The sequence below is a fragment of the Streptomyces sp. IBSNAI002 genome, assembly GCF_052244475.1.
GTDB lineage: Bacteria > Actinomycetota > Actinomycetes > Streptomycetales > Streptomycetaceae > Streptomyces.
In genome coordinates this window covers 6,446,670-6,504,340 of sequence record NZ_JBQPXG010000002.1, presented here as the reverse complement: position 1 = coordinate 6,504,340, position 57,671 = coordinate 6,446,670, and the positions used below count along the sequence as shown (strand labels likewise).

The window sequence follows — 57,671 nt, the reverse complement described above, 5'->3', positions numbered from 1 at the left end:
CCGGGCCGGGTGACGGTGTCCGCACTGCTGACCGCCGAGGGCGAGAAGGGCAAGGCGCTCGAGGAAGCCGTCAGCAACCTCTCGCTCGACCCCTCGGTCTCGGCGGTCAGCTGGTCGGTGGTGCCGGATCCGGCGGCCTGAGCCGGTCCGGCCGGCCCCGCTACTTGAGGGTGGCGGAGGTCAGGCCGGCCTGGATCTGGCGTTGGAAGGAGAGGTAGACCGCCAGCATCGGGATGACGGCGATGGTGGCGCCGGCGAACAGCACCGGCAGGTCCGTCTCGTAGCCCATCTGGTACTGGAGCTGGATGAGCCCCTGCGTGAGCATGTAGCGCTCGGGCTCGCCGCTCGTCTGCGGCTGCATCAGCACGGCGGGCAGGATGTACTGGTTCCACTGCCCCAGGACATTGAATATCCCGACGCTGATCAGGCCGGGCTTGGCCATCGGCAGCATCACCTGGAAGAAGATCCGGGTGTCGGAGGCCCCGTCGATGACCGCCGCCTCGTGGATCGCCGTGGGCAGCGTCCGGAAGAAGGAGTGCATGAAGAAGACGGTGAACGGCATCGAGTAGGCGACGTACACCAGGATCAGGCCCTGGTAGGTGTTCAGCATGTCGAAGCGCTTGACCATGAAGAACAGCGGTACGAGCGCCAGGAACACCGGGAACATCGCCCCGCTGACGAAGAAGTAGTAGATGACCCGGTTGCCCTTGAAGGGGTAGCGGGCCAGTACGTACGCGGCCATCGAGCCGAACAGCATGGTCAGCGGCACCGAGAACACCAGCACGATGAGGGTGTTGGCGAAGTAGCCGCCGATGCCCTTGTCCCAGGCCCGGCCGAAGGCGTCGAAGTTCCAGTTCGAGGGCCAGGTGAGGGCCGAGCCGCCGATCTGCGCGTCGGTCTTGAAGGCGCCGAGCGCCAGCCAGACCAGCGGAAGCACGATCATTATCGCCCAGAGGACGAGGAACCCGTGCGAGAAGACGTTGAGGACCACGCCCTCGGAGCGGCGCTCGTCCCCCTCCCCCGGCCGGCCGGCCTTCCCGGGCCGCTCCGCGGCCTTCTCGCCCGGAGCCTTGATCACTGTGGTCATGATGGTCTCCCGCTCAGAACTCGATGCGCTCGCGGCGGGTGGCACGCAGCGTGATGACAGAGAGGATCATGGTCAGGACGAGCATGACCACGCCCATGGCGCAGGCGTAGCCGCTCTTGCCGAAGTACAGGAAGTTGCGCATCAGCACCGTCGCCATGACCTCGCTGTGGTGGTCGGGTCCGCCGCCGAACTGGCCCGAGGTCATGGTCGACACGAGGACGAACATGTCCATCGCGGCGATGCCCAGGTAGACCGCGGAGGTCTGCACAGAATCCCACAGGAGCGGCAGCGTGACCTTGAAGAAGGTCTGGGCGCGTCCGGCGCCGTCGAGCAGGGCGGCCTCGTAGATGTCCTTCGGGACGGACTGCATGGCCGCCGAGAACAGCACGAGGTAGAAGCCGACCCCGTGCCAGACGACCACGAAGAGCAGGCACCAGAGCACGAAGTTGGGCTCGTTGAGCCATTCGACCGGGTGCTGCGCGGAGATGAGACCGGTCTTGATGAGGAAGCCGTTGAGCAGGCCGCCCTCGTCACTGCGGTAGATCGCGCCGAAGAGGACGGCGAGGATGGCGAGCGAGAGGACCTGCGGGAAGAAGTAGACCACCTTGTAGAAGCGCGAGCCGCCGACGCCCTGCACCCCGCCCGCCCCGCTGCGCCCTCCCGCGTTCACCATGAAGGCGAAGAAGAGGGCGAGCAGGATGGTGATCACCGGGACGAACACCAGGAGCAGCAGGTTGTGCCAGAGCGCGCCGCGGAACACTTCGTCGTTCAGCAACGTCGCGTAGTTGTCCAGGCCGACGAAGTCGAACGTCGGCGACTGGCCCGTCCAGTTGGTGAACGAATAGCCGAACGTCTGCACGTACGGCCAGATGACGAAGGTCAGATACAGCGCGAGGGGAGCGAGGAGGAAGCCGGTGATGAAGCCGGCCCGCCCCTTGCTCTGGGCTACGTGGCTCATGGTGTCCGTCCCTGCGGTGTCAGCTGCGGCGGTTGTTCTTGGCGTTCGGGTCCTTGGCCGCCTTGTCTACCGCAGCCTGGGCCCGCTTGATCCACTCCTTTGGCTGGATCCGCTGCGCCATCAGCTCATTGGACGCGTTCTGGATCTCGGTGTCCATTTCGCTGTACCAGTCGGGGTAGCGGTAGCTGAAGGTGTTGGTGTCGGCGGCCTTGAGCGCGTCCACGGCCGACTGGGTGCCGGGCCGCAGCTTGACGCCGGGGTCCACGCCGTCCTTGACGACGGTGAGCGAGTTGGCCTGCTGGGCGAAGATCGTCGACCATTCGCGGGACAGCATCGAGCGGAGGAACTCCAGGCCTCCGGCCTTGTTGGCGGCCTTCTCGGGGACGATGAAGGGCTCGTCGACGCCGGCCCGGATGGCCTCGACGGGCAGCTTGCTGTCGGCGAGCAGCGGCACCGGCAGGAACTTCATGTCGAAGTCCTCCGGGGTCTGCTTCAGCTGCTCGTTCTCGAGCCAGGAGCCGGAGGGGATGAAGGCGGCCTTGTACTGGTTCCAGGCGGTCTGGGACTCCGTGTGGGTGAGGCCGTTGGTGCCGGGCATCAGCAGGCCCTTCTCCACCACCTCGTAGACCGCCTCGACCGCGGCGAGGGCGGCCGGGTTGCCCTCGAAGGCGTTCGGCTCGAGGTGGTCGATCGCCTTGATGGCGTCCAGACCGCCCTTCTTGGCGATCAGGTCCATGATGACCACGTTGATGTAGTACGGGAACTTGCCCTGGTGGGCGAGGCCGCCGATGCCCGCCTCCTTGGCCTTGGCGCAGACGGCCAGGAACTCGTCCCAGGTCTTGGGCGGGGTCCAGCCCTTCTCCTTGAAGAGCTTGCCGGAGTACCAGAGGCCGAATACGGCGTACACGTACTTCAGGGTGACGAACTTGCCGCCCAGCATGCCCTGTTCGACGGCTCCGGCGACCAGCGTGTCGCGCACCTTCTTGGTGGGGTCGTCGAGCGAGGGCGCTTCGAGCACGGCGGTGAGGTCGGCGAGCTGGTTGCCCTTGGCGAGCACGTCCAGCTTGATCTGCTGGGCGCCGGAGTCGTCGACGACGTCCGGCGGGTTGCCGCCGTTGAAGCGCGGCTGCAGCTTGGCGGTGATCTCCTGGGTGCCCAGGTGGGAGCTGGTCGTGCCCCACTTCTTGTCGAAGGCGGCCTCCCAGGCCTTGGCGTAGTCGTCGCCGAAGCCGCCCTTGAAGACCACGACGTCCAGCTTGCTGCCCTTGGCGACGCCGAAGGGGTTCTCCTTGGAGACGACACCCTTGTCCGGGCCCTTCGTGCTCTCCTCGCCGCCGGAGGCGCAGGCGGACAGGAAGCTCATCGTCGGCACCGTGATCAGTCCGAGTGCTGCGGAGCGCTTGATCAGATCGCGGCGCCCGAGGCCCTCACCAGTGGATCCCATGCTCATGTCCTCGCCTTCGTCAGAAGTGTGAAGGAGGCCGGGAATCACGGCGATTGCCGTGCATGCGGCATCACCGCAGGTCCCCGCCCATCCCCCCGGTCCGGACCGCTCGTCTCGCGGTGATCCGGACGGGCACAGGTATAGTCCACTTCCGCTCACGTGAGCAAGATCATGCACACGGATGGCGGTCAGCTTTTCCGAGTTGAGACCTGGCCGTCATCTGCGCCGGGCGCCGGACAAGCGGAAGGGCCGTACCCCCTTTTCGGGGGTACGGCCCTTCCGGAGCCGGGTCGCAGCCGGCCCGCGGGGGTGCTTAGCCGCGGATCAGGTTGCGCAGCACGTACTGCATGATGCCGCCGTTGCGGTAGTAGTCCGCCTCACCCGGCGTGTCGATGCGGACGACCGCGTCGAACTCCACGCCCGTGTCGGTGGAGACCTTGACGGTGCGCGGGGTGGTGCCGTTGTTCAGCTCCTCCACACCGGTGAAGGAGAAGGTCTCCTCGCCGGTGAGGCCCAGGGAGGCCGCCGTGGCGCCCTCGGGGAACTGCAGGGGCAGGACGCCCATGCCGATCAGGTTGGAGCGGTGGATGCGCTCGTAGGACTCGGCGATGACGGCCTTGACGCCGAGCAGCGCGGTGCCCTTGGCCGCCCAGTCGCGGGAGGAGCCGGAGCCGTACTCCTTGCCCGCCAGGATGGCCAGCGGGATGCCGGCGGCCTGGTAGTTCTGGGAGGCGTCGTAGATGAAGGAGACCGGCGCGCCCTCGACGGTGAAGTCGCGGGTGAAGCCGCCCTCGGTGCCCGGCGCGATCTGGTTGCGCAGGCGGATGTTGGCGAACGTACCGCGGATCATGACCTCGTGGTTGCCGCGGCGGGAACCGTACGAGTTGAAGTCGCGGCGCTCGACGCCGTGCTCCGTGAGGTACTTGCCGGCCGGGGTGTCGGCCTTGATCGCACCGGCCGGGGAGATGTGGTCGGTGGTGACCGAGTCGCCCAGCTTCGCCAGCACGCGGGCGCCGGTGATGTCGGAGACCGGGGTGGTCTCCATCGTCATGCCCTCGAAGTAGGGGGGCTTGCGGACGTAGGTGGACTGCGGGTCCCACTCGAAGGTGTTGCCGGTCGGGATCGACAGCGCCTGCCACTGGGCGTCGCCCGCGAAGACGTCCTGGTAGGACTTGCTGAACATGTCCTCGCCGATGGCGTTCGCCACGACGTCGTTGACCTCGGCCTCGGAGGGCCAGATGTCCTGGAGGAAGACCGGGTTGCCCTCGGTGTCGGTGCCGATGGCGTCCTTGGTGATGTCCACCTTCATGGAGCCCGCGATGGCGTACGCGACGACCAGCGGCGGGGAGGCCAGGTAGTTCATCTTGACGTCGGGGTTGATGCGGCCCTCGAAGTTGCGGTTGCCCGAGAGGACCGAGGTGACCGCGAGGTCGTGCTCGTTGATCGCCTTCGAGATCTCCTCGTCCAGCGGACCGGAGTTGCCGATGCAGGTGGTGCAGCCGTACCCGACGAGGTTGAAGCCCATCTTGTCGAGGTACGGGGTCAGGCCGGCCTTGTCGAAGTAGTCGGTGACGACCTTCGAACCGGGGGCCAGCGTGGTCTTGACCCACGGCTTGCGGGACAGGCCCTTCTCGACCGCCTTCTTGGCCACGAGCGCCGCGGCGACCATGACGTAGGGGTTCGAGGTGTTGGTGCAGGAGGTGATCGCGGCGACGGTGACGGCGCCGTGGTCGATCTCGAAGGAGGTGCCGTCGGCCAGGGTGACCCGGGTCGGGCGGCTCGGCACGCCGTTGGTGGCGGCCGGGGCGTCGGAGGCCGGGAAGGACTCCTTGCCCGCCTCGTCGTCGTCCTCGACGTAGTTGCGCACGTCCTGCGCGAACTGCTGGGAGGCGTTGGCGAGGATGATGCGGTCCTGCGGGCGCTTCGGGCCGGCGATGGAGGGGACGACCGTGGAGAGGTCGAGCTCCAGCTTCTCGGAGAAGTCCGGCTCGGCGGCCGGGTCCAGCCACAGGCCCTGCTCCTTGGCGTACGCCTCGACGAGCGCGACCTGCTGGGCGTCGCGGCCGGTCAGGCGCAGGTACTTCAGGGTCTCGTCGTCGATCGGGAAGACGGCGGCGGTGGAGCCGAACTCCGGCGACATGTTGCCGATGGTGGCGCGGTTGGCGAGGGAGGTGGCGGCGACGCCCTCACCGTAGAACTCGACGAACTTGCCGACGACGCCGTGCTTGCGGAGCATCTCGGTGATGGTCAGCACCAGGTCGGTGGCGGTGGTGCCGGTGGGCAGCTCGCCGGTCAGCTTGAAGCCCACGACGCGCGGGATCAGCATGGAGACCGGCTGGCCGAGCATCGCGGCCTCGGCCTCGATGCCGCCGACGCCCCAGCCCAGCACGCCCAGGCCGTTGACCATGGTGGTGTGCGAGTCGGTGCCGACGAGGGTGTCGGGGTACGCCTGGCCACCCCGGACCATGACGGTGCGGGCCAGGTGCTCGATGTTGACCTGGTGGACGATGCCGGTGCCCGGGGGGACGACCTTGAAGTCGTCGAAGGCGGTCTGGCCCCAGCGCAGGAACTGGTAGCGCTCCTTGTTGCGGCCGTACTCCAGCTCGACGTTCTGCGCGAAGGCGTCCTTCGTGCCGAACTTGTCGGCGATGACCGAGTGGTCGATGACCATCTCGGCGGGCGAGAGCGGGTTGATCTTCGCCGGGTCGCCGCCGAGGGCCTTCACGGCCTCACGCATGGTGGCGAGGTCCACGACACAGGGGACGCCGGTGAAGTCCTGCATGATCACGCGGGCCGGCGTGAACTGGATCTCCTGGCTGGGCTGGGCCTGGGAGTCCCAGCCGCCGAGCGCCCGGATGTGGTCGGCGGTGATGTTCGCGCCGTCCTCGGTACGGAGCAGGTTCTCCAGCAGCACCTTCAGGCTGTAGGGCAGGCGGGCCGAGCCCTCAACCTTGTCCAGCCGGAAGATCTCGTACGACTCGTCGCCCACCTGCAGCGTGCTGCGGGCGTCGAAGCTGTTCGCCGACACGACAGTCTCCTTCATGCATGAATTTCGCGCGTATGACCGCATCCTGCCGCCAAGCCCCTTGGCCAATCCGCTAAGGTAAGACTAAGTTAGGTAACCCTTACCAGCGGGGGCGGCTGCGGTACGCCTTCGGCAGATATCTCGATGTCGAGATAACTCTAGTACATGTCCGGGGGCAGGGACGAGGCACGCACCCGTAGGGATGCGGGGACGGTGTACTGCCCCGGCGATTCCGTATGCCCGGATTCGATCAGGTTGACCAGGGCGGACACCGCCGCGTCGGCAATCCGTTCGGGGTGGAGGGTGACGGTGGTCACGGGGGGCTCCGCCTCCGCGTACGCCGGATCCTCACTCGCGCAGACCAGCAGCAGGCCCCCAGGCGTACGGATCCCGTGGCGCGCGGCGGCGGCCAGCACCTGGCGGCCGCCCGGATCGTAGAGGCTGTAGACGGCGTCGGGGCGTTCGGGCGCGGCGAAGGCGGGATCGAAGGCACGGCCTTCGGCGTCCTCCGGATCAAAGGGGACCACGAGCGGAACTCGACCCCGCTCCGAGCACCAGCGCGTGTAGGCGGAGGTGACGGCGGCGGTGTAGAACTCCCGGCCGAAGGCGGAATGCAGGGCTATGCGGCGGGCCCCGGACCCGGCGAGGTGGTCGAGCACCTCGCGGGTGGTGGCCTCGTGGTCGTTGTCCACCCACACGTCCCCGGGCCGGGGCTCGGCGGGCCGCCCGTCGAAGACCACGGGCAGGCCGCGCGCCCGCAGCGCGCGGAGCACCGGATCGCCCTCCGGGCTGTCGAGCAGCAGCATCCCGTCGACCGCGAGGGTGTGCCACAACGGCTCGGCGCCGCGGGCGGCGGGCAGGGTGGTCAGGGCGTAGCCGCGGGCATGGGCGGCGGAGGTGGCGGCGGTGAGCAGCCGGGAGAAGTACGCGACGCCCGCGAAGTCCCAGGTCCAGCCGGCATGGGTGGTGACCGCGAAGCCGAGGGTGCGGGTGCGGGGGCCGCGGTGTGCGCCGTAGCCGAGGGCCGCGGCGACCTCCCGGACCCGGCGGCGGGTGCCGTCGCCGAGGCGTCCGGTGCCGTTGAGGGCGTGCGACACGGTCGCGGTGGAGACCTCCGCGGCGCGCGCGATGTCGGCGATGGTCGGTCCGGGCACGCGGGCCATCGTACGGATTCCGTCGTGCGGGGTGGGTTCCGGTTACGGGCTTAACCAAAGAGTGTCCTCGCCACACCGACGATCGGATGGGTGATGACGCGTTCTCCTTCTCCTTCTCCTTCTCCTTCTCCTTCTGCCTCTGCTTCTGGTTCTGTCTCTGCATCTGGTTCTGTCTCTGCATCTGGTTCTGGTTCTCCCCTGTCCCGGCGGGGGCTGCTCGCGGCGGCCGGGGCCGCCGGGGCGGCGGGGTTGCTCGGCCCGGCGGCCGGCAGCGCCTCGGCCTCGTCTTCGGGGCGCGGGCCGGCCGCCGCCCTGGTCATCCACAACGCGCGGGTGTTCAGCGGCGTCGACCACGGCCGTCCGGCGCAGGCGGTGGCCGTCGGCCGGGACGGCCGGATCCTGGCGACCGGACAGGACTCGGAGGTGCGCCGGTTCGTGGGCCGGGACACCGAGACCGTCGACGCCTGCGGCAACACCGTGATGAGCGGCATCCACGACGGGCACGTGCACCCGCTCGGCGCCGGGGACCGCTCGCTGCGGCCCTCGCTGGACGGGGCCGAGACCACCCAGGCCGAACTGCGCGCGATCCTCACCGGGTTCCTCGCCGACACCGGGGGCGCGGAGGCCGAACCGGACCGCTGGCTGGTGGTGGAGGACTGGAATCCGGTCGGGCTGCTGCCGACGGGGACCGTCCCGCACCACGCGATGCTGGACGCGCTGGCGACCCGGCGCCCGATCGCCCTGGTCGGCGGTGACGGGCACAACATGTGGGTCAACCGGCGGGCGCTGGACATCGCGGGCATCACGGCGACCACCCCCGACCCGGTGGGCGGCCAGGTCGTGAAGGGGCCGGACGGGCAGCCGACGGGCGTGCTCAAGGACGACGCGCAGGTCCTGGTGAAGCGGCACGTCCCCGAACCCTCCCGGGCCGAACTGCTCGCGGCCTGCTCCCGGGTGCTGGAGCTGGCGGCCGCGTCGGGGATCACGACGATGATGGACGCCCTGACCGGGCGGCACGAGCTCGAGCTCTACCGGGCCCTGGCCGGCGCCGGGAAGCTGCCGCAGCGGATCGTGCCCGCGATCCGGCTGGACGCCGAGCAGGCCAAGGACCCGGCGGGCGCGCTGGAATACGCGCGCGGACTGCGCCGCGAGTACGAGGGGACGTCCGGGCTGCGGTTCGGGATGATCAAGGTGTTCCTGGACGGGGTGATCGAGTACCCGGCACAGACGGCCGCGCTGCTGGAGCCGTACCTGGACGGGAACGGCAAGCCGACCGCGAACCGCGGCGAGCTCTACACCTCGGCGGCCGAGTACGGGCGGCTGACCGCGGCCTTCAACCGGGCCGGCTGGCAGATGCACGCGCACGGGCTGGGCGACCGGGCTGGGCGCACGGCCCTCGACGGGTACGCGTACGCCCGCCGGGCCACCGGGCAGCGCGACCCGCGCAACGCCGTCGCCCACCTCCAGATCGTGGACCCGGCCGACCTGCGACGGTTCGCGCAACTCGGGGTGGCGGCCTGCATGCAGCTCCAGTGGGCGGCGCAGGACACCTGGACGATGGAGGCCCTGCTGCCGTACATCGGGCCCGGGCGGCACCGCTGGATGTACCCCGCGCGGAGCCTGGAGCGGGCGGGCGCGCGGCTCGCCGGGGGCTCCGACTGGCCGGTGGACGCGCTCCAGGTGTGGAACCAGATGCGCACGGCGGTCGACCGGCAGGGCGCGCACGGCGAGGGCGGGCTGTACCGGGAGCTGGAGGGCCTGAGCCGTACGTCGGCCCTGCGGATGCACACCGCGGGGACGGCCTGGCAGCTGCGCCAGGAGGGGCTGACGGGCACGGTGGAGCAGGGCAAGGCCGCGGACCTGGTGGTGCTGGACCGGGACGTGACCCGCTGCCCGGTGGCCGACATCAGCGGGACGGAGGTCCGGCTGACGCTGGTCGGCGGGCGGGTGGTGCACGACGCCGAGTCGGCGACGGGCAGGGCCGCTTCGGCCCGGGCCGCGCGTGCGGTGGCGGGGCCGCGCCCCGCCACGTACGCGGCGGTGCACGGCGGCCGGCACCGCGCGTGCGGGTGCGCCGGCGGGGCCTGAGCGGAGCCCGAACGGGGCGCGGGCCGGTCACGGGCGGGCACGGGCCGGGGAGTGACACAATCGGACGAGTCGGACAGAAGATTACAAATAGCACTACTCACCCCCTGGCCCCACCATGGGACCTGACGGTCGGTAACACCCGTTCGGCCTACCCTGCGCGATCAACATCTCATATCTGAGATACGGTGCAGCCATGGCAGACGACTACCTCGTACGCATCGGCAAGCTCATCCGTGACGCCCGGCAGCACCGGGGCTGGACACAGAGTCAGCTCGCCGACGCACTCGGCACCAGCCAGAGCGCCGTGAACCGGATCGAGCGCGGCAACCAGAACATCAGCCTTGAGATGATCGCCCGTATCGGCGAGGCGCTCGACAGCGAGATCATCTCTCTCGGCTACGCCGGCCCGATGCACCTGCGCGTCGTCGGCGGCCGCCGGCTGTCCGGTGCCATCGATGTCAAGACGAGCAAGAACGCCTGTGTCGCCCTGCTGTGCGCCTCGTTGCTCAACAAGGGCCGTACGGTGCTGCGCCGCGTCGCCCGCATCGAGGAGGTCTACCGCCTCCTCGAGGTCCTCGGCTCCATCGGCGTCCGCACCCGCTGGATCAACGACGGCGTGGACCTGGAACTGATCCCGCCGGCCCGCCTCGACATGGAGTCCATGGACGCGGACGCCGCCCGCCGGACCCGCAGCATCATCATGTTCCTGGGCCCCCTGCTGCACCGGATGGACCACTTCCGCCTCCCGTACGCGGGCGGCTGCGACCTCGGCACCCGCACCATCGAGCCGCACATGATCGCCCTGCGCCGCTTCGGCCTCGACATCACCGCGACCGAGGGCATCTACCACGCGCAGGTCGCCACCGGGATCTCCCCCGACCGCCCGATCGTGCTGACCGAACGCGGGGACACGGTCACCGAGAACGCCCTGCTGGCCGCGGCCCGGCACGACGGCGTCACGGTCATCCGCAACGCCTCCTCCAACTACATGGTCCAGGACCTGTGCTTCTTCCTGGAGGCGCTGGGCGTCAAGGTCGAGGGCATCGGCACCACGACCCTGACCGTCCACGGCATCCCGAACATCGACGTGGACGTGGACTACTCGCCCTCCGAGGACCCGGTCGAGGCGATGAGCCTGCTCGCCGCCGCGGTGGTCACGGAATCGGAGCTGACCATCCGACGGGTGCCGATCGAGTTCATGGAGATCGAGCTCGCGGTCCTGGAGGAGATGGGCCTGGACCACGACCGCTCGGCGGAGTACAGCGCCGACAACGGCCGTACCCGCCTGGTCGACCTGACGGTCCGCCCCTCGAAGCTCGAAGCCCCGATCGACAAGATCCACCCGATGCCGTTCCCGGGCCTGAACATCGACAACGTCCCGTTCTTCGCGGCCATCGCCGCCGTGGCCCAGGGCCAGACCCTGATCCACGACTGGGTCTACGACAACCGCGCCATCTACCTGACCGACCTCAACCGCCTCGGCGGCCGCCTCCAACTCCTGGACCCCCACCGCGTCCTGGTCGAGGGCCCGACGCGCTGGCGGGCAGCGGAAATGATGTGCCCCCCGGCCCTGCGCCCGGCGGTGGTCGTCCTCCTCGCGATGATGGCAGCGGAGGGCACCTCGGTCCTGCGCAACGTCTACGTCATCAACCGCGGCTACGAGGAACTGGCCGAACGCCTCAACTCGGTGGGCGCCCAGATCGAGATCTTCCGGGACATCTAGCCACCCGGAGCGGATACAGAGGGTCCGTCCGCAGCTGACCGAGTGCCCCTTTCGGGGCGCGCGGAAAGCTGCGCGACGCCTCAACCCGCCCCGGCCGGCCCGGTGTCGGGTTCCACCAGCACGGCACCGGCACAGGTGAATGTCAGGGGCATCGGCGGCCACCCTGAGAAGCAGCACCGTCAGCGACTCCCTCTCGGCGCCGTGCGTACGGTTCCGGTGACAGTTCGGACAGAGTGCGATCGTGACCTCGGGGTGGTCCCGGCCACCCTGTGCATGCTCCTCCAGGTGATCGACCTCCAGCAGGGTCGCGCCCGCGGTCGTCCGGTGCGGCAGATCCGGCAGATCCGGCATATCCGGCAGATCCGGCAGATCCGGCAGATCCGGCAGATCCGGCAGATCCGGCAGATCCGGCAGATCCGGCAGATCCGGCAGCAGACACTCGGGGTTCTCGCGCCGAACGCAACTGCGCAGCAGTACGTCCTCCCGCGCGTCCCGACTCCTCACCCGGCGCCGGTTTTCTGTGGGCCGGACGGACCGATCGAGTCTCTCGCGTTACCATCGCTCCACCCGCACACAGAGCTTGGTATGGACCGGCGGAATCGGGGCTTCGGTGTGGGAACGAGGGGGAGCGGCATGGTTGTTGGGGCGGGTACGGGTACCGGTACCGGTGTGGAGGTGCCCGCCCTGGCGGGGGCTCCGCTGGTGGGGTCCTTGTTCGAGTTGAAGTCGGACTCGCTCGGCACCTATCTGCGGGCCCGGCAGGAGCACGGGGACGTGGTGCGGATCGTCGCCGGGCCGCCCGGGCTGCGGGCCGAGTTGTACTGCGTGTTCTCCGCGGAGGGGGCGCAGCAGGTGCTCGCCTCGGAGTCGGCCAACTTCCGCAAGGACAACCGCTTCTACCAGGAGATCCGGGACTCGTTCGGCAACGGGCTGCTGACCAGCCAGGACGAGGACTACCTGCGCCAGCGGCGGCTGGTCCAGCCGTTGTTCACGCGGCGGCGGGTGGACGGGTACGCGCAGGCCGTCGCCGCCGAGACCGAGGCGGTCGTGTCGGGCTGGGCGCAGGCTCCGGGTGGCGTGGTCGAGGTGTCCGGGCAGATGACGCACCTGGCGCTGCGCGCGGTCGCGCGGATCCTGTTCGGTGCCGACGTGGAGGCCACGGTCGACGTCGTGGACCGGTGTTTTCCGGTCATCACCGAGTACGTGCTGCGCCGCGGCTACTCCCCCGCCAACATCCCGCGCAGCTGGCCGACTCCGGCCAACAAGCGGGCGGCCGCGGCGATGGACGAGCTCTACGCGGTCTGCGACACGATCATCGGGGACCGGCGTACCCGCCCCGCGGAGGGGTCCGGTGAGGATCTGCTGACCCTGCTCGCCGCCGCCAAGAGCGCGGACGACGCGGAGTTCGACGCCACCGAACTGCGCGACCAGGTGCTGATCTTCCTTCTCGCCGGGCACGAGACCACCGCCACCTCGCTCGGCTTCGCCCTGCACCTGCTGGCCCGGCACCCGGAGGAGCAGGAGCGGGCCCGTGAGGAGATCGGGCGGGTGCTGGGCGACCGTACGCCCGAGGCCGCCGACCTGGACCGGCTCCCGTACCTCACCCGGGTGCTGAAGGAGACGATGCGGCTCTATCCGGCCGCCCCGGTGATCGGCCGCAACGCCGTCGCCGCCACCGAGGTCGGCGGGCACGCCATCCCCGCGGGCGCGAACGTGATCCTTGCGCCGTGGGTGACGCACCGCGATCCGCTCCACTGGCCGGACCCGGACCGCTTCGACCCGGAGCGCTTCACCCCGGAGGCGGAGGCCGGCCGGCCGCGTTACGCCTGGTTCCCCTTCGGCGGCGGGCCGCGCGCGTGCATCGGGCAGCACTTCTCGATGCTGGAGTCGGTGATCGCACTGGCGGTGATCCTGCGGGCGTACGAGTTGGAGGCGGTGGACACCGAGGTCCCCGTCGGCGCCGGCATCACCCTGCGGGCGGAGGGCCCGGTTCGGTGCCGGGTGCGTCGCCCGGAACGTTAGCCGCCGGACCCTTGGCGCCGGGGCCGTTGGCGGCCGGACCGGTGCCTAGCGATACGACTCGAGGGTGCCGCGGCGTCGGACGTCGAGCGTCGCGCAGTGGAAGGAGCCGGCGAACGGCGCGTAGTGCAGCAGGTCGCAGGGGATCGGTTCGAAGCCCCAGCCTTCGAGTGCGCGCAGCATGCCGGTGTGGTGCCGTTCCGCGATCACCCGGTGTCCGTCGATCACCAGCACGTTCATGCTGAGCCACTTGCCGCACATCGAGGTGAGCCTGAGCAGGCGCGCGTCGATGCGGTCGGGCTCGGGGGCGATCAGGATGTCCCACGAGCCCAGGGCCTCGGGCAGGCGGTCGACGTCGACGTACTCGGGGTTGACCAGCACCTTGCCCGGGGCGAGCGGGACGAGGGTCGTGTCGATGTGCATCGGCGTACGGCAGCGGCTCTCGATCTCGTGGATGCGGTAGCCGGGTCCGAGATGGCGGCGCAGCCAGTCGATGCCCATGCGATTGGTGACGTTGCTCCGCGTCACGAACAGGTCGCGTCCCGCGCGCACGAAGTCCGCCGCGTCGAAGACCGGCTCGAACTCGGTGAGGACGTAGCGCATGGGCTCGCCGGGCCGGGGGATGCGGAAGTCCTCGTCGAACAGTGCGTCGGTGAGCTGCGGCCGGGGTGCGGCCGTCCAGCGCGCGCCGCGCCGGAAGTAGTCCTTGAGGATCGTGCGGTAGGCGTGGGTCTCGAAGTACCGGCACGGCCACGCCATCGGGGTTTCGATGATCTCGTCGCCGATCACGAGCATGCTGTCCCGCGGGCAGGAGTTGGTGAAACCGCGGGAGGACCAGTCGGGCGTGCCGAAGCGGTGTCCGTGGTCGAGCACGTCCGGGCGCCTGACCGTGATGCCGAGGCTCTGGAGGAGGGCGACGAACCGGTCGAGTTCGTACTGCGCCGGCCCGGTCAGCGCGCGCGGATACCTGCGGCCGGCGGCCAGGCCCTGCAACCTGGCTCCCCACGGCGGGATGTTGCAGGCCACGACCGGGTGTCTGGAGGGGATGGTCGCGCCGTCGAGCCGCCCTACGATGACCTCCTCCAGGGGATCCCACTCGTTGTGGGAGCCGACCGGCGACACGAGCGGTTCCGGCAGGGATTCCGTGAGCGGCTCCGCCAGGGGCTTCGCGCCCGGCTCCGCGAGGGGCTCCGTGGCCACGGCTAGGCCTTGGCCGCGGTGTGGTTGCCCTGCAGACGCTCGAGGTCGGAGGGCCGGACCTGGATGGCGAACAGGGCGATCGCCGCGCCGACGAGGGTGAACAGGGCGGCCACGATGAACGCCGCGCTGATGCCCGAGGTCAGCACCTGGTCGCTCCACGGTTTCGGGAACTGCCCGGTGCGCTCGAAGGCGGCCAGCTGTTCGGGGCTCGCCGTGCGCAGGAAGCCCGGCACCTGGTCCCTGGCCTCGTTGCGGCTCGCCGTGCCGAAGACGGTGACCAGGATCGACAGGCCGAGCGAACCGCCGACCTGCTGCGTCGCGTTGAGCAGCCCGGACGCCGCGCCGGACTCCCGGTCGCTGACGCCGGACAGGGCCATCAGCGTCAGCGAGACGAACTGGAGGCCCATGCCGAGGCTGAAGAGGAGCATCGGGCCCAGGATGCTGCCCAGGTAGGTCGAGTGGACGTCGGTCTGCGTCAGCCAGCCGAGTCCGGCCGCGGAGCACAGCGCGCCTCCGACCATGAACGGTTTGGGGCCGTACTTCGGCAGCAGCTGCGAGGTGATCGCGGCGCCCACCGCGATCACCGCGCTCACCGGCAGGAAGGCGAGGCCCGCCCGCAGCGGGCTGAAGCCGAGCACGATCTGCACGAAGAGCGTCAGGAAGAAGAACATGCCGAAGATCGCGCAGGCGAGGAAGAGCATGATCCCGTACGTCCCGGCCCGGTTGCGGTCGGCGAACATGTGCAGCGGGGTGATCGGCTGGGGCGACTGCCGCTCGTTGAGGACGAACAGGGTCAGCAGGACCACGGCGGCGCCGAAGGAGCCCAGCGTCCAGGGGTCGCGCCAGCCGTCCTGGGCCGCGCGGATGAACCCGTACACCAGCGAGACCATGCCCAGCGTGGACAGCAGCGCGCCCGCGAGGTCGAAGTGTCCCGGGCGGCGTTCGGACTCGCGGATGACCTTCGCGGCCAGCAGGGCGATGAGCACGGCGATGGGGACGTTGACGAAGAGCACCCAGCGCCAGTCGAGCCAGGTGACGAGCATGCCGCCCGCGAGGAGCCCGATCGCGCCGCCGCCGGCCGACACCCCGGCGAAGACCCCGAACGCCCTGTTGCGGGCGGGGCCTTCGGGGAAGGTGGTGGTGATCAGCGCCAGGGCGGTCGGGGAGGCGATGGCGCCGCCGACGCCCTGGAGGGCCCGGGCGCCCATCAGCTGGCCGGCGTTCTGGGCGAATCCGCCGAGGAGGGAGGCCAGGCCGAAGAGCAGGACGCCGAAGATGAAGACCCGTTTGCGGCCGAGGATGTCGCCGGCGCGGCCGCCGAGCAGCAGCAGTCCGCCGAACGTGAGCGTGTACGCGTTCACCACCCAGGAGAGGCTCTCGGTCGAGAAGTCGAGGGCGGTCTGGATGTGCGGCAGCGCGATGTTCACGATGGTGATGTCGAGGACCACCATGAGCTGGCAGGAGGCGATGACGAACAGGGCGAGTCCGTTCCCGCTTCCTCGGACCTTGCCGTCGGTCCCGGTGCTGGTCGGCGATGCGTTCGGGTCCACCCTGTCGACGCTAAGCCCGGATACAGGGGGTCACCACTCGAACAGCCTAGTCTATGTGATATTTCACATGTCACACTACGATCATGGATGACTTCCTCAGGCTCTCCGCGAGCACCGCCCGGTACACGTACGGCGCCCCGCGCGCCTTCGCCTTCGGGGACGACGGGCGGCTGCTCTGGTTCCTCCGGTCCGCCGGCCCCACCGACCCCGTCGACGCCCTCTGGGTCCTCGACACGGCCACCGGCACCGAGTCCTGCCTTGCCGACCCCCGCGACCTGTGCTCCGGGCCCGGCGAGCTCCCCGCCGCCGAGCGCCGGCTGCGCGAGCGGATCCGCCTCGTCGCCGCCGGGATCGGCTCGTACGCCCTCTCCGGCGACGGCCGCAGCGCCGTCTTCGCGCTCTACGGAAGGCTGTACGAGGTCACCGCCGACGGCGCCGGCCGTCCCGCGGCGCCCGTCCCAGTCCCCGCCGCCGGCCCCGCGCTCGACCCCCGCCCCAACGCCGACGGCTCGCGCACCGCATACGTCAGCGCCGACGCCCTGTACGTCACCCCGGGCGGCCGGGTCAGCCCCGACGACGGGGCCCGCTGGGGCGTCGCCGAGTTCGCGGCCGCCGAGGAACTGGACCGCTCCCGCGGCCACTGGTGGTCCCCGGACGGGGTCACCCTGCTGGCGGCCCGCGTCGCCGAAACCGCCCTCCAGCGCCGGTACTTCACCGATCCCGCGCATCCGGAGCGCCCGGCCGAGGACTTCGCGTACCCGGAGGCGGGCGGGCCCAACGCCGACGTCCAGCTGTGGGTGCTGGGCCCCAACGGGGAGCGGATACGGCTCGACTGGGACGCCGATGCCCACCCGTACGTGTCCGACGCGGGCTGGGAGTCGCCCGGGGAGATCCTGCTGACCGTCCGGGACCGGCTCCAGCGCAACGTCCTGCTGCTCTCCGCCGACCCCGCCACCGGCCGCACCCGGGAACTGTCGCGCACCACGCACCCGCAGTGGGTCGACCCGCTCCCCGGCACCCCCGCCCGGCTCCCCGACGGACGGATGCTGACCTCCGCCGACACCGCGGCGGGCGCCGCCCGCGCCCTCGCGGTCGACGGCGCGCCGCTCACCGGCGACGGGATCCAGGTCCGCCGCGTGGCCGGCGTCCACGAGGGCCGGCTGCTGGTCGAGGCCGGCTTGCGCGACCCCTCCGAGCAGCAGGTGCTGCTGCTCGACCCGGCGACGGGCGAGGCGGTCCCGCTCGCCGACGGGCCCGGTGTGCACGGCGTGCAGGCCGGCGCCGGGACCCTGCTGCTGACCTCCGCCGACGCCGACGGGGTACGGCGCCTCGTACGGACCGCCGACGGGCGGGAGTTCGTCCCCGCGGACCTGTCCCAGCCCCTGCCGTACCGGGTGGTGCCGCTCCTGGAGCGGGTCACCGAGCACGCCGTCCCGACCTCCCTGGTCCTGCCCCGCGGCCACGTCGCCGGGCGCCGGCTGCCCGTCCTGATGGACAGCTACGGCGGCCCCGGCTTCCAGGACGTGTCCGCCGAACCGCGCCGCTGGCAGGCCCGGCAGTGGTGGGCCGACCAGGGCTTCGCGGTGGTGACGGTCGACAACCGCGGGACCCCGTACGTCTCCCCCGCCTTCACGCACGCCGTGTACCGCGGGTTCTCCGAGGTCACCCTGGAGGACCAGGTCGCGGCGCTCCAGGCCCTCGGCGCCCGCCACCACGACCTCGACCTCGGCCGGGTCGGCATCCGCGGCTGGTCGTACGGCGGCTACCTGTCGGCCATGGCGGTGCTGCGCCGCCCGGACGTCTTCCACGCGGCGGCCGCCGGCGCGGCGCCGACCGACTTCCGGCACTACGACACGGCCTACACCGAGCGCTACCTGGGCCTCCCGCAGGACAACCCGGAGGTCTACGACCGGGACTCGCTCCTCCCCGACGCCCCGAAGCTGACCCGCCCCCTCCTCCTGGTCACCGGCCTGGCCGACGACAACGTCCACCCCTCCCACACCCTGCGCCTGTCGCAGTCCCTCACGGACGCGGGCCGCCCCCACCGGCTCCTGGCCCTGCCGGGCGTCACCCACATGACCCCGGGCGGCACCCGCGAGAAGGTCATGGCCCTGGAACTGGACTTCTTCCGCCGCGAACTGTCCTGACCCGGCGCGCACAAGGGCCCCGGAGACGTCGTTGTCTCCGGGGCCCCTTCTTCCCGTGATCCCCGTCAGTCACCCGGGAAGTGGCAGGCCACCTCTCTGCCCTCGGTGGGCCGGAGGAGGGGACGGTCGGTTCGGCAGATCGGCTGGGCCTTCGGGCATCGGGGGTGGAAGGTGCAGCCCGGGGGTGGGGCGGCCGGGCTCGGGGGGTCGCCGAGCAGGACGATGCGCTCGCGGCGGCGTTCCGCGGCCGGGTCGGGGAGGGGGACGGCCGACAGCAGGGCGCGGGTGTAGGGGTGCTGGGGGTTCTCGTAGAGGGAGCGCTTGTCGCCGATCTCGACGATCCTGCCGAGGTACATCACGGCGACCCGGTCGCTGACCCGTTTGACGACGGACAGGTCGTGCGCGATGAACACGTAGGCCAGGCCCAGTTCGGTGCGCAGCCGTTCCAGCAGGTTGACGATCTGGGCCTGTACGGAGACGTCCAGGGCGGAGACCGGTTCGTCCGCGATGACGAGGCGGGGACTGGTGGCCAGGGAGCGGGCGATGCCGATGCGCTGGGCCTGGCCGCCGGAGAATTCGTGCGGGTAGCGGTCGATGTGTTCGGGGATCAGGCCGACCAGTTCCATCAGCTCGGCCGCGCGGCGGCGGGCGTCCGCCGCGCTCCAGCCCTGGACCAGGAGCGGATCGGAGATGACGCGGGCGACGGTCTGGCGGGGGTTGAGGGAGGAGTGCGGGTCCTGGAAGACCATCTGGATGTTCTTGCGCAGGGGGCGCAGGGCTCCCTGAGACAGGCGGCTGATGTCCTTGCCTTCGAAGGTGACGCTGCCGGAGGTGGGTTGCAGGAGACGCACCAGCATCCGGCCCGTGGTGGATTTTCCGCAGCCCGACTCCCCCACCAGGCCGAGGGTCTGACCGGCCGCCAGGTCGAAGGTGACCCCGTCCACGGCGCGCACGGGCGCCCCCCGGCGCCCGGTCGCCGACCGCTTCCCGGGGAAGGTCATGGTGAGGTCCCGTACGGACAGGAGCGGTCCGGTCTCGGTCGTGGTGGCGGTGGTGGCGGTGGTGGCGGTGGTCATCGGGCCGCCTCCTGGACGGTACGGGCGCCGGCGAAGTGGCAGGCCACCGTCCGCCCCGGCGCGTCTCCGTACGGCTCCGGTTCCGGGCGTACGGCGGTGCAGCGGTCGGCGGCGCGCGGGCAGCGCGGGGCGTAGGCGCAGCCCGGGGCCGGGGTGAGGAGGGACGGCGGGGAGCCGGGGATGGACGGGAGCGGTTCGTCGTCGGGGGTGTCGAGGCGGGGCAGCGAGTCCAGCAGGCCGCGGGTGTAGGGGTGGGCGGGGTCGGCGAACAGGTCGTCGACCGGGGCCTGTTCGGCGGCCCGGCCGCCGTACATGACCAGCACCTCATGGGCGACGCGGGCGACCACGCCCAGGTCGTGGGTGATCATCACGACGCCGAGGCCGCGCTCCTGCTGGAGTCTGGCGATCAGCTCCAGGATCTGGGCCTGCACGGTGACATCCAGGGCGGTGGTCGGCTCGTCGGCGATCAGCAGGTCGGGTTCGCACGCCAGGGCCATGGCGATCATCGCGCGCTGGCGCATGCCGCCGGAGAACTGGTGCGGGTACTCCCCCGCACGGCGGGCCGGCTCCGGGATGCCGACCTCGCCGAGCATGTCGACGGCCCGCTTGCGGGCGGCGGCCCGCCCGGCCTTGAAGTGCACCCGGAAGTGCTCGGCGACCTGCTCGCCGACCGTGTAGTAGGGGTGGAGGCTGGAGAGCGGGTCCTGGAAGATCATCGCCATCCTGCGGCCGCGGATCCCGGCCAGCTCGCGTTCGGACAGGCCGGTCAGCTCGCGGCCGGCCAGCGCGACGGAGCCCGTGACCCCGGCCGCGCCCCGGTGCAGGCCCATGACGGCCAGCGAGGTGACGGACTTGCCGGAACCCGACTCGCCGACGATGCCGAGCGTGCGGCCCGCCTCGACGGTGAAGCCGAGCGAGTCGACGGCCCGTACGGTGCCGCGCGGGGTGGTGAAGGTGACGCCCAGATCGCGTACGCGAAGGAGCGGGGCGGTGGTTGCGGCGGCCATCAGTACCTCACCCTCGGGTCGACGACGGCGTACAGGAGGTCGACGACGAGATTGGCGACGACGATGAAGAAGGCGGCGAGCAGGGTGACCCCGAGGACCACGGGCTGGTCCGAGCTGACCAGTGCCCCGTAGAACAGCCGCCCGATGCCGGGGAGTCCGAAGATGGACTCGGTGATCACGGCTCCGGCGAGCAGGCCGCCGAGGTCGATGCCGAAGATGGTGAGGATGGGGGTCATCCCGGAGCGCAGGCCGTGCTTGAGGACGACGGTGCGCTCCGGCATGCCCTTGGCGCGGGCGGTGCGGATGTACGGCTCGGCCATGGCCTCGATCATCGAACCCCGGCTCTGGCGCGCGTACATGGCGGCGTAGAGCAGCGCGAGCGCGGTCCAGGGCAGCAGGAGGTTGGCGGCCCAGCCGGCCGGATCGTCGGTGAGGGCCCGGTAGGTGGGGTAGGGCAGCAGGCCGGCGATGCGGATGACCCCGTAGATCAGCATCACGGAGGTGAAGTAGACGGGCAGGGAAGCGGCTGCGACCGCACCGACCATCAGGGCCTTGTCGGCGGCGGTGTCCTTGCGCAGGGCGGCGGTGACCCCGGCGCCCAGGCCGAGGACGAGCCAGAGCGCGGCGGCGCCGACGGCGAGGGAGGCGGAGACCGGGAGCCGGTCCATGAGCAGGTCCCAGACGGGCAGGGAGTTCTCGTACGAGTAGCCCAGGCACGGGAAGCCGCACTCGACGGCGTACTGGCCGCTGCCGAGGGTGCGGCCGGTGAAGATGCCGGTCAGGAAGTCGGCGAACTGCTTCCACAGGGGCTGGTCGAGGCCCAGGTAGGCCCGTACGTCGGCGAGACGTTCGGCGCTGCAGGTCTTGCCGCAGGCGGCCGCGGCCGGATCGGAGGGCAGGACGTGGAAGATGAGGAAGGTGACGGCGGCGATGGCGAGGAGCACACCGGCCAGGGCGAGGAGCCGGCGGGCGAGGTAGAGGATCAACTGCGGCCGCCCCTCGGGTCGAGGATGTCGCGCAGGGCGTCGCCGAGCAGGGTGAAGGCGAGCACGGCGAGGAAGAGGAAGACGCTCGGGATGACGAAGTACATGGGGTCGGTCTCGTAGAAGGCGACGGACTCGGCGATCATCTGGCCCCAGGAGGGGGTGGGCGGGCGGACGCCCACGCCGAGGTAGCTGAGCGCGGCCTCGGTGCTGATCATGCCCGGGATGAGCAGCGTGGTGTAGGCGATGACGGGGCCCGAGACGCCGGGCAGGATGTCGCGGGTCAGGATCCGCCAGGAGCTCGAGCCGCCGACGCGGGCGGCGTCCACGTACTCGCGGTGTTTGAGGGAGAGGGTCTGGCCGCGGACGACGCGGGCGACGCCGGGCCAGCCGAAGACCCCGATGACGGCGGTCATGAGGACGATGCGGTTGACGTCCTTGGCCACGGACAGCAGCGCGATCATGAAGATGAGGGACGGGAAGGACATGGTCAGGTCCATCAGCCGGGACAGCACCGTGTCGGTCCGGCCGCCGAAGTAGCCGGCGGCGATTCCGGCGGCGGTGCCCGCGAGCACCACGATGGCGGTGGCGGCGAAGGCGATGAGCAGGGAGACCTGGGCGCCGTGGACCACGCGGGCGAACAGGTCGCGGCCGGTGACGGGTTCGACGCCGAGCCAGTGCTCGGGGCTGATCCCGCCGAAGGAGCCGAGCGGCAGGCCGCCGAGGTACGGGTCGACGGCGCTCTTGTCGAACTCCTCCGGGGACCAGCCGCCGAGCGCGCCCAGCCAGGGGGCGGTGACGGCCATGAGGACGAAGAGCACGACGAGGCCGAGGCTGACGCGGACGGCGGGGCGCCGGCCCAGCTCCCGCCGGGCGAGCCGCCAGGGGCTGCTGCCGGGGGCCACCGCGGGCCGGTCCCCGGCTGCGCGGCGGGCCGACGGGGTGCGGGGGGCGGGGACGGGGGCGGGCGTCGGTGTGGCGCCAGGGCCGGGGGCGGGCGCGGCGGCCGGGGCCGGGGTGGCGGCCGGGGCCGGGCGGTCGCCGGGGCCGGGAGCGGACCGGCCTTCGGGGGCCGGGGTGGTGGCGGTCATGGGCGGGGGCTCCGTCTTCCTCAGCCCTGGCTCTTCGAGGGGTCCTTGAGGCCGACCGTCGCGTAGTCGATGGTGCCGGTCCACACCGGGTGGCCGTAGGCGCCCGCGATGTTGGGGCCGACGAGCAGCGGCTTGCGCTCCAGCAGGATCGGGACCGAGGGGGACTTCTTCATGAGCTCGGCGTCGAGGTCGATCCAGGCCTGGTTGGCCTGCTTGGCGTCGGCCATGGCGTTGATCTCGTCGATCCGCTTCATGGTCGCGTCGTCGCGGAACTGGCTGTAATTGCCCTGGTTGCCCTTGTCCTTGATGGTGCGGCCGTCGAAGACGAAGGGGATCCAGGTGGAGCCGGAGGGGTAGTCGGGGCACCAGCCGGTGAGCGTCATGTCGGGGGTGGTGGCGAGGTCGCCGATGACGTCGTAGTACGCGCCGGGGTCGACGGTGTCGACGACGACCTCGATGCCGGCCCGGGACAGGCCCTGCTGGATGGCCTCCGCCTTGCCCTTGTCCCCGGTGGAGACGGCAAGGGAGACCTTCAGGGACTCCTTCCCCGCGGCCTTGAGCAGTTCCTTGGCCTTGGCCGGGTCGCCCGCCGGGGCGATCCGCAGGGTGTCGGCCTGCTTGCCGCCGGAGAGCGCCGGGGGCAGGTAGGCGGTGGCGACCTCGTTGAGGGCCGGGCCGCCGCCCGCGGTGATCACGGCTTCCTTGTCGACGGCGTACTGCATGGCCTCGCGGACCTTGGGGTCGTCGAAGGGCGCCCGGGAGTTGTTCAGGTAGAGCATCTCGGTGCAGCCCTGGGACTCGGCGAGCAGCCGCGCCTTGACCTCCGGCTTGGGGAGCACCTTCGGCGCGCTCTCGGGCCGCATGTCGGCGTACTGGACGGCGGAGGCGTCCGCGCCCTCGCCGGCGATGATCCGGTCGTCGATCTGGCCGCCCTTGAGGCCCATGACGACCACGAACCGGTCCGGGTAGGCCTTGCGGACCGGGTCGGTCTTGGCGTCCCAGTGCTCGTTGCGGACCAGGACCAGCTTCTTGTCGCGGTCGTACGACTCGATCTTGTACGGGCCGGAGGAGAACGGGCGGGCGTCGTACTGGGTGCCCTTCTCCTGGGACTGGGGCACGGGCGCGAAGGTGGGCAGGGTGGCGGTGGCGGAGAACTCGGCGACGGGCCGCTTGAGTTCGAAGACGATGGTCCGGTCGTCGGGGGTCTTGACCGAGTCGAGGTGCTGCCCCTGGAGGGGGCCCTTGTAGCCCTCGGTGCCGGCCAGGTACTGGGCGGCGTAGTCGGGGCCGCCGGTGAGGTCGGGGGCGAAGGAGCGCTCGACGTTGTACTTGATGTCCTGGGCCTTGACCGGCGAGCCGTCCTCGTACTTGACGCCTTCCTTGAGGGTGAAGGTCCAGGTGCGGCCGCCGTTGGAGGGGGTGCCCAGGTCGGTGGCGAGGTCGGGGACGAGCTCGCTGCCGGCCTTGCCCGGCTCGGCCTTGAAGGTCACGAGGGTGCGGTAGAGCAGCCGGGTGCCGAAGTCCATGGTCGGCATGACCCAGTTGCGGGCGGGGTCGAGGTGGGCGAAGTCCTGGTTGGACAGGACGGTGAGGGTGCCTCCCTTGACCGGGGTGCCGCCGAGGATCTTGCCGTCGTTGGCGGCCGCGGGGTTCTCGGCGGAGGCGCCGCCCTTGCCCTTCTTCCCGGTGTCGGAGCAGCCCGAGGCCCCGAGTGCGAGAGCGGCCACCAGGGCGGTGGCGAGGGCGAGTTGGGTGCGCTTGGTCATGGGTCACTCCAGTGAAGGGCCGCGCTCTACGATGTGACCGGTAACATAGTAATGTGAAATTGCACTGACAAGGGGTTGGCGCCGCCGTTATCCAGCCGTGTCCAAATCGACTCCCCGCCCCATGAGTTGGGGCGGGGCACGCCCCCGCCACCGCCCCTTCCGCGGCGCCCGCCGGGCTCGACGCCGGCTAGACCGTCACCCCATCGGTGCCGTGAGGGCTCGCCGCGCCATGAGCGGCGAGCCTCACCCTTCGCCGGCCGGGGTCCGGCGGCCGGACGTCAGAGGCCGGAGCCGAGGCCGCCCGGGACCCGGCCCACCGGCTCGTCGCGGCCCTGGGCCCACAGGGAGCGGACGTGGCCGAGGTGGCGGACCATGCAGGCCTCGGCCGCCGCGGCGTCGCCGGAGAGCATCAGGTCGAGCAGTTCGAGGTGCTCCTCGGCCGAGGACACCAGCTTGCCGGCCTCGTCCAGGCCGGTCAGCCCGTACAGCCGGGAGCGCTTGCGCAGGTCGCCGACCGTCTCGACGAGGCGGTCGTTGCCCGCGAGGCCGAGCAGCGTGAGGTGGAAGCGGCGGTCCGCCTCCAGGTAGCCGATCAGGTTGTGCTCGCGGGCGCTGGTGACGATCTCCTCGGCGATCGGGCGCAGCGCCTCCAGCTGCTCGGCGGTGGCGATCTTCGTGATCCGGCCGATGGTCGGCACCTCGATCATCGTGCGCAGCTCGGTGTACTGGTCGAGGTCGCGTTCGCTGACCTCGGTGATCCGGAAGCCCTTGTTGCGGACCGGCTCGACCAGGCCTTCGCGGGCGAGGTCGAGCATGGCCTCGCGCACCGGTGTGGCCGACACGCCGAGTTCGGCCGCGAGGCCGGGCGCCGAGTAGACGCTTCCGGGGCGCAGCTCACCCGCTATCAGGGCCGCTCGGAGGGCGTGGCCGACCTGGTCGCGGAGCCGTTCCTGAGCCTTGATGAGACTGTGCTGCTTCAGGTCACCCATTGCTTTTCCTCCGAGACGCCCGACACCCGACGAGCAGAGGAACAGCGTACAATGTCACGTTTCTCTACTGGCCCCAGCGGCCTCGAACAGAGCGACCGCCACGGCAAGATCTTCCCAGGCCATCCCCACACTCTTGAAGAGCTGTGGACAACCCGGCGCCCCGCCCACCGGCATCCGGCCCGTGACCAGGTCGGCGAGGGTGCCCGTGATGTGGCCGGGCCCGATCGCCCCCTCGGCCTCCGGGACCAGCAGGTCCCCCGCCTCGCGCAGGGCCGCCGCCCGCGACTCCACGTACACCGCCGCGCATCGCACGAGGGCGGTGTCCGTCTCCCGGGCCGCCGGCTCGTGCGATCCGACGGCGACGACCGTGGCCCCGGGGTCCACCAGCCGCCCGTCGAAGAGGGGTTCGCGGGCGGTGGTGCAGCAGATGACCAGATCGGCGCCGGCCACGTCCTGCGCGGTGCCGGTACGGGCCGCAGGGCCCAGGGTGCGGGCGTACGCGGCGAGCTCCCGCGCACGCTCCGGCCGCCGGGCGACGACCACGACCTCCGCCAGCTCCCGCACCGCGAGGGTCGCCCGCAGGTGCCCGTACGCCTGCGGCCCCGAGCCGAAGAGCACCAGCCGCAGCGGCCGCCCGGCCGGTGCCAGGTGGCGCAGCGCGAGGGCGGAGACCGCCGGTGTGCGCAGGGTGGTGAGCGCCGCGCCGTCGAGCAGGGCGAGCGGGCGCAGGGTGGGCCCGTCCAGCAGCAGGTAGGACCCGGTGATCCGGGGCAGCCCGCGCACCGGGTTGCCCGGTGCGACCCCGGCGATCTTCACCCCGGCGTACGAGGCGGAAGCGGCGGGCATCAGCAGCAGTTCGCCGCCGCCCGGTACGGAGAGCGCCGTGCGCTGCGGGCAGCCCTCCGGGTCGAGGCCGCCGCGCAGGGCGCCGGCCAGGGCGTCGGCGGCGGCCGCCGGAGTCAGCAGCCCCGCCATGTCTGCGGCGCCGAACTGCGGGAGCCCGGCGAGCCCGACGCCGGCCGGCGCGTCCGCGGCCCCCCGGGGCAGCGGACGGCTCCCCGCTCCGGGCCCGCTCACAGCGCGAACCCCGTCCCGAGGGGGTCGTACGGGTCCACCGTGAACGTGTGCTCGCCCGTGCGGTAGGCGGTGCCGGTGACCTCGGTGACTCCGCCGGCGAGCATCCGCCCCGTGAACACCGTGCCCGTCACCGACTCGTGCAGCAGGTCCTCGCCGGGGCCGAGCCGCCCGTCCTCCGCGAGCAGCGCGAGCCGCGTCGAGGTGCCGGAGCCGCAGGGCGAGCGGTCGATCTGCCCGTCGGCGAAGACGGTGACGTTGCGCTGGTGCGGCCCGAAGGGGGTGCCGGGGAGCTCCTCGTGGAGGATCACCCCGTAGACCCCGGACAGCAGCGGGCCGCCGGGGTGCCAGGTGGCGGGGTGGGTGGCCAGCGCGGTCCGGATCTCCTGTCCGGCCCGCACCAGGCCGGGCAGCGCGGCCCGGGAGACGTCGAGGCCGAGGTCGCGGGCGGCGACCGAGGCGTAACAGGCCCCGGCGTGGGCGATGTCCACCTCCGCCATCCCGAGGGTGGTCGCCACCGGCACCTTGCGCGCGCCCACCCGGGCCGGGACGTTGCGGAAGGTGACGCCGGTGGTGCGGCCCCCGTCACGGTGCACGGTGGCGGTCACCCGCCCGGACGGTACGTCGATGCGCACGTGCGCGTCCCCGTCGTCCGGGGCCACGACCCGGCCGGTCTCCACGGCCCACACGCCGAGGGCCATCGTGCCGTGGCCGCAGGCGGTGGAGAAGCCGTCCTTGTGCCAGAACAGCACCCCGAAGTGGGCCCCGTCGTCATCGGGCGGGACGACGAACCCCCCGTACATCCCGGCATGCCCGCGCGGCTCCTGCACGAGCATCCGCCGCACGTCGTCCAGCGCGCCCCTGCGCGGCGCGGTCCCGGAGCCACCCGGGCCGATGGCGGTGGCGCAGCGCTCGGCGACCGTGTCCCCGGGGACGGGCGGGATCTCCGCGGTGGCGGCGTCGACGATCCGGAAGGGTTCGCCGGCGGTGTGGTAGTCCGTGGTGCGGACGGTGATCACAGGAGGAAGCCTCCGGGGAAGGGGTCGGCCGGGTCGAGGAAGTACTGGGCGGTGCCCGTGATCCACGCCCGGCCGGTGACGGTGGGGACCACGGCGGGGTGGCCGCCGACGGTGGTCTCGGCGACCAGCCGGCCGGTGAACTCGCTGCCGATGAAGGACTCGTTGACGAAGTCCGTACCGAGCTCCAGGAGGCCTCGGGCGTGCAGCTGGGCCATGCGCGCGCTGGTGCCCGTGCCGCACGGCGAGCGGTCGAACCAGCCGGGGTGAATGGCCATGGCGTGGCGGGAGCGGCGGGCGTCGGAGCCGGGGGCGGCGAGGTAGACGTGTTTGACCCCGGCGATGGCGGGGTCCTCGGGGTGGACGGGCCGGTGCTCGGACGCGTTGACCGCGTCCATAACCGCGAGTCCGGCCGCGATCAGGTCGTCCTTGTGGGCGCGGTCGAAGGGCAGGCCGAGGTCGTCGAGTTCGACGAACGCGTAGAAGTTGCCGCCGTAGGCGAGGTCGTAGGTGACCGTGCCGAAGCCGGGGACCTCGGCCTTCAGGTCGAGGCCGACGCAGAAGGACGGGACGTTGGTGAGGGTCACTGCGGTGGCCGCGCCGTCCTCGACCCGGACGTCGACGCTGACCAGTCCGGCCGGGGTGTCGAGCCGGACCGTGGTGACCGGCTCGACGACGGGCACCAGGCCGGTCTCTACCAGGACGGTGGCGACCCCGATGGTGCCGTGCCCGCACATGGGCAGCAGGCCCGACACCTCGATGTAGAGCACGCCGAAGTCGGCGTCGGGCCGGGTGGGGGGCTGGAGGATGGCTCCGCTCATCGCGGCGTGGCCGCGCGGCTCGTACATGAGCAGGGTCCGTACGTGGTCCATGTGCTCGATGAAGTGGAGCCGCTTCTGCGCCATGGTGGCGCCGGGGACCACCCCGATGCCGCCGGTGATGACGCGGGTCGGCATGCCCTCGGTGTGCGAGTCCACCGCGTGGTAGACGTGTCGCGTGCGCATGGGGTCTCCCCGATCTGTTAGTTGAGGCCCTCGGCCAGGGCCTTCTCGGTGGCGGCGCGGACGGCGGCCTCGGTGTCGCCGGTGAGCGGGAAGCGCGGCGGGCGGGTGGCTCCGCCGGGGCGGCCCGCCAGGTCCATGGAGAGCTTGATGGCCTGCACGAACTCGGTCTTGGAGTCCCAGCGCAGCAGCGAGTGCAGGGACTTGTAGAGCGGGAGCGCGGTGTCGAGGTCACCGGCGACGGCGGCGCGGTAGAGGGTGGCGCAGGACTGCGGGAGGGCGTTGGGGTAGCCGGCGATCCAGCCGACGGCGCCGGCGAGGGCGAGTTCGAGGAGGACGTCGTCGGCGCCGATCAGCAGGTCGAGGCCGGGGGCGAGTTCGGCGATCTCGTAGGCGCGGCGCACGTCCCCGCTGAACTCCTTGACGGCGACGACGGACCCGTCGGCGTGCAGGCGGGCCAGCAGGGCGGGGACCAGGTCCACCTTGGTGTCGTACGGGTTGTTGTAGGCGACGACGGGCAGCCCGGCGCGGGCGACCTCGGCGTAGTGGGCGCGTACGGTCTCCTCGTCGGCCCGGAAGGCGTTGGGCGGCAGCAGGAGCACGGAGCCGGCCCCGGCCTCCGCGGCCTGCTCGGCCCAGCGGCGGGACTCGGCGCTGCCGTAGGCGGCGACGCCGGGCATGACGCGGGCGCCGTCGCCCGCGGCCTCGACGGCGGTGCGGACGACACGGGCCCGCTCCTCGTCGGTGAGGGTCTGGTACTCGCCGAGGGAGCCGTTGGGGACCACGCCGTCGCAGCCGTTGGCGATCAGCCAGGCGACGTGTTCGGCGTAGGCGTCGTAGTCGACGCTCAGGTCCTCGCGCAGCGGGAGCGCGGTGGCGACCATGATTCCGTGCCAGGGGCGGGTGCGGGTGTCCGGGCCGGAGGTCGTGCGGGGCGCGGGGGTGGGCGCGTCGGTCATGAAGTGACTCCCTAGTGTGGTGTGTGACATTTTACTAGCGGGTGTGAGTCGGCCACAAGGGCCGGGGCGGTCCGATCAGCGTGCGTCCGGGGGAAGTTCGGCGAGCAGGCGCAGCGGGACCGGGCAGGACAGCGGCCGCCGGTCGGGGGCCGGGGCCTCACCGGCGAGGGCGGCCACGGCCGGACCGCACATCCGGCCCTGGCACCAGCCCATGCCCGCGCGGGTGAGGAGCTTGACCGTACGGGCGTCCCGCGCGCCGAGTTCACCGGCGGCCTCGCGGATCCGGCCGGCCGGCACCTCCTCGCAGCGGCAGACGACGGCGTCGTCCCGGAGCCAGTCCGTCCAGCCGGGGCCCGGGCGGTGGGCGGCGGCCATCGCGTCGGCGAAGGCGCGCAGCCGGGCGCGGGTGCGGGCGAGCCGGGCGGCTCGGGGGGGTCGGGGGGCTCGGGAGGTGGGCGCGCGGGTTGCCGCCGGGTTGCGGCGGCTCAGGGCGGCCGCGATGGAATGGGCGGCCAGTTCGCCCTCCACCAGGGCCAGTTGGGCCCCGCCGATGCCGCCGGTCTCACCGGCCGACCAGATGCCGGGGACGGAGGTCCGCTGTTCGGCGTCCAGCTCCAGGGCGACCGTGCCGTCGGGGCCGCGGCGGGTGGCGCAGCCGAGGCCGGTGGCGAGTTCCAGCTGGGGCACCAGGCCGTGGCCCACGGCGAGGGCGTCGCACGGGATCCGGCGGGCGGTGCCGGGCAGCGGGCGCCAGTCGCGGTCGAGGCGGGCGACGGTGACGGCCTCGACGCGGTCGGTGCCGTGGGCCTCGGTGACGGCGTGCCGGGTGAGCAGGCGGACGTGGTGCCCGGCCAGGGCCGCGCCGTGGACCGCGGCCTCGGCGAGCTTGCCGGGGTTGCGCAGCAGGGTCGGGGTCCGGGCGGCGTACGCGGTGTACGCGCCGGCCTCGACGACCGCCGGGACGGTGGCTCCGGCGGCGGCGAGCGACCCGGCCACGGCGAGCAGCAGCGGGCCGCTCCCGGCCACCACCACGCGCCGGCCGGGCAGGACCAGCCCGGCCTTGAGCATGGCCTGGGCCCCGCCGGCCCCGACGACCCCGGGCAGGGTCCAGCCGGGGAAGGGCAGTTGGCGCTCGTACGCACCGGTGGCGAGGAGCACGGCCCCGGCGTGGACGGTGACGGCGCGGTCGGCGGCGGCGCGGTCGGCGGCGGCGCGGTCGGCGGCGGCGCGGTCGGCTCCGCCGATGGCGTGCAGGGTCCAGGGGGTCTGCCCGCCGGGGACCACCGTCCACACGTGGTGGAGCGGGAGGTACGTGATCCGGCCGGCCGACTCGAGGGCGCGCAGGGCGGCTTCGCGGGTGGCGAACTCGGGCCAGGCGTGGTGCAGGGCCTCGGGCCGGGCGGCTCCGAGGCCGGGTGCCGGGTGCCGGTAGAACTGCCCGCCGGGCCGCTCCCCCGTGTCGAGCACGACGACCCGCAGCCCGAGCCCGGCGGCGGTGACGGCCGCGGCCAGGCCGGCGGGGCCGGCGCCGACGATGGCGAGGTCTGCGGGGGCGGGGCCGGTGCGCTCGGGATCGGCGCGGTCAGATGGCGAGGTCGGCATGGCCGGTCCCTTCCTGGGTGGTGACGGTGTCGCCCTCGCGGGCGGGGACCAGGCAGGCGCGTTGGTTCGGGCGGCCGTTGACCGTGACGAGGCAGTCGTAGCAGCTGCCGATCCCGCAGAACGCTCCGCGGGGGGCGCCGCCGTCGCGGGTGGTGCGCCAGGCGAGGATGCCGGCGGACCACAGCACGGCGGCGATGGACTGGCCCGCCTGCGCGGGGAGGTCACGGCCGTCGAAGCCGATGGAGTAGGTGGCCGAAGGGGTGCCGCCGACCAGTGAGCGGGGGGTGCGTCGCATCGGATCCTCGTCTGGGTGGGTGGGGCGGTGTCCCTGGTCGGGGCTTCGGGGGGCGGGGGCGGGGTGGGGTGGGGGGTCGTCCGGGACTCATGATTTGTGGCGCCTTGTGCGGGGCTGCGGTCGCGGCGCCTGACGTCGCGCCAACACATCACGTGTTACGTCCCGGACGACACCCCACCCCGCCCCCGCCCCGGTCGACTCCACCCGGGGTGGCGTCTGGGGGCGGTCATGGGAAGCGGGCTGGGGCGTACGGGGTGAGGGGGAGGGCGGGGGTGGTGCCCGTCAGGGTTGCGGTGATGAGGAGGGCCGTCGCCGGGGCCAGGCCGATGCCCGCGCCCTCGTGGCCGCAGGCGTGCAGCAGGCCCGGCCGCCGCGGGTCCGGTCCGATCGCCGGGAGGTGGTCCGGCAGGTAGGGGCGGAAGCCGTGGTAGGTGCGCAGGACCCGTACGTCCGCCAGGACGGGGAAGAGCGCCGCCGCCTGGAGGGCCAGCCGCCGCAGGGCCTCGGTGGACAGGCCGCGGTCGAAGCCGACGCGTTCGCGGGTGGCCCCGATCAGGACCGGGCCCGCCGGGGTGCCCTCGACCACGGCCGAGGACTGCAGGGCCGCGGAGCCGCTCGCGACGTCCGCGATGTAGTCCGCGGCGTAGACCTTGTGCCGCACCACCCTCGGCAGCGGCTCGGTCACCAGGACGAAGCCGCGCCGCGGCAGGACGGGCAGGTGCACGCCCGCGAGTTCCGCGACGGCTCCGGCCCAGGTGCCCGCCGCGTTCACCACGGCGGGGGCCAGGAGTTCGCGGCGCGCGGTGCGGACCCCGCGGACCGTGTCCCCGGAGCGGACGAAGCCCGTCACCTCCTCGCCGAGGTGGACCTCGGCGCCCGACGCGGCCAGCAGCCGGGCCGCGGCCTGGGCCGGCTGCACCTGGGCGTCCTGCGGGTAGAGGAAGCCGCCCGCGGGGCCCCGTGCCAGATGGGGTTCCAGGTCGCGCAGGTCGTCCGGGTCCGCCTCGACCGGGTCGACCCCGGCCTTGCGCTGGGCTTCGGCGAAGGTCCGCAGGGCGTCGAGCGAAGCCTGGTCCGGGGCGACGACGAGCCCGCCCTTGGCCTCGTACTCGATCTCCCGCGGGAGGACGGCCGCCAGTTCGCGCCAGAGCCCGGCCGACAGCAGGGCGAGGTCGAGCTCCGGGCCCGCCTCCTTGTCGGAGACGAGCAGGTTGCCTTCGCCGGCGCCCGTCGTACCGCCCGCGACCGGGCCGCGGTCGACCACGGCCACGGAGAGTCCGGCGCGGGCCGCGTAGTACGCGCACGCCGCCCCGACGACGCCGGCGCCGATGATGACGGCGTCCAGGGAGTGTCTCTTGAGCACGACAGTAATATGTCACATTCTTTAGTCGCTGCCCAGACCGGCCCCACGAGGGGGCCGGCCCGGTACGGATCAGCTGCGGAGCGGTCCCTCACAGCTGTAACCCGACGTCCCCGCTACCTTGTTCGACCAGATCTCCACCGGGCCGAAGGAGCAGTTCATGTCGGCCAGGTTGTTGGAGACCGCGCCGGCCCGGTCGAGGATGAAGTAGTCGACCGTCTCCGACATGTCCTTGAAGTTCTGGTCGTCGCTGCGCCAGTTCTTCAGGTTCGCGGTGATCCGCCCGGTGCAGGTGAAGCGGCGCTTGCCGGAGTCGCCGTTCTCCACGCAGTCCGGGGTGTTGTACGTGGCCGTGGCGAAGGAGGACTTCACCGAGGCCAGCGCCGCGTCGCGCAGCTGGTCGTTGGGGGTGAACGAGGTGTTCGGGACGAACAGCTGGTCCACCTTGGCGATCTGCGCGTCCAGGAAGCGGTCGTAGTCGCGCTGGAGGTAGGTGTCGGCGCCCAGCCGGTGGCGCCACTCGTCGTACGCCGCCACGTCGTTGGCCCGCAGGTGCGTGTACATCTCGCGCAGCAGCGAGGGCTTCTCGGTCCACAGGAACTCGAAGAACGTGCCCGCGTAGCTGTAGAAGCGGAAGCCGTCGCCCTCGTAGGTGGCGTTCAGCAGCTGCTCTACGGTCATCCGCGGGCCGCCGTTCGCGGTGTCGCCGATGATGCTCTTGACCAGGGACTTGCGGACGGCGATGCCGTTGTCGCGGGTGGCTCCGTCGAAGAACTCGGCCGTGCCCTCGTCCATGGCGGTCGTACGGTCGCCTTCGTACCAGGGGCCTTCGCCGAAGAAGCCGGGGACGGCGAAGCGGCCGTTGAGGTAGTGGGTGTACTCGTGGCGGAAGAGCTCCTCGAGGGTGAGGGAGGAGTCCTGGGGGACGCGGCGCTGGTAGGTGTAGAAGGTGGCGCCGTTCTCGATGTAGATGCCGCCGTTGTTGGTGTCGTAGCCCGTCAGGATCGGGTGGTAGTTCTCGTAGTCGGCGCGGGAGCCGTACAGCACGATGTTCAGCGTGGTGTTGGGGTCGCCGGCCAGCGGCTGGTCGGTGCCGATGACGCGGTGGAACTGGGTCTTGACCTGCTTGCTCGCGTAGTAGAGCTGGTCGACGGTGGCCCGGTCGAGGCCGGTGCGGACCTTGATGGCGCCGTTGTCGTAGACGAAGGTGTTCGGGAAGATCTGCTTCTCGATGTCCTCCTTGCACACCCCGTACGGCTTGCACGCCTCGTAGAAGTTGAGCCAGGACACGACCTTGGCCCACGGCTCGGTGCCGAGCCCGGTCTTCACCGGCTCGAGCATCGCGCCGAGGTCGGCCACGACCTGCCCCCGCAGACCCTCGACCTGGCCGAAGCGGGCGTACTCGCTGAGGGCGTCGCGCGCCACCCAGGCGTTGCCGGTGCCCTTGAGGTGGGTGTAGCCCGCGAAGGCCTTGAAGGCGGCGCGGTAGGAGGCGTCGCCCGCCACGGCGGCGTGGAAGGCGGTGTCCTGGTTGCCCGGGTAGACGCCGAGGTAGTTGACGGAGAGGGCGGCGAGGGCGGCGCCCGCCCAGCCGGCGTCGAGGTGGGTGGCCGGGTGGGCCGGGTCCATGGTGGCCAGGACCTTGGTGATGAGGCCGAGCTGGTGCTGGCGCAGGCCGGGCGCGCTGGCCGCGTACAGGGCCTCGCGCAGGGTGCGGGCGTTGGAGGCGGTCACGTCGAAGGTGCGGGCGGCGCTGCCGAAGTCGGCGATGGCCTGGCGCATGGCGCCCACGGTGGGCGCGTCGGTGACGTCGATCTCGGTGCGCGAGTAGTCGTGGTAGGCGACCGCGTGCAGGTAGGTGAACATCTCCTCCAGGTGGGAGGAGTTGCGGCCGTCGTGGGCGGCGGCCAGGGCGGATATCCGGCGTGAGACGGCCTGGACGTGCGCATCGGACATCACCGGGGCCAGCCGGGCGTCCCAGGTCCAGATCAGGCCGCGCAGACAGCCGTCGGCGAGGACGGCCTGGTCGGCGAGGAAGTCGGCGAACTGCTCCGGGGTGAGGCCGGTGATCCCGTCGAGGGTGCAGGGGACGCCCGCCGCGACTCCGCGGGCGGTGGGGGCCGCCTGGGCGGCCGCCTTGCGGCTCTTCTCGGTGCGCTCGGCGGGCGCGGTGGCGGCCGTGGCGGCGCCGGGGACCTGGCCGGTGATGGCCTGCCCGCCGGGGGCCGGGGCGGGGGCGGGGGTCGCCTCGGTCGCGTTGGCGAGGTGGTCGACCTCGTCGAAGGGGTTCGCCGCGGGTGCCGGGGCGGCCGCGGAGGCCTGGGCGCCGGCGAAGGTGGCCGGGGCCCCGGCCGTGGTCACGGCCTCCGCGGCCTGCGTGGTGGCCTGCCCGGCGGAGGCGAGGAGGGTCACGGCGACGGCGGAGGCGAGGAGGGACGAGCGCACAGCTCTGTGCATGGACACCGAGAACTCCTGGTGGGAGAGGCTGAGGTGGGGGGTGGTGCGGTGAACGGCCCTGCGTCACACGGCGTTTGACGGGGATTAACGTGCCGCGGTGTGAGCTGTAACATAGTAATGTGAAATTGCACTGACAAGACCTGTGCGACCACCAGTTCGCACCTTCTTGAGGGAGCCCCCCGTGACCGACACTCCGCCCCGCCTCCACACGGGCAGCCACGACCTGCCGGTATCCCCGGAGTTGTCCCGTTTCATGGCGGACGGATGGTCCGCCTCCCCGCTGCCTGGGACCGACCGCGTCCCCGGCCACGCCGTCACCCCCGCCCGCCGGGCGCGGCTCTCGGCCCGCTTCCCGGGCGAACGGCTGCTCATCCCGGCCGGCGGGCTGAGGGTCCGCTCCAACGACTGCGACTACCGCTTCCGCCCGCACAGCGCGTACGCCTGGCTGACGGGCCTGACGGGCGAGGACCAGGCGGGCCACGTCCTGGTGCTGGAACCCTCCGGGCCGCACGCGCACAAGGCGGTGCTGTACCTGCGGCCGCGCTCGCCGCGGGCGGACGGGAACGAGGAGTTCTTCCGCGACCGCCGGTACGGGGAGTTCTGGGTGGGCCGCCGACCCGACCTGGCGGAGGCGGAACGCCTCACCGGCATCCGCTGCGCACACCTGGACCTGCTGGGCGGCCCGGCCGGCCGCGACGCGTCCACCGATCCCGAACTGGCCGCCGCGCTCGCGGAGTTGCGGCTGGTCAAGGACGCGTGGGAGGTCGAGCAGCTCCAGCTGGCGGTCGACCACACCACGGCGGGCTTCGAGGACGTCGTACGGGCGCTGCCGCGGGCCCTGGCCCACCCGCGCGGGGAGCGGTGGATCGAGGGGGTGTTCGACCTGCGCGCCCGGGCGGAGGGCAACGGCACCGGGTACGAGACGATCGCGGCGGCGGGCGCACACGCGTGCACGCTGCACTGGATCCGCAACGACGGCCGGCTCGAGGGGAACGAACTGCTGCTCCTGGACGCGGGCGTGGAGACGGACACCCTGTACACGGCGGACATCACCCGCACCCTGCCGCTGTCGGGCCGTTTCACCTCCGTCCAGCGGCAGGTGTACGAACTGGTCCTGGCCGCGCAGGAGGCGGGCATGGCCGCGCTGCGTCCCGGGGCGAGTTTCGGGGACTTCCACCGGGCCGGGATGCGGGTGATCGCGGAGGGCCTGGCGGAGTGGGGCGTCCTGAAGGACGCGCGGGGCGACCTGCACCGGCGGTACACGCTGTGCAGCAGCGGGCACATGCTGGGCCTGGACGTCCACGACTGCGCGAAGGCGCGGGCGGAAACGTACCTGGACGGGGTCCTGGAGGAGGGCCAGGTCCTCACGGTGGAACCGGGCCTGTACCTCCAGCCGGACGACGAAACCCTGCCGTCCGAACTGCGCGGCATCGGGGTGCGCATCGAGGACGACCTGGTCATCACGGCGGACGGGGCGCGCCTGATGTCGGGGGCGCTGCCGCGCACGGTCGCGGGGATCGAGGAGTGGATGGGCCGGCTGCTGGCGTAGGCCCTGTCCTTCGGACCTGGCCGGGCCGTCCGTGGGGCGGGCCCGGCCCGTGGGGCTTCCCCGTACCCGCTCGTCCTCCGTCGCGCGTCCCGTCGTGAGGACCGATCAAGGACGGGGCGGGGAGAGCGCCTTCTAGCGTCGGCCGGTATGAAACGGATCTTCGTCGGCCGGAGGGAATGCGATGGGTAGGACACTCGCGGAGAAGGTCTGGGACGATCATGTCGTCCGGCGCGCGGAGGGCGAGCCCGATCTCCTCTTCATCGATCTGCACCTGCTGCACGAGGTGACCAGCCCGCAGGCCTTCGAGGGTCTGCGTCAGGCCGGCCGCACGGTCCGGCGCCTCGACCTCACCATCGCGACCGAGGATCACAACACCCCCACCCTGGACATCGACAAGCCGATCGCCGACCCGGTCTCGCGGGCCCAGCTGGAGACGCTGCGCCGCAACTGCGGCGAGTTCGGTGTGCGGCTGCATTCGCTGGGTGACGTGGAACAGGGTGTCGTCCATGTGGTCGGTCCGCAGCTGGGTCTGACGCAGCCGGGCACGACGGTGGTGTGCGGTGACTCGCACACCTCGACGCATGGTGCGTTCGGTGCGCTGGCCTTCGGTATCGGGACCAGTCAGGTCGAGCATGTGCTGGCGACGCAGACGCTGCCGCTGGCCCGCCCCAAGACCATGGCGATCACCGTCACCGGCGCGCTGGCCGAGGGCGTCACCGCGAAGGACCTGATCCTGGCGATCATCGCGAGGATCGGTACCGGCGGCGGCCAGGGCTATGTGCTGGAGTACCGGGGCGAGGCCATCGAGAACCTGTCGATGGAAGCGCGGATGACGATCTGCAACATGTCGATCGAGGCGGGCGCGCGGGCGGGCATGATCGCCCCGGACCAGACCACCTTCGACTACCTCCAGGGCCGTGACCACGCCCCGGCGGGCCAGGACTGGGACAGTGCCGTCGCCTACTGGCGGACGCTGCGCACCGATGAGGACGCGGTCTTCGACGCGGAGGTCGTCATCGACGGCGCCGCGCTGTCGCCGTTCGTGACCTGGGGCACCAACCCCGGCCAGGGCGCGCCGCTGTCGGCGAACGTCCCCGATCCCGCTTCGTACGAGGACGCTTCGGAGCGGCATGCCGCGGAAAAGGCCCTGGAGTACATGGGGTTGACCGCGGGACAGCCGCTGCGTGACATCACCGTCGACACCGTCTTCGTAGGTTCGTGCACCAACGGCCGTATCGAGGACCTCCGCGCCGTCGCCTCGATCATCGAGGGCCGCAAAGTCGCCGACGGGGTACGGATGCTGGTCGTGCCCGGCTCGGTCCGGGTCGCGCTCCAGGCCGTCGAGGAAGGCCTGGACCGCGTCTTCAAGGACGCCGGGGCCGAATGGCGGCACGCGGGCTGCTCGATGTGCCTGGGCATGAACCCCGACCAACTCGCCCCCGGCGAGCGATCCGCGTCCACCTCCAACCGCAACTTCGAAGGCCGTCAGGGCAAGGGCGGACGCACCCACCTGGTCTCCCCGCAGGTCGCCGCCGCGACCGCGGTACTGGGCCACCTGGCCTCCCCCGCCGACCTGTCCGCCGCCGACGCCACCGCCGGAGTCTGAACCATGGAAGCCTTCACCACCCACACCGGCCGGGCCGTCCCGCTGCGCCGCTCCAACGTCGACACCGACCAGATCATCCCCGCCCACTGGCTGAAGAAGATCACCCGTGACGGGTTCGAGGACGGTCTCTTCGAGGCCTGGCGCAAGGACCCCGAGTTCGTCACCTACCGCCCCGAACGCGCCGGCGCGACCGTCCTGGTCGCCGGACCCGACTTCGGTACCGGCTCCTCACGCGAACACGCCGTCTGGGCCCTGCAGAACTACGGCTTCAAAACCGTCATCTCCTCCCGCTTCGCCGACATCTTCCGCGGGAACTCCCTCAAGAACGGCCTCCTGACCGTCGTCCTGCCCCAGGACACCGTCGAACGGCTGTGGCAGCTCACCGAAACCGACCCCACCGCCGAGATCACCGTCGACCTCGTCGACCGCCAGGTACGAGCCCAAGGCATCACCGCCGACTTCGAACTCGACGACAACGCCCGCTGGCGCCTCCTCGAAGGCCTCGACGACATCTCCCTCACCCTTCAGAACGAAACCGACATCGCCACCTACGAAAGCAACCGCCCGGTCTTCAAACCGAGCACCGGGCGGCGGGAACCCCACGTGCTGAACCTCGCGGTGATCCCCGGTGATGGCATCGGCCAGGAAGTCGTGGCTCAGGGCCTGAAGGTCCTTACCGCGGTCCTGCCCCAGGATGTGAAGCTGGAGACCAAGGAATACGACCTCGGGGCCCAGCGCTGGCACCGCACCGGTGAAACCCTCCCGGACGCCGAACTCGAGGCCCTCAAGCACCACGACGCGATCCTGCTGGGCGCCATCGGCGACCCCTCGGTCCCGTCCGGCGTACTGGAACGCGGCCTGCTCCTGAGGCTCCGCTTCGCGTTCGACCACTTCATCAACCTGCGCCCCTCGAAGCTGTTCCCGAACACCGCCACCCCGCTGGCCGGCCGCCCCGACATCGACTTCGTGGTGGTCCGCGAGGGCACCGAGGGCCCCTACACCGGCAACGGCGGCAGCCTGCGCACCGGCACCCCCGCCGAGGTCGCCACCGAGGTCAGCGTCAACACCGCCTACGGTGTGGAACGCGTCGTCCGCGACGCGTACGAGCGCGCCAACGCCCGCCCCCGCAAGAAGCTGACGCTGGTCCACAAGAACAACGTCCTCGTCTACGCCGGCCACCTGTGGAAGAACACCTTCGACAAGGTCGGCCGCGAATACCCCGAGGTCACCACCGACTACCTGCACGTCGACGCCGCGACGATCTTCTTCGTCACCCAGCCCGAGCGCTTCGACGTCATCGTCACCGACAACCTCTTCGGTGACATCCTCACCGACCTGGCCGCCGCCGTGACCGGCGGAATCGGCCTGGCCGCCTCCGGGAACATCAACCCGACCGGCGCCTACCCGTCCATGTTCGAGCCCGTCCACGGCTCGGCCCCGGACATCGCAGGAACCGGCAAGGCCGACCCGACCGCCACGATCCTCTCCGTCGCCCTCCTCCTGCGCCACCTCGGCCACGAGGCCGAGGCCGCCCGCATCGAGGACGCCGTCACCGCCGACCTCGCCGAACGCGACGGAACCTTCCGCTCCACCGACGCCATCGGCGACGCCCTCGCCGCGCGCGCAGCCGTCTGACGCCCCGGTACCGGCGCCGCTGCCGCCCGATTCCCCGCGCAGGGGAAACGGGCGGCGCGCGTTTTCCCTTCCGGCCGGACAGGGAATGGAAAGCACCTTCCACCGGCCCCCTTGATCGGGGCCTTCAATTCGGGCAGGATGAAATCGTGACGAGTAGACCAGTGAACATCAAGGCAACGCTCGATTCGTTCAGCGACCTGTGGAGTCCGCGTATCGTCGCCCAATTCAACGACTATGACGTACGGGTCGCGAAATTCCATGGCGAATACATCTGGCACGCACACCACGACACGGACGAATTGTTCATCGTGATCTCCGGCCGGCTGGTCATCCACCTGCGCGAGGCGGACGCCGAGCGGTCCGTCACCCTCGAGCAGGGCGACACGTACGTGGTACCGCGGGGCACCGAGCACAAGCCGGTGGCCGACGACGAGGCGCACATCCTCATGGTCGAGCCCACCGGGACGCTCACCGTCGGGGACACCCACGAAGAGGTCCCCGATTACGTCGACGCCACCACCGGGCACCGCGTCGTCTGATTTTCGTCCGGAAAACCTGCGGGGCCCGCCCCTTTGAAGGGGCGGGCCCCGCGGCACGTCTTCCACCGGTTTTACCGGAGGGAATGCACGGCCGTCAGCTCGGCGGAGACGAGCCGGACGATGTCCGCCTCGCATTCCCGGAGATAGTGGTGTCCGCCCGGGAACACTTCCACCCGGGTGACAGCCGTGGTGGCCTCGGACCAGGACCGGAGTTCCCCGACCGAGCAGGTGTGGTCGTCCGCGCCGCCGAGCACCGTGATCGGCGCGCTCAGCGGAGTGAGGGTGTCCGGCCGGTAGCGGTCCAGGAGGGCGAGGTCCGCGCGCAGCGGCGGGAGGATGATCGGCAGCAGGCCGGCGTGGTCGTAGACCGCGGCGTCGGGTCCGCCCAGGCTCCGCATCGCGGCGACCAGTTCCGCGTCGTCGAGGCGGTGGCGGTGCTCGCCGTCGATGCGGTGCGGGGCCGGCCTCGCGGAGACGAACACGTGGCTCATGACGAAGCCGTCCGTGTCCTCCAGGCGGCGGGCGACCTCGTAGGACAGTCCGGTGCCCATGCTGTGGCCGAAGAGGTGGACCGGGACGTCCAGGAGCGGGCGCAGGGCGTCGGCGAGCCGGTCGGCCATCTGCCCCATCTCCTCGATGGGCTGCTCGGCGATCCGGTCCTGCCGGCCCGGGTACTGGACGGCGATCAGCTCGGTGCCGCCGGGGAGCAGTGCGGCCCACGAGGCGAAGGAGCCCGCGGTGCCGCCGGCGTGGGGCAGACAGACGAGCCGGCTGCGCACCGGGCCCTCGACGGGGTGCCGGCGCAGCCAGCGGCCGGAGCCGCTCACCGCCCGCTCCGCGCGTCGCGCAGTTCCAGGAGCGTCTCGCCGAGCCGGTTGATCCCCTCGGCGATGTCCCACTCGTCGGGGCTGAGGCTGAGGCGGATGCAGCTGCGGCCGTGGGTGCGCAGGAACGGCGTGTCGAGGGGCTGCACGAAGAAGTGGCGGCCGGGGACCACGAACATCTTCTTGCGCTTGAGCAGTTCGTACACCTCGAGGTCGTCGAACCAGTCGTGGTCGAAGGACAGCCAGCAGAACATGCCCCCGTCGCTGGAGTGCAGGCGCCAGTTGAGTTCGTCGGGGAGGGCCTCCGCGAGCAGGGTCTCCGCCATGGTCCGCTTGGCCTTGTAGTACGGCTTGATGTGCTGGGTGGTCAGCACGTCGATGCGGCGGGTGGCGAGCATGCCCTCGGCTACGGTCTGGAAGAGCTGCGGGGTGTGCAGTGCCGAGTTGGCGATGAAGGACACCATCGGGTCGATGAGCTCGGCGGGGCCGATGGCGAACGCGATGCGCTCGCCGGGGAGCCCGGCTTTGGACAGCGTGAAGAGGTTGATCACGTGGGGGTGGAGTACGGGCGCGACGCGGGTCTGCACCACGCCGGGGAAGGGTTCGCCGTACGCGTGGTCGATGACCAGCGGCGCGTCGTGCTGTTCGGCGATGGAGATCAGGAACTTGAGCTCGGCCGTCTCGATGCTGCTGCCGGTGGGGTTGGCCGGGTTGGACAGCAGCATGAGGCCGATGTCGCGCTGCCGGGCGAGGGCGTCGAGGTTGACGGCGTACCGGAAGGCGTGTCTGCCCTCCTCGACGATCAGCGGCTCGATGCCGACGATCCCGCCGGGGTCGAGACCGAGTCCCTGGTAGCCGGTGTAGTCGGGCAGCCTCGGCAGGACCAGGGGGCGGGCGGGGCCGTCCGCGGACGGTCCGGTGAAGAGGGTGGTCGCGACGAAGGACAGCATCTGGCTGCCGGGGCCGACGACGACGTTCTCCGGGCCGATGGACCACCCGTAGGTGAGGTTGAAGTAGTCGACGACGGCGTCGACCAGGCCGGTGGTTCCCCGGGAGGGGCCGTAGCTGGTGCTGGCCTCCACGAACCGTTCCTCGACGGCCTCGCGGGCCATGTCCTGCCAGGCCGCGACGACTTCGGGGATGTGGGAGGGGTTGCCGGGGCTGAGGTTCAGCCAGGCGCCGTCGTCCGCGTCCTGACCGGCCGCAGCGATGTCCTCCATGATGCTGCGGATGCCCGACAGCCGGTACATTTGCCGGCCCCGACTCGATAGCTGCACTGGGTGCTCTTCCTTGTGGTGGATGGGATGCACGACTGCCGGGGACCGTGCCCTGGGGGCCGGCCCCCGGCGGACGGGTGCGTGGTGCGGGAATGGACTGCGGCGGCCGGCGGTCAGGCGGCCGAGCGGGCCGCCTCGATGTGCTCGGAGATCTGCTGGACCGTGGACTTGCGGAACAGCTGGTCCATCGGGATCTCGATGCCGAGCTCGGTGAGGATCGCGACCTGGATCTGGGTCATGATCAGCGAGTGGCCGCCCAGGTCGAAGAAGTCGTCGGTGTCGGAGAATTCGTCCAGCTTGAGCGCGCGGCTCCAGATGGCGTGGATCTGCTCGGCGATCATGGCGGGGTCCTTTCGGGACTCGTTCGTCGGGAAGGGCGTGGTCAGCTCTGGGTCCAGCCGAACGGCGTCCCGTGGTTGTTCTCGGTGCGGATGCGGTTGTGGTCGTAGCGGTTCTCGCCGGCCACGAGGACGCTGCCGTAGTCGGCGAGGTCGAAGGTGGCGCCGTGGGCGCTGAAGGAGTCCTGGCCGGGGTAGACGCGGACGTGGGTGGGCACGTAGCGGCTGGCGATCGCGAAGCGGGTCTCCCGCTCGGTCAGGTTCGGCGTGGAGCCGTGGACGCAGGAGGCCGTGAAGATGACGGCTTCGCCGGGCTGCATCTCCAGTTCGACGACGTCCTCGGAGCGGGGCTCCCACTTCGGGTCGATCTTGAAGTCGGCGAAGTCGTAGCCGAAGAAGCCGGTGTTGGCGTGGGCCACGTCGTAGTCGGCGCTGCGGCCGGCGTCGGTCGCCGTGTGCTCGTCGAAGATCCACTCGCGCTGCGAGCCCTTGACGAACTTCATGCACGCGCGGTCCCGGGTGGCCGGGGTGAAGGTCGTCCAGACGGTGATGTCGATGAAGGCGTTCCACTCCGACTCGGTCGGCAGGAGCTGCGGCTTGCCGTTGGCGTAGCTGTAGTCGCGGACCTGGTGCCACTCGGTCGCCTTGGCCCCCGGGAACTTGGGGAACCACTCGGTGCGCCAGTTCAGGACGTCGGGGCCCAGGATCGCCGTGAGGTACTTGATGATCGTCGGGTGGGTGACGTGCCGGCTGAGCTCCGGGATGTCGAAGTGCCGGTCGTAGTTGACGCTGTTCTGGTAGAGCGCCTTCGAGGAGTCCTGGTTGTTGATCCGGATCTCGCGGATCAGGGCCGCGGCCTCCTCGGGCTCGTACAGCTTGATCGGGCCGGTGAAGCCGTCGATGCCGAACTGCTTGATGTCGGCCTTGATGTCGTCCGGGACGACCGCGTTGTTCGCGATCTGCGCGGCGGGGGTGGGGCGCGGCTGGTCGATCTCGGTGGTCATGGTGATGTCGTTCCTCTGCTCTGCGTGTGTGGTGTGCGGAAGGACGGGAGTGCTGGTCAGGGACGCGCGAGGGCCGCGAGGGCCCGGCGGTCGGTCTTGCCGTTGGGGTTCAGGGGGAAGGCGTCGAGGACCGTGAACGCCTGCGGGACCATGTTGCGCGGCAGGGTCCGCAGCAGGTCCTGGGACAGGGTCCGGGGCTCGAGCACGGCGCCTTCGACGGGCAGGACGAAGCCGACGAGGCCCAGTTCGCCGCTGCCGTCGGGCAGGGCCAGGACGACCGCGTCCTGGACGAGTCCGTGGCCGCGGACGCCGTGCTCCACGTCGCCGAGGTCCATGCGCATGCCGCGGATCTTGACCTGGGCGTCGGACCGGCCGACGACCACCAGCTCCGCGTCCGGCGTGAGGTAGCCGCGGTCGCCGGTCCGGTAGATCCTCAAGGGGCCGCCGGGGGTCTCGATCGAGGTGAAGCGGGCGGAGTCGGCGGGCGAGGCGTTGAGGTATCCGGCGCTGACGCTGCGGCCGGAGATGCAGATCTCGCCGGTCTCGCCGTCCGGTACCCCGGCGAGGTCCTCGTCCAGCAGGTGGATCTCCGTGTTGTACACGGGCTCGCCGACCGGGGTCGCCGCGCCCTTGTAGCGCGGGTAGTCGGCCAGGACGTGGGAGGTGGCGACGTCGGTGCACTCGGCCACGCCGTACTGGTGCAGGAGCACACAGGTGTTGCCGGGCCGGGTGGCCCACTCCTCGATGCGGGCCACGTTGAGCGGCTCGCCCCCGATGAAGACGTGGCCGACCCTGGTGAGCGCGTCCCCGCCGAGCGCGCGCTCGTAGTCGATGAGCACGTACAGGGTGCTGGGCGCGCAGTGCAGCTGGCGCACGCCGTGGGCGGCGATGAGCCGGTGGGCCATGCCGGTGTCGAAGACCCGGCTGGGCAGCAGGTGCAGGGCCGCGCCGCAGAACAGCGGTGCCATCAGGCCGCGCTGGCTGATGTCGAAGCCGAAGGAGCTGACGGTCAGGCCGCTGGAGTGCGGGCCCAGTCCGTATTCGACGCGGAGCCATTCGAGCAGGTTGTACCAGCCGTCGTGGCGGACCGCGGTGGCCTTGGGCGTACCGGTCGACCCGGAGGTGAACACCACGTAGCACAGGTCGTCGGAGGCGAGGTCCACCACCGGGTCGGTGGCCGGCTGGAGGGCGAGCTCCGTGCCCAGTTCATCGATGGCGAGCAGTTCCCCGGGGGCATCGGCTATGAGCTCGCGGGTCTCGGCGGAGGCCACGTTGAACTTGAGGACGTCGAGCTGGGAGACCATCAGGCGCAGGCGCTGCGCCGGGTAGGTCGGGTCCAGCGGCACATAGGCGGCGCCCGCCTTGAGGATGCCGAGGATGGCGGTGAGCAGGTCGGGGGTCCGGTCGAGGCAGACGCCGATGACCGAGCCCCGGCCGGCTCCGAGGCCGAGGAGGTGGTGGGCGAACCGGTTGGCCCGCTCGTTCAGTTCGGCGTACGTGACGCGCTCGTCACCGCAGGTCAGTGCGGTCTGGTCGGGGGCGCGGCGGACGTGGGCCTCGAAGACGTGGTGGACGAGGAGGTCATCCGGCAGGGGCAGCTGCCGGCCCTTGAGGGACATGGAAGGGGTTCCCTTCGAGGTACGGGGTGGGAGGACGCTCAGGCGAGGGCGGAGACGGGTGCGCCGAGCAGGAGGCTCTCGTCGCTGGCGAGCAGATAGCTGTAGAACGGGTTCCCCGGGTGGAATCCGCGCGCCACGAGCTCGCTCACGCCGATCCAGCGGGTCCGTACCGGTCCTGCCGTACGGGCGCCGGCGACGGGTACGAATCCCAGCTCGGCCAGGCGGGACGCGGCCCGGCCCGCGGCCACTTCGGCCACGACTTCGCCGACGTCGTGCGACACGGCCCACTGCAGACAGCCCTTGAGGAGGCCGCCGACCGCACCAAAGGGCAGTTCGGGCAGGGCCCGGTCCGCGTATCCCGGCCGGACGAAGGGCCGTCGGACCTGGACGAGGCGGCGGCTGCGGCGCAGGACGCCGTCGAGGGCCGGCCATTCGGAGAGCGGCAGTCCGAGCGGTGAGTAGGCGACGAGCTCGGCGCCCGCCACCAGCTCGCCCTCGACGAGGACCAGCATGTGGGTGGTGTGGAAGCGGTAGGGGTCCGGTGCCGCGGCCGTGGCGGGCGCGATGCCGAACAGGTCCGTTCCGGCCTGCTCCCGCAGCGTGTCGATCGCGAGGAGGTCGAGTTCGCTGTGGGCGGTGTAGACGAAGCAGTCGCGGCCCGGGTCCTTGTCGCTCTCGTTGAAGGTGAAGTCCATCTCTCGGCTCGCGGGGGTGGAGGGGTGGGCGGGGAGGGCGGGTCCGCGGCCGGGTCCGCGGCCGGGACGGCCCGGCTCAGGCACGGGCCCGGTTCACGGCCGAGGTGACGGCGGCCAGCCGGGCCGAGTCCTCGTCTCCGGCCAGAGCGGCTCCGTACCAGGTGGCGCCGGCGAGGCCGAGCTGCGCGTAGGCGGCGTAGCGGGTACCGAGGCTGTCGCTGACGGGGTGGGCCGTGATCTCGGTCAGGGCGGAGTCGATGCCGTGTGCGGCGAGGGCGGCCGTGTAGGCGGTGGCGACGTCCGGGCCCGTGCCGGTGAGCCGGGTCTCCAGGCCCGCGCCGTCCACGACGAGGGCGTCGACGACGGTGGCCCCGGCCTCCCTGGTCGCCTCGAACTCCTTGAGCACGAGGGCCGGGGTGTCCGCGTCGAGGTACATGCGGGAGAAGACCGCGTGCAGTTGCCGGGAGGTGAGCTCGATGCCGTCGCCGTCGGCGACCGCCTGCACCTCCTTCGCCAGCTCGACGCGCATCCCGCGCGGCAGGTCGAGGCCGTAGACGCTCTTGAGTACGTGGGCGACGCCGCCCTTTCCGGACTGGCTGTTGACGCGGACGACGGACTCGTAGGTGCGGCCGACGTCCTTGGGGTCGATCGGCAGGTACGGGACGTCCCACGGGATCTGCTCGGTGGTGGTCCCGGCTTCCGCGGCCTGCCGTTCGATGTCGGCGAGGCCCTTGGCGATGGCGTCCTGGTGGGTTCCCGAGAAGGCGGTGTAGACGAGGTCGCCGACGTAGGGGTGGCGGGCGCCGATGGGCATCTGGTTGGCGAACTCGACCGTGGAGCGGATCTGGTCGATGTCGGAGAAGTCGAGCTGGGGGTCGACGCCCTGGCTGAAGAGGTTCAGGCCGAGGGTGGCCAGGCAGACGTTGCCGGTGCGCTCGCCGTTGCCGAAGAGGGTGCCCTCGATGCGGTCGGCGCCGGCCAGGACCGCGAGCTCCGCCGAGGCCACGGCGGTGCCGCGGTCGTTGTGCGGGTGCACGGACAGGACGACGGAGTCGCGCCGTTCGAGGTTGCGGTGCATCCACTCGACCTGGTCGGCGAACACGTGCGGGGAGTCGGTCTCCACGGTGGTCGGCAGGTTGAGGGTGACGGGCCGGTCGGGGCTCGCGTCCCAGAGGGAGATGATGGAATTCGACACGTCGAGCACGAACTCCGGCTCGGTGACGTTGAACGTTTCCGGGGAGTATTCGAAGCGCAGTCGCGTTCCCTTGGCGGCGTCCGCGTGGCGGGCTATCCGCTCGGCCGAACGGAGCGCCATCTGCTGGACCTCGTCGGCGGTCATCCCGAATACGACTTCCCGCCACAGGCAGGCGGTCGCATTGCACAGGTGGACCATGGCCCGGTCGGCGCCCTCGATGGCCTCGAAGGTCCGGTCGATCAGCTCGGGCCGGGCCGGGGTGAAGACCGAGATCGTGACGTCGTCGGGGATCCGGTCCTGCTTTATCAGCGTACGGAGAAAGGAGAAGTCTGCCTCGCTGGCGGACGGGTAGCCGACCTCGATGTCCTTGAAGCCCATGCGGACGAGCAGGTCGAACATCCGGGTCTTGCGCTCGATGTCCATCGGACTGCTCAGCGCCTGGTTTCCGTCCCGCAGGTCGACCGAAGCCCACAGCGGGGCCTTGACCAGCGTGTTCGACGGCCATGTCCGGTCGGTGAGCTCCTGCGGAAGCCGGGGTGCGGTCCGGTTGTAGCGCTGGAACGGCATGGCGGAGCCGCGTTGCGCGTTCCACCAGGGCTGGTCGGTGCGGTGAGGACCGGCAGGAGTCCTGATTCCCGGAGCGGTGAGGGGCGACGGGGGTGCCTCGGTCATTCCATGCCTCCCTTTGACGTCGGTAAGGTGCGGCCGGCAGCGGGCGGAAAGGGCCTCGACCGGTTATTGAGTCAAAATGTAGGAGGGGGTGTCCTCATCCCATCCCCGGCCGGTCCTCGGGACGGCATCAGGCGCTCTTGCGGGAGGATTCCGCGAGCGGTTCGGTGCCGGACACCGGGAATTCGGCGGGAATCTCCGCGCGGTCCGTTTCCGGTCCGCGCACACCGAACAGCTTGAGCAGCGGCCCGGTCATGGCGGTCGTGACGACGGCCATGACGACCATCATCGAATAGAAGCCCTGGTTGATCAGGCCCATGTCGAGGGCCACGGCCACGATGACGATCTCGGTCAGGCCGCGGGTGTTCATCAGGACCGCGGCCGGCAGGGCGGCGGCGTGCGGAAGTCCGGCCAGCCGGGCGCCGGCGTAGGTGCCGCCCGCCTTGGACACGATGGCCACGCCGATCACGGCGAGGAGGGCGAGGACGGCGGAGACGGTGAAAGCGGACAGGTCCACCTTGGTCCCGGCGATCACGAAGTAGAGGGGGAGCAGGATGTGCCCGACCTGGCTCATCTGCCGCATGATCTGCCCCCGCAGCCCGCCCAGTTCGCCGCGGGGCATGACCGCGCCGAAGGCGAAGGCGCCGAAGATGAAGTGGATGCCGATCCACTCGGTCGCGGCGCAGGAGAGCATCAGGCCGACGACGAGTACGGGCACGACCCGTTCGGCGGGGATACCGCGGTCGGCGGCCCGCTGGGCCGTCACGCGCAGCAGAGGTTTCACGACGGCGACCAGGACGAGCAGGTAGACGGGCACCAGCGCCATGCGCCACTGCCCGGAGGTTCCGGCGTAGGCGACGACACCCGCGAGGCAGATCCAGGCGATGAGGTCGCCGACCGCGGCGGCGGCGAGGGTGAGCGCGCCGACGGGGTGCCGGGCCAGACCGCGGTCGGAGAGGATCCGGGCGAGGACCGGGAAGGCCGTCACGGACATGGCCACGCCGACGAAGAGCACGAACGCGCCCTTGCTGCCCGGGGCGTACGTGTCGGCGAGCGGAACGGCGAGTGCCGCGCCGGCGATGAGGGGGACGATGACGGATCCGGCGGCCACTCCGAGGGTGGCCTTGCGGCGGCCGCGCCCGAATCCGCCCTCGATCTCGTAGCCGACGATGAACATGAACGTGGCCAGGCCCACGTTGGCGAGGGCGCCGAGCAGGGGTTTCACCGTCGCGGGCAGAATCGTTTCCGCTCCTGCGGCGGTGATGACCATCGGACTGGCGAGCAGCCCGGCGCAGATCTCGCCGACGACGGCCGGCTGGCCGACCCGCTGGGCGAGCGCGCCGAGCACCCGGGCCGCTCCGAGGGCCAGGGAAAAGGCGAGAAAGAAGTCGACGAGTATGTGTCCGGTCATGGGACGACTCCGAAGGAGGTGGTCGTACAGGGGAGGGAGAAGGTGAGGGAGAAGCTGCTGGTCAAGCGGCCAGGAGTCGTGCGGTGCCGGAGGCCGGCGGCGCCGGGGCGGCCCGCTCCGCGGCGTCCTCGTCGGGGTCGCGCAGCTGGGCGCAGTACGTCTTCACCAGGGGGTGCATGCAGTACCGGCCGGGCTCGGGATGGGACAGCAGGTGCTCGTCGACCAGGTCCTCGAGCATGTGCTCGGCGACGTACACCGGAAGTCCGGCGAGGACGGAGGCCGCGGCCACGTCGGTGTGGTGGTCCGCGGCGGAGCCGAGGAGTCGCATCAGCCGCTGCTGGCCCGCGTTCAGCCGGCGGTACGAGTCGTCGAAGCGGTCGGCGACGCCGCCCTGTTCGGTCCGCAGGCCGGAGAGCCGGCAGACGGGGTCGGCCAGCCGTGCGGCCAGATGCGACAGCTGCCACGAGGGCCGGCGGCGCAGCCGTGCGGCCGCGGCGGAGATCGCCAGGGGCAGGTGGCCGCAGAGTTCGAGGACGGGCGCGGCCTCGTGCTGTTCGGGCCGGGCGTGGCGCTTGCCGAGGACCCGGCAGAACAGCTCGTGGCTCTCGGCGGGGGTGAGTACGTCGAGGGACAGGACCCGGGTCGCGGACCACGTGGTCATGGTGAGGCGGCGCCTGCTGGAGACCAGGGTCAGGCCCGCGTCCCCGGCGGGGAGCAGCGGACGTATCTGCTCGGCGCAGGTGGCGTTGTCGAGGACCACGAGCAGGCGCCGGCCCTCGGTGCGCGCCCGCCAGGCCGCGGCCAGTTCCCCGTCGGTGTCGGGGAGTTCGCGTTCGGGCATCCCGGACAGGGCCAGGAGCCTGCGGAGTGCCTCGCGGTGGTCGAGCGGGTCGGGGTGCGGGCCGTGGGCGCGCAGGTCCAGGAAGTACCGGCCGTCGGGGTAGTCGCCCGCGATGCGGTGGGCGACGTGCAGGAGCAGCGCGGTCTTGCCGACCCCGGCCATTCCGTCGACGGTGAGAACGCGCCGCGGTCCGGGCTGGCCCGCCTCGCCCAGGAGCGTCCCGGCTTCGGCCTCGCGACCCACGAAGTGGACGATGTCCGGCGGCAGGCTGTCGGGTACGGGCGGAGCCGGCGGCCGGCCCGGGCCCGCCGCGGTGACCTGATCCGTCCGCTCCGCGGTGCTCGGCAAACCGTCCGGCAGCAGGGTGACCTGCGGTAAGGCCGGCTGCGCGGCCGCGAGCCGGGCGCCGCGGTGCGGGGCGGCGCTGTCCGGCGGGGTGTCGGAGTCCTCGCGCAGCATCAGCTGGTGGATCTCCATCAGCTCGGGGCCGGGGCTGAGGCCGAGCTGGTCCACGAGGCGGCGGCGTGCCTGTTCGTAGACGGCGAAGGCGCGGGCGCGGGAGCCCGACCGGTACAGGGCGAGGACGTACTGGGCGACCATGCGCTCGCGCAGCGGGTACTCGGCCACCCACGCGGCGAGCTCGCTGATGAGGCTGGTGTGCCGGTCGCGGGCGAGTTCGAGGTCGATGCATTCCTCCACCACCGACAGCCGTACTTCATTCACGCCCGCGACCTGGGCCTGAAGTGCGTCGCTGTGAATCCCCGAAAGCATCGGGCCGCTCCACAGGGACAACGCCGCGCGAAACTCGACGATGGCGTCCGCCGGGCGCTGTTCGCCGAGATGAGTGCGGGCGCGGGCCACGTGCTGGTCGAACTGGTGGAGATCCAGCTTGGCCGGGAGTATGTCGAGTCTGTAGCCGTCCGCGACCGCGATGATGGCCGCTCCCGAGGGAGCGATGACCGTGCGCAGGTCGGACACGGCATTGCGGATCTGTTTCTCGGCGGTGCTGGGCGGTGTAGGGCCCCAGACCGCGTCGACGAGCCGGCCTATGGAGGTGCGCCGGTTCTCGGAGAGCAACAATGAGGCGAGAACGATCTGGTGTTTCATCCCCCTGAGGGACACCGAGCGTCCGCTAAGCGTGAGCTCCAGCGGACCCAGTACCCGAAACTCCACGTCGTGCATGAAGTTGAGACCCCGATCTTGCATTCTGAACAGTGGGCGATTGCCGTCGCCCGCGTCGTTGCCGGCGACGGGGGGAGGAGCAGGATGCCCGCCCAGGCTGGGGTGAAGCCTGGGGCGGGACGCGGGATGCATCACCATCCCCCCGATGGTGATGCGTTGCCGCTGGGTGGCCTGAAAACACCTGGGTGCAGGTGTCAGTTGCCTGTCGGCTCGGTCGTCCGGACCGGTTGGCCGGGCGCTTCGGAGTCCACGCGGCCGGTCGGCGCCGGCTGCGGTCGCCGGAACCTGCCCTGGGTGACGGCCAGGAGTGCGCCGGCCAGCATGACGGCGGCGCCGACGGCCTGGAGGCCGGAGAAGGACTCCCCCAGGAAGATGACGGCGCAGGTCACGCCGAAGACCGGGACGGTAAACATGATCACTGTCGCCGTCGAGGCACTGACGACGCGCAGCCCGCGGTAGTAGCAGAGGTAGGCCACGGCGGTCGGTCCGATGGCCAGGTATACGACGTTCGCCCAGGTCTGGCCGGACAGTCCGGTCCAGTCGACCTCGGGCAGGGACGGGATGGCGAAAACCAGCAGGGCCAGGGCGCCCGCGAGCGTGCCGAACGTCGTCGCCCGCAGCGGGTCCATGCCCACCAGGACCTTCTTCGAGGCGATGCTGTAGACCGCCCACGACAAGGCTCCGAGGAGGAAGACGAGGTCTCCCGCCAACCGCGACCCCTGGGAGTCGACGCCGGCGCCGCCGGCCCCGACGAAGAACACCACCGCACCCGCGAGACCCAGTGCGAGGCCCCCTATTCGGGGAGCCGACGCCTTTTCCCGCCCGAGGGCGAGAAGAATGGCCGTCGTGATGACGGGGCTCAGCACCGGAACAATGATGCTCCCATCGATGGAGGGGGCGAGAGAAAGCCCCCAGAAGAAGAACAGGTTGTACGCGAAGACTCCGATGAGCCCCACTGCCGCCGCCCTGCACATCTGGCGGAATGTGATTTTCGATCCCTTTGATTTCCGGCTCATGAAAACGAGCAGGATAACCAGGATCAGCGCGCCGCCCCCGAATCTGAGAACCGCCGCCACCTGATGCGGCATGTTCCCGACCACCATCTTCGAACTGGCGAATGCGCTGCCGAAGAAGGCCATGGTCGCGAGCAGGTAGAAATACGCGTTGACGGATTCGCTTCGCGATGTCGTCTGGTTGTGCACGATACGCCCCCGGGGTGCGTCAGGGGTGCATCTTGGCACCCTTGATGATTTTGTCCACGGCATTGCGGGGTCCGTAGACGGCCATGCCCACGAGGTCCAGGTTGTCCCGGTGGACCGCGCGCACGGCAGCGCGGTTGTCCCGGTCGTTGTTGGTCGTGAAGAGGTCCGAGGTGAACACCGACAGGGGAAGCCCGCGGGTCACGGCACGCTGGTGGGCCGTGACGAGGGCCTCCTTGCCGGCCTCGAAGACCAGCACGGGCTGCCGGAACATGGGCAGGTACTCGGTGTCGTCGGCGTCGGAATAGGGCTCTCCGATTACCTCCGGCACCTTTCGGCCAATGCCGCTGACCAGGAAGGCGGTCATGTTCAGCCGCTGCCACGTCTGAAGATCGTCCCTCAGGACGACCGCGATCTTTGTCTCGAAACGAACGGGTTCGGTGACGTTTTCCATGGACACGATTCAACTCTTACCCGTGCCGGGGAGTCTTGTACGATCTTTGCATGGTTGATCAACCGGAGCTCCGGGCCTGGCATCCGCCGCTGGTCGGAATCGAAGAGGTATTCCACGCCCGCATCACCGACCACGTCTACCCCATGCACACACACGAGACCTGGACGTTGCTGATCGTCGACGACGGCATGGTCCGATACAACCTGGGACGCCACGAGCACGGCGCCTTGGACCAGATAGTCACACTGCTTCCCCCGCACGTCCCACATAATGGACGCTCGGTCACCCCGGGCGGTTTTCAAAAGCGCGTCATGTACCTCGACTCGACCCAGCTGGGAGACGATCTCATCGGGCTGGCGGTCGACTGCCCCGTCCTGCAGGACCCCCTGCTGCGCCAGCGGATCCACCAGCTCCACGTGGCCCTGGAGCGCCGCGGGGACGAACTGGAGGTCGAGAGCCGGCTGGCGCTGATGTCCGAGCGGCTCCGCGACCACCTGCGCCAGCGCGTGCAGGACCGCTCCGCGGTCAGGGAGCCCGGGATCGCGCACCGGCTGCGCGAGCTGCTCGACGCCAAGTTCGTGGAGGGGATCAGCCTCCAGCAGGCCTCGGCCGCCCTGCACGTCCATCCGGCGCACCTGGTACGGGTGTTCAGCCGCGAGTTCGGTATGGGGGTGCACCAGTACGTGACCAGCCGACGGGTCGACCTGGCGCGCAAGCTGCTGCTCAGCGGCATGTCACCCCGGCAGGTGGCCGTCGCCGCCGGGTTCTACGACCAGTCGCACTTCCACCGGCACTTCAAGCGCGTCCTCGGCACGAGCCCCGGCCGCTACGCGGGCAGCGCGCCGGCCGTACAGGGGGCCGCCCACCTGCTGTGACGCCGGGGCCCGGCACACGGGCCGGGCCGGACCCGGCCCGGGCTACGGCAGGACGGCGACGCCGTCGAGTTCGACGAGGGCCTGGTGGTCCCAGAGGCGGACCACGCCGACCACGGCCATCGCCGGATAGTCCCGGCCGGCCAACCTCCGCCAGATCCGGCCGAGTTCCCCGGCGCAGCCGCGGTACGCCTCCACGTCCACCGCGTAGACGGTGACCCGGGCCAGGTCCGCCGGGGCTCCCCCGGCCTGCGCGAGGGCCGTCAGCAGATTGGACAGGGCCTGCTCGAACTGCTCCGGCAGGGTCTCCCCCACCACCTTCCCCGCCGTGTCCAGGGCGGTCTGCCCGGCCAGGAACACCAGCCGGGAGCCGGTCGCGGCCACCGCGTGCGAGAAGCCCTTCGCCGGCGACAGCTCCGCCGGGTTGATCCGCTCGAGGCTCATCGCGCGGCCACCCCCCGGTACAGCTCCTTCGCGATGATCGTGCGCTGCACCTCGCTCGCCCCCTCGTAGATCCGCGGCGCCCGCACCTCCCGGTACAGGTGCTCCAGCAGGTGCCCCCGGCGCAGGGCGACCGCCCCGTGCAGCTGGACCGCGTGGTCCACCACGTACTGGGCCGTCTCCGTGGCCAGGAGCTTCGCCATCGCCGCGCGCCGCGGCACGTCCGGCGAGCCCCCGTCGTAGGCGCCGGCCGCCGCGTACACCAGCAGCCGGGCCGCCTCGGTGCGGGTGGCCATCTCGGCCACCCGGTGCGCCACCGCCTGGAGGTCGCTCAGCCGGCCGCCGAACGCGGCCCGGTCCGCCGTGTACGCGAGCGTCGCGTCGAGCGCGGCCCGCGCCATGCCCACCGCGAACGCCCCGACGCTCGGCCGGAACAGGTTCAGCGTGTCCATCGCGACGCGGAAACCCTGCCCGGGCTCGCCGAGCAGGTCCTCCCGGCCGACCGGGACTCCGTCGAAGGCCAGCGAGCCGATGGGGTGCGGGGACAGCATGTCGAGCGGCTCGCCGGTGAGGCCAGGCCGGTCGGCCGGGACCAGGAAGGCCGACACCCCCTTGGCCCCCGGGCCTTCACCCGTCCGGGCGAACACGGTGTAGAAATCCGCCTCCGGGGCGTTGGAGATCCAGCACTTCTCACCACTGAGCCGCCAGCCGCCACCGGCACCGGCATCGGCCCCGACCCCGGCCCCAGCCCCTGCATCGGGGACCGCCGCCAGCTCCAGCGCCGCCGCGTCCGACCCCGCCCCCGGCTCGCTCAGCGCGAAGGCCGCCACCGACTGCCCGGCGCGCACCCGCGGCAGCCAGCGCCCGCGCTGGGCCTCGCTGCCGTACCGCAGCACCGGGTACGCCCCCAGCCCCTGGAGGGCGAGCGCCGTCTCGGCCTCGGTGCAGCCGTAGGCGAGCGACTCCCGCAGCAGGCACAGTTCCAGCGCGCCCGAGGAGAACACCCGCTCCAGCAGGCCCAGTTCCCCCAGCGCGGCGAGCAGCGGCCGGTTGACCCGGCCCGGCTCCCCCTTCTCGGCCAGCGGCCTCAGCCGGTCGGCCGCCTGTGCGCGCAGCTGCCCGCACCAGGCCTCCTGGTCCGCCCCGAGCGCGAATCCGTTCATCCGAACATCCCCGCTTCTATCGCGTCCTGTTGACTGCCGTCACCATCACGATACGCTGCTTCGGAGGTCCCTCCCAGCGGCAGCCGGGGGAGACCGCACGGCCGGCTCCACCCCACCCGGGACCGTCGCAAGGGGGCGAACCCGCCTTGGACCTCAAGCCTTCCGCTCACGCCGACACCTTCGCGCGCGATCATCTGCCACCCCCGGACACCTGGCCGGAGCTCCTCTTCGAACTGCCCGAACTGGCCTATCCGGACCGCCTGAACTGCGCGGCCGAGCTACTCGACGCCACCATCGCCCGGTTCGGGCCCGAGGGCGCCGCCCGGCCGGCCTTCCGCAGCGCCACGGGCGAGGTGTGGACGTACGGCGGGCTGCGCGAGCGAGTCGACCGCCTGGCCCACGTGCTCACCGCCGATCTGGGGGTCGTCCCCGGCAACCGGGTGCTGCTGCGCGGGCCCACCGGCCCCTGGCTCGCCGCCTGCTGGCTCGCGGTGGTCAAGGCGGGCGCGGTGGCGGTCACCGTACTGCCGCAGCAGCGCGCCCAGGAGCTCGCCACCGTCTGCTCCATGGCCCGGGTACGGCACGCCCTGTGTCACGCGGGCGTACTGGACGACCTGGTCAAGGCGGAGGTGCCGGGGCTGCGGATCACCGCGTACGGGGGTGAGGACCCAGACGATCTGCTGCGGCTGGCCGAAGGGCACGCGGGCCGGCCGTTCCCCGCCGTCGCCACCTCCGCCGACGACGTCGCCCTGATCGCCTTCACCTCCGGGACCACCGGACGGCCCAAGGGGTGCATGCACTTCCACCGGGACCTGCTGTCCATCGCCGACACCTTCTCCCGCACGGTGCTGCGCCCCCGCCCGGACGACGTCTTCGCGGGCAGCCCGCCCCTCGGGTTCACCTTCGGCCTGGGCGGGCTGGTCGTCTTCCCGCTGCGGGCCGGGGCGTCCGCACTGCTGCTGGAGGAGGCGAGGCCGCGCCACCTGCTGCCCGCGCTCGCCGAGCACCGGGTGACGGTGCTGTTCACGGCGCCGACCGCCTACCGGGCGATGCTGGACGCGCTGGGCCCGTACGACGTGGGCATGTACGACCTCTCCGCGCTGCGCCGCTGCGTCTCGGCCGGGGAGAACCTGCCCGCCGCGACCTGGCGGGCCTGGCACGAGCGCACCGGCCTGCGCATCATCAACGGCATCGGGGCCACGGAGCTGCTGCACATCTTCATCTCGGCCTCCGACGGGGACATCCGGCCCGGTACCACCGGCCGGGTGGTCCCGGGCTGGCAGGCCCGGGTGGTGGACCGTTCCGGCCGCCCGGTCGCCGACAACGAGCCGGGCCTGCTGGCCGTGCGCGGCCCGGTCGGCTGCCGCTATCTGGCCGATCCGCGCCAGGGGGAGTACGTACGGGACGGCTGGAACCTGACCGGTGACACCTACGTACGGGATCCGGAGGGCTACTTCCGCTACGTCGCCCGCGCCGACGACATGATCATCTCGGCGGGGTACAACATCGCGGGCCCGGAGGTGGAGGAGGCCCTGCTGCGCCACCCGGACGTGGTGGAGGCCGCGGTGGTGGGCCGCCCGGACGAGCGACGCGGGCAGGTGGTCGTGGCGTACACCGTCACGCGTGAGGGCGTGGTGCTCACGGAGGAGGACCTGCGCACGTTCATGCGGACGGAGCTGGCCCCCCACAAGTGCCCCCGCTCCTTCGTCTTCCTCCCCGCCCTCCCCCGCACCGCCACGGGGAAGCTGCAAAGGTTCAGGCTGCGGGATCTAGAGTGAAGCCGTGGTCGAGCAGCACACTCCGCGATCTCTGATCGTCACGTTCTACGGCGCCTACGGGCGGGCCTTCGAGGGGCCGGTCCCGGTGTCCGCGCTGGTGCGCCTGCTGGGCGCGGCCGGCATGGACGCCCCGTCGGTCCGCTCGTCGGTGTCCCGGCTGAAGCGGCGCGGCTTCCTGCTGCCCGCGCGCGCGGCGGACGGTTCCGCGGCGTACGAGCTCTCCGCGGAGGCCCGGCAGCTGCTGGACGACGGCGACCGCCGGATCTACGCGAGCCCCGGCGGAGGGTCGGGGCCGGCGGACGAGTGGCT

At 71.5% G+C, this 57,671-nt stretch carries 46 protein-coding genes and 2 pseudogenes (2 of these 48 cut by a window edge); 13 read left to right on the top strand and 35 right to left on the bottom strand.

All coding sequences use genetic code 11. The annotated features are described in order from the left end of the window. Positions 1-141: the final stretch of an MgtC/SapB family protein gene (locus tag ACTVZO_RS30885; protein ID WP_443301438.1), read on the top strand. It extends 582 nt beyond the left edge of the window; only the last 141 of its 723 coding nucleotides appear in the window; the start codon falls outside the window, past its left edge; it ends in the stop codon at positions 139-141. A 19-nt stretch (positions 142-160) separates the two neighbouring features. On the opposite strand, the gene ACTVZO_RS30880 is transcribed toward ACTVZO_RS30885, so the two are convergent. The 5 genes from ACTVZO_RS30880 to ACTVZO_RS30860 form a co-directional block, all read right to left on the bottom strand. Then, a complete protein-coding gene (locus tag ACTVZO_RS30880) occupies positions 161-1,087 on the bottom strand; it encodes a carbohydrate ABC transporter permease (RefSeq protein ID WP_443301437.1) in 927 nt (308 codons plus the stop codon). 13 nt (positions 1,088-1,100) lie between these two features. After that, positions 1,101-2,045 carry a carbohydrate ABC transporter permease gene (locus ACTVZO_RS30875; RefSeq protein WP_443301436.1) on the bottom strand — a complete coding sequence of 315 codons (945 nt, stop codon included), beginning with the start codon at positions 2,043-2,045 and terminating at the stop codon, positions 1,101-1,103. Positions 2,046-2,064: 19 nt separating this feature from the next. Then, positions 2,065-3,489, bottom strand: a complete 1,425-nt coding sequence (gene ngcE, locus ACTVZO_RS30870) for an N-acetylglucosamine/diacetylchitobiose ABC transporter substrate-binding protein (RefSeq protein WP_443303320.1) — start codon at positions 3,487-3,489, stop codon at positions 2,065-2,067. A gap of 313 nt (positions 3,490-3,802) precedes the next feature. Beyond that, a complete protein-coding gene (gene acnA / locus ACTVZO_RS30865) occupies positions 3,803-6,517 on the bottom strand; it encodes an aconitate hydratase AcnA (RefSeq protein WP_443301435.1) in 2,715 nt (904 codons plus the stop codon). A gap of 155 nt (positions 6,518-6,672) precedes the next feature. After that, a complete protein-coding gene (locus tag ACTVZO_RS30860; protein ID WP_443301434.1) occupies positions 6,673-7,677 on the bottom strand; it encodes a LacI family DNA-binding transcriptional regulator in 1,005 nt (334 codons plus the stop codon). 240 nt (positions 7,678-7,917) lie between these two features. Here ACTVZO_RS30860 and ACTVZO_RS30855 point away from each other — a divergent pair, with 240 nt between their 5' ends. Next, complete coding sequence (locus ACTVZO_RS30855) at positions 7,918-9,756, top strand: amidohydrolase (protein WP_443301433.1); 1,839 nt, start codon at positions 7,918-7,920, stop codon at positions 9,754-9,756. A gap of 193 nt (positions 9,757-9,949) precedes the next feature. After that, positions 9,950-11,479, top strand: coding sequence for a helix-turn-helix domain-containing protein (locus ACTVZO_RS30850; protein WP_443301432.1), 1,530 nt, complete (start codon positions 9,950-9,952; stop codon positions 11,477-11,479). A gap of 213 nt (positions 11,480-11,692) precedes the next feature. Here ACTVZO_RS30850 and ACTVZO_RS30845 read toward each other — a convergent pair. Continuing rightward, a pseudogene (locus tag ACTVZO_RS30845) lies at positions 11,693-11,830 on the bottom strand (HNH endonuclease); the annotation flags it as partial. A gap of 282 nt (positions 11,831-12,112) precedes the next feature. Between ACTVZO_RS30845 and ACTVZO_RS30840 the strand changes: the two are divergent. Continuing rightward, on the top strand, positions 12,113-13,501 hold the full coding sequence (locus ACTVZO_RS30840; protein WP_443301431.1) for a cytochrome P450: 1,389 nt from the start codon (positions 12,113-12,115) through the stop codon (positions 13,499-13,501). A gap of 45 nt (positions 13,502-13,546) precedes the next feature. Here ACTVZO_RS30840 and ACTVZO_RS30835 read toward each other — a convergent pair whose 3' ends face one another. Together ACTVZO_RS30835 and ACTVZO_RS30830 are read right to left on the bottom strand one after the other, a co-directional pair. After that, positions 13,547-14,659, bottom strand: coding sequence for an amidinotransferase (locus tag ACTVZO_RS30835; protein ID WP_443303319.1), 1,113 nt, complete (start codon positions 14,657-14,659; stop codon positions 13,547-13,549). 41 nt (positions 14,660-14,700) lie between these two features. Further along, entirely contained in the window at positions 14,701-16,248 is a 1,548-nt protein-coding gene (locus ACTVZO_RS30830; RefSeq protein WP_443301430.1) for an MFS transporter, read from the bottom strand. Between the two features lie 83 nt (positions 16,249-16,331). Here ACTVZO_RS30830 and ACTVZO_RS30825 point away from each other — a divergent pair, with 83 nt between their 5' ends. Next, positions 16,332-18,395 (top strand): prolyl oligopeptidase family serine peptidase, encoded by a 2,064-nt coding sequence (locus ACTVZO_RS30825; protein ID WP_443301429.1) that lies wholly within the window; start codon positions 16,332-16,334, stop codon positions 18,393-18,395. 65 nt (positions 18,396-18,460) lie between these two features. Here ACTVZO_RS30825 and ACTVZO_RS30820 read toward each other — a convergent pair whose 3' ends face one another. The 14 genes from ACTVZO_RS30820 to ACTVZO_RS30755 form a co-directional block, all read right to left on the bottom strand. Further along, a complete protein-coding gene (locus ACTVZO_RS30820; RefSeq protein WP_443301428.1) occupies positions 18,461-19,471 on the bottom strand; it encodes an ABC transporter ATP-binding protein in 1,011 nt (336 codons plus the stop codon). After that, complete coding sequence (locus ACTVZO_RS30815) at positions 19,468-20,478, bottom strand: ABC transporter ATP-binding protein (protein ID WP_443301427.1); 1,011 nt, start codon at positions 20,476-20,478, stop codon at positions 19,468-19,470. The genes ACTVZO_RS30820 and ACTVZO_RS30815 overlap by 4 nt, the downstream gene beginning before the upstream one ends. Beyond that, the gene (locus tag ACTVZO_RS30810) at positions 20,478-21,464 is read right to left on the bottom strand and encodes an ABC transporter permease (protein WP_443301426.1); all 987 of its coding nucleotides are present in this window, start codon (positions 21,462-21,464) and stop codon (positions 20,478-20,480) included. The genes ACTVZO_RS30815 and ACTVZO_RS30810 overlap by 1 nt, the downstream gene beginning before the upstream one ends. Continuing rightward, the gene (locus tag ACTVZO_RS30805) at positions 21,461-22,552 is read right to left on the bottom strand and encodes an ABC transporter permease (protein WP_443301425.1); all 1,092 of its coding nucleotides are present in this window, start codon (positions 22,550-22,552) and stop codon (positions 21,461-21,463) included. The genes ACTVZO_RS30810 and ACTVZO_RS30805 overlap by 4 nt, the downstream gene beginning before the upstream one ends. A 20-nt stretch (positions 22,553-22,572) precedes the next feature. After that, positions 22,573-24,318 (bottom strand): ABC transporter substrate-binding protein, encoded by a 1,746-nt coding sequence (locus ACTVZO_RS30800; RefSeq protein ID WP_443301424.1) that lies wholly within the window; start codon positions 24,316-24,318, stop codon positions 22,573-22,575. A gap of 278 nt (positions 24,319-24,596) precedes the next feature. Beyond that, positions 24,597-25,307: a GntR family transcriptional regulator gene (locus ACTVZO_RS30795; RefSeq protein WP_443301423.1), complete on the bottom strand. Its 711-nt coding sequence runs from the start codon at positions 25,305-25,307 to the stop codon at positions 24,597-24,599. Between the two features lie 54 nt (positions 25,308-25,361). Next, entirely contained in the window at positions 25,362-26,282 is a 921-nt protein-coding gene (locus tag ACTVZO_RS30790) for an ornithine cyclodeaminase family protein (protein ID WP_443303318.1), read from the bottom strand. A gap of 98 nt (positions 26,283-26,380) precedes the next feature. After that, a complete protein-coding gene (locus ACTVZO_RS30785; protein WP_443301422.1) occupies positions 26,381-27,400 on the bottom strand; it encodes a proline racemase family protein in 1,020 nt (339 codons plus the stop codon). After that, entirely contained in the window at positions 27,397-28,401 is a 1,005-nt protein-coding gene (locus ACTVZO_RS30780) for a proline racemase family protein (RefSeq protein WP_443301421.1), read from the bottom strand. Before ACTVZO_RS30780 ends, ACTVZO_RS30785 begins: the two co-directional genes overlap by 4 nt. A 17-nt stretch (positions 28,402-28,418) precedes the next feature. Then, positions 28,419-29,357, bottom strand: a complete 939-nt coding sequence (locus tag ACTVZO_RS30775) for a dihydrodipicolinate synthase family protein (RefSeq protein WP_443301420.1) — start codon at positions 29,355-29,357, stop codon at positions 28,419-28,421. A 75-nt stretch (positions 29,358-29,432) separates the two neighbouring features. After that, positions 29,433-30,959, bottom strand: a complete 1,527-nt coding sequence (locus ACTVZO_RS30770) for an FAD/NAD(P)-dependent oxidoreductase (protein ID WP_443301419.1) — start codon at positions 30,957-30,959, stop codon at positions 29,433-29,435. Next, the gene (locus ACTVZO_RS30765) at positions 30,940-31,254 is read right to left on the bottom strand and encodes a (2Fe-2S)-binding protein (protein WP_443301418.1); all 315 of its coding nucleotides are present in this window, start codon (positions 31,252-31,254) and stop codon (positions 30,940-30,942) included. Before ACTVZO_RS30765 ends, ACTVZO_RS30770 begins: the two co-directional genes overlap by 20 nt. Positions 31,255-31,480: 226 nt before the next feature. After that, positions 31,481-32,617, bottom strand: a complete 1,137-nt coding sequence (locus ACTVZO_RS30760) for an NAD(P)/FAD-dependent oxidoreductase (RefSeq protein WP_443301417.1) — start codon at positions 32,615-32,617, stop codon at positions 31,481-31,483. Between the two features lie 69 nt (positions 32,618-32,686). After that, a complete protein-coding gene (locus tag ACTVZO_RS30755) occupies positions 32,687-35,071 on the bottom strand; it encodes a collagenase (RefSeq protein WP_443301416.1) in 2,385 nt (794 codons plus the stop codon). Between the two features lie 181 nt (positions 35,072-35,252). On the opposite strand from ACTVZO_RS30755, the gene ACTVZO_RS30750 reads away from it, so the two are divergent. From ACTVZO_RS30750 to ACTVZO_RS30730, 5 genes and pseudogenes are all read left to right on the top strand, one after another. Further along, positions 35,253-36,620, top strand: coding sequence for an aminopeptidase P family protein (locus ACTVZO_RS30750; RefSeq protein ID WP_443301415.1), 1,368 nt, complete (start codon positions 35,253-35,255; stop codon positions 36,618-36,620). 181 nt (positions 36,621-36,801) lie between these two features. Beyond that, positions 36,802-38,226, top strand: a complete 1,425-nt coding sequence (leuC, locus tag ACTVZO_RS30745) for a 3-isopropylmalate dehydratase large subunit (protein ID WP_443301123.1) — start codon at positions 36,802-36,804, stop codon at positions 38,224-38,226. 3 nt (positions 38,227-38,229) lie between these two features. Further along, a pseudogene (gene leuD, locus ACTVZO_RS30740) lies at positions 38,230-38,811 on the top strand (3-isopropylmalate dehydratase small subunit); the annotation flags it as partial. A gap of 18 nt (positions 38,812-38,829) precedes the next feature. Beyond that, a complete protein-coding gene (locus ACTVZO_RS30735) occupies positions 38,830-39,861 on the top strand; it encodes a 3-isopropylmalate dehydrogenase (RefSeq protein WP_443303317.1) in 1,032 nt (343 codons plus the stop codon). 146 nt (positions 39,862-40,007) lie between these two features. Beyond that, complete coding sequence (locus ACTVZO_RS30730; RefSeq protein ID WP_443301414.1) at positions 40,008-40,400, top strand: cupin domain-containing protein; 393 nt, start codon at positions 40,008-40,010, stop codon at positions 40,398-40,400. Positions 40,401-40,471: 71 nt separating this feature from the next. Here ACTVZO_RS30730 and ACTVZO_RS30725 read toward each other — a convergent pair whose 3' ends face one another. The 11 genes from ACTVZO_RS30725 to ACTVZO_RS30675 all read right to left on the bottom strand — a co-directional run bounded on the left by ACTVZO_RS30725 (position 40,472) and on the right by ACTVZO_RS30675 (position 53,108). Beyond that, positions 40,472-41,227: a thioesterase II family protein gene (locus ACTVZO_RS30725; protein ID WP_443301413.1), complete on the bottom strand. Its 756-nt coding sequence runs from the start codon at positions 41,225-41,227 to the stop codon at positions 40,472-40,474. Then, complete coding sequence (locus tag ACTVZO_RS30720; protein WP_443301412.1) at positions 41,224-42,444, bottom strand: aminotransferase class I/II-fold pyridoxal phosphate-dependent enzyme; 1,221 nt, start codon at positions 42,442-42,444, stop codon at positions 41,224-41,226. Before ACTVZO_RS30720 ends, ACTVZO_RS30725 begins: the two co-directional genes overlap by 4 nt. A gap of 170 nt (positions 42,445-42,614) precedes the next feature. Continuing rightward, on the bottom strand, positions 42,615-42,842 hold the full coding sequence (locus ACTVZO_RS30715) for a phosphopantetheine-binding protein (protein ID WP_384218892.1): 228 nt from the start codon (positions 42,840-42,842) through the stop codon (positions 42,615-42,617). 41 nt (positions 42,843-42,883) lie between these two features. Then, positions 42,884-43,843 (bottom strand): chlorinating enzyme, encoded by a 960-nt coding sequence (locus ACTVZO_RS30710; RefSeq protein ID WP_443301411.1) that lies wholly within the window; start codon positions 43,841-43,843, stop codon positions 42,884-42,886. Positions 43,844-43,899: 56 nt separating this feature from the next. Next, complete coding sequence (locus tag ACTVZO_RS30705; protein WP_443301410.1) at positions 43,900-45,462, bottom strand: amino acid adenylation domain-containing protein; 1,563 nt, start codon at positions 45,460-45,462, stop codon at positions 43,900-43,902. 38 nt (positions 45,463-45,500) lie between these two features. Then, positions 45,501-46,157, bottom strand: a complete 657-nt coding sequence (locus ACTVZO_RS30700; protein ID WP_443301409.1) for a hypothetical protein — start codon at positions 46,155-46,157, stop codon at positions 45,501-45,503. 76 nt (positions 46,158-46,233) lie between these two features. Then, positions 46,234-48,024, bottom strand: a complete 1,791-nt coding sequence (locus ACTVZO_RS30695; protein WP_443301408.1) for a 2-isopropylmalate synthase — start codon at positions 48,022-48,024, stop codon at positions 46,234-46,236. 127 nt (positions 48,025-48,151) lie between these two features. Beyond that, positions 48,152-49,432 (bottom strand): cation:proton antiporter, encoded by a 1,281-nt coding sequence (locus ACTVZO_RS30690; protein ID WP_443301407.1) that lies wholly within the window; start codon positions 49,430-49,432, stop codon positions 48,152-48,154. A 61-nt stretch (positions 49,433-49,493) separates the two neighbouring features. Continuing rightward, complete coding sequence (locus ACTVZO_RS30685) at positions 49,494-51,380, bottom strand: BTAD domain-containing putative transcriptional regulator (RefSeq protein WP_443301406.1); 1,887 nt, start codon at positions 51,378-51,380, stop codon at positions 49,494-49,496. Positions 51,381-51,649: 269 nt separating this feature from the next. Next, the gene (locus ACTVZO_RS30680; RefSeq protein WP_443301405.1) at positions 51,650-52,657 is read right to left on the bottom strand and encodes a DMT family transporter; all 1,008 of its coding nucleotides are present in this window, start codon (positions 52,655-52,657) and stop codon (positions 51,650-51,652) included. A 19-nt stretch (positions 52,658-52,676) separates the two neighbouring features. Next, complete coding sequence (locus ACTVZO_RS30675; RefSeq protein ID WP_443303316.1) at positions 52,677-53,108, bottom strand: DUF2000 family protein; 432 nt, start codon at positions 53,106-53,108, stop codon at positions 52,677-52,679. A 50-nt stretch (positions 53,109-53,158) separates the two neighbouring features. Between ACTVZO_RS30675 and ACTVZO_RS30670 the strand changes: the two genes are divergently transcribed. Beyond that, on the top strand, positions 53,159-53,983 hold the full coding sequence (locus tag ACTVZO_RS30670; protein WP_443301404.1) for an AraC family transcriptional regulator: 825 nt from the start codon (positions 53,159-53,161) through the stop codon (positions 53,981-53,983). A gap of 42 nt (positions 53,984-54,025) precedes the next feature. Here ACTVZO_RS30670 and ACTVZO_RS30665 read toward each other — a convergent pair whose 3' ends face one another. Beyond that, positions 54,026-54,424, bottom strand: a complete 399-nt coding sequence (locus ACTVZO_RS30665; RefSeq protein WP_443301403.1) for a RidA family protein — start codon at positions 54,422-54,424, stop codon at positions 54,026-54,028. Further along, positions 54,421-55,584, bottom strand: a complete 1,164-nt coding sequence (locus ACTVZO_RS30660; RefSeq protein WP_443301402.1) for an acyl-CoA dehydrogenase family protein — start codon at positions 55,582-55,584, stop codon at positions 54,421-54,423. The genes ACTVZO_RS30665 and ACTVZO_RS30660 overlap by 4 nt, the downstream gene beginning before the upstream one ends. Before the next feature lie 146 nt (positions 55,585-55,730). Between ACTVZO_RS30660 and ACTVZO_RS30655 the strand changes: the two genes are divergently transcribed. Further along, positions 55,731-57,362 carry an AMP-binding protein gene (locus ACTVZO_RS30655; RefSeq protein WP_443301401.1) on the top strand — a complete coding sequence of 544 codons (1,632 nt, stop codon included), beginning with the start codon at positions 55,731-55,733 and terminating at the stop codon, positions 57,360-57,362. Between the two features lie 4 nt (positions 57,363-57,366). Continuing rightward, positions 57,367-57,671, top strand: partial view of a PaaX family transcriptional regulator gene (locus ACTVZO_RS30650; protein ID WP_443301400.1) — the beginning only. 508 nt of this gene lie beyond the right edge of the window; the window shows 305 of its 813 coding nt (coding positions 1-305); it begins with the start codon at positions 57,367-57,369; its stop codon lies beyond the right edge, outside the window.

Coding starts and splice junctions, on each gene's coding strand:
- ACTVZO_RS30790 (WP_443303318.1), bottom strand. CDS start 26,282: ATGGCGGGGCTGCTGACTCCGGCGGCCGCCGCCGACGCCCTGGCCGGC.
- ACTVZO_RS30665 (WP_443301403.1), bottom strand. CDS start 54,424: ATGAGCCTCGAGCGGATCAACCCGGCGGAGCTGTCGCCGGCGAAGGGC.
- ACTVZO_RS30670 (WP_443301404.1), top strand. CDS start 53,159: ATGGTTGATCAACCGGAGCTCCGGGCCTGGCATCCGCCGCTGGTCGGA.
- ACTVZO_RS30860 (WP_443301434.1), bottom strand. CDS start 7,677: ATGGCCCGCGTGCCCGGACCGACCATCGCCGACATCGCGCGCGCCGCG.
- ACTVZO_RS30715 (WP_384218892.1), bottom strand. CDS start 42,842: ATGATCGCCGAGCAGATCCACGCCATCTGGAGCCGCGCGCTCAAGCTG.
- ACTVZO_RS30825 (WP_443301429.1), top strand. CDS start 16,332: ATGGATGACTTCCTCAGGCTCTCCGCGAGCACCGCCCGGTACACGTAC.
- ACTVZO_RS30875 (WP_443301436.1), bottom strand. CDS start 2,045: ATGAGCCACGTAGCCCAGAGCAAGGGGCGGGCCGGCTTCATCACCGGC.
- ACTVZO_RS30880 (WP_443301437.1), bottom strand. CDS start 1,087: ATGACCACAGTGATCAAGGCTCCGGGCGAGAAGGCCGCGGAGCGGCCC.
- ACTVZO_RS30675 (WP_443303316.1), bottom strand. CDS start 53,108: ATGGAAAACGTCACCGAACCCGTTCGTTTCGAGACAAAGATCGCGGTC.
- ACTVZO_RS30780 (WP_443301421.1), bottom strand. CDS start 28,401: ATGCGCACGCGACACGTCTACCACGCGGTGGACTCGCACACCGAGGGC.
- ACTVZO_RS30775 (WP_443301420.1), bottom strand. CDS start 29,357: ATGACCGACGCGCCCACCCCCGCGCCCCGCACGACCTCCGGCCCGGAC.
- ACTVZO_RS30840 (WP_443301431.1), top strand. CDS start 12,113: ATGGTTGTTGGGGCGGGTACGGGTACCGGTACCGGTGTGGAGGTGCCC.
- ACTVZO_RS30805 (WP_443301425.1), bottom strand. CDS start 22,552: ATGACCGCCACCACCCCGGCCCCCGAAGGCCGGTCCGCTCCCGGCCCC.
- ACTVZO_RS30700 (WP_443301409.1), bottom strand. CDS start 46,157: ATGGACTTCACCTTCAACGAGAGCGACAAGGACCCGGGCCGCGACTGC.
- ACTVZO_RS30770 (WP_443301419.1), bottom strand. CDS start 30,959: ATGCCGACCTCGCCATCTGACCGCGCCGATCCCGAGCGCACCGGCCCC.
- ACTVZO_RS30695 (WP_443301408.1), bottom strand. CDS start 48,024: ATGACCGAGGCACCCCCGTCGCCCCTCACCGCTCCGGGAATCAGGACT.
- ACTVZO_RS30690 (WP_443301407.1), bottom strand. CDS start 49,432: ATGACCGGACACATACTCGTCGACTTCTTTCTCGCCTTTTCCCTGGCC.
- ngcE (WP_443303320.1), bottom strand. CDS start 3,489: ATGGGATCCACTGGTGAGGGCCTCGGGCGCCGCGATCTGATCAAGCGC.
- ACTVZO_RS30820 (WP_443301428.1), bottom strand. CDS start 19,471: ATGACCACCGCCACCACCGCCACCACCGCCACCACGACCGAGACCGGA.
- ACTVZO_RS30720 (WP_443301412.1), bottom strand. CDS start 42,444: ATGGAGGACATCGCTGCGGCCGGTCAGGACGCGGACGACGGCGCCTGG.
- ACTVZO_RS30795 (WP_443301423.1), bottom strand. CDS start 25,307: ATGGGTGACCTGAAGCAGCACAGTCTCATCAAGGCTCAGGAACGGCTC.
- ACTVZO_RS30755 (WP_443301416.1), bottom strand. CDS start 35,071: ATGCACAGAGCTGTGCGCTCGTCCCTCCTCGCCTCCGCCGTCGCCGTG.
- ACTVZO_RS30815 (WP_443301427.1), bottom strand. CDS start 20,478: ATGGCCGCCGCAACCACCGCCCCGCTCCTTCGCGTACGCGATCTGGGC.
- ACTVZO_RS30800 (WP_443301424.1), bottom strand. CDS start 24,318: ATGACCAAGCGCACCCAACTCGCCCTCGCCACCGCCCTGGTGGCCGCT.
- ACTVZO_RS30710 (WP_443301411.1), bottom strand. CDS start 43,843: ATGACCACCGAGATCGACCAGCCGCGCCCCACCCCCGCCGCGCAGATC.
- ACTVZO_RS30660 (WP_443301402.1), bottom strand. CDS start 55,584: ATGAACGGATTCGCGCTCGGGGCGGACCAGGAGGCCTGGTGCGGGCAG.
- ACTVZO_RS30765 (WP_443301418.1), bottom strand. CDS start 31,254: ATGCGACGCACCCCCCGCTCACTGGTCGGCGGCACCCCTTCGGCCACC.
- ACTVZO_RS30705 (WP_443301410.1), bottom strand. CDS start 45,462: ATGTCCCTCAAGGGCCGGCAGCTGCCCCTGCCGGATGACCTCCTCGTC.
- leuC (WP_443301123.1), top strand. CDS start 36,802: ATGGGTAGGACACTCGCGGAGAAGGTCTGGGACGATCATGTCGTCCGG.
- ACTVZO_RS30850 (WP_443301432.1), top strand. CDS start 9,950: ATGGCAGACGACTACCTCGTACGCATCGGCAAGCTCATCCGTGACGCC.
- ACTVZO_RS30685 (WP_443301406.1), bottom strand. CDS start 51,380: ATGAAACACCAGATCGTTCTCGCCTCATTGTTGCTCTCCGAGAACCGG.